A 57,671-nucleotide genomic window follows, 5' to 3' on the forward strand; every position below is an offset into this window, starting at 1 on the left:
TCAATCAACTTTATGAGGGTATGGAGGACAAATTTCCTTCCATATCCATCAGAAACCACCTTCTATGAAAAAAAAGCTTTCTTAAAAATCCAGATTTCTTAACTGTTTGAAAATAACAATGATTACTGTTTGACAGTGGCATGTTCTTTTTTTTATCATATAAATAAGAATACATGAACACATTGTCATATATTGAAATAGAATAGGAGTGTCGACATGCGAAAGAATAATAATCATGAAGAGCTGAATGGGCATAAACAGGATGAAAAAATAGATGAACCTTGTGTGGAGATTGATGAAGAAACGTTATTTATCGTCACTCAGACGTTTAAAGCATTGTCCGAGCCGACTCGTGTAAAGATTCTTCATTTATTGGCGCAAAAGGAACACTCTGTTAATGATATCGCTGAAAAGCTGTCGCTGCTTCAAACGACCGTATCTCATCAATTGCGCTTCTTGAAAAATTTACGATTGGTCAAGTACAGACGCGAAGGCACGACATTGTACTATTCTGCCGATGATGATCATGTCATGAACATGCTTCAGCAAACGATGCACCATGCGAGACACCACTAGGAAACAATGGGGGAGTTCAAGATGGACGAATATAAGCTTCAAGGGCTCTCGTGCAGCAATTGTGCGAGGGACATGGAAGAGGAAATCAATAAACTGGAAAATGGAGAAGGCTCGAGAATTCTTTATAACAGCAGCAAATTAGTCCTGAATAAAGGCGTTGATATGCAAAAAGTGGAGAAGATCCTCTCCGCTGATGGAGCCTCCCTCGTGAAGGATCATGGGGATGAACATGGTCATGACCATTCCCATGAGCATACTAACAGCAACACAATGAAGATCCTGCTTGGGATATCGGCCATCATCTTTTTCTCAGCGATCTATGTCGATTCGCAGTTGGATAATCTGGTCCCGATCATTATGTATTTGACGGCTGCTGCGACAAGCGGATATCCAACCTTCATCAAGGGAGCAAAGAATCTGCTGAAATTCAAGTTAAACATCGATACGTTGATGACGATTGCCCTGATAGGCGCCTTTTCCATTGGGGAATGGAAAGAAGGGACGCTTGTAGCGATTCTGTTCGGCGTCAACGAACTGCTTGAAGGAATGGGCATGGAGAAGGCAAGGAAGTCCATGGAGGAATTAATGAAGGTCGCCCCGAAAGAAGCGATTCTGATTGAAGGCGACAAGGAAAGGGTCGTACCGATCAGCTCATTGAACGCAGGGGATCTCGTCCTTGTGAAATCAGGACAGAAAATCCCGTCAGACGGAATCGTCGAATCCGGTAAGAGTTCCGTCAATGAAGCGGCCATCACCGGTGAAGCCATGCCGGTTGAGAAGGAAAAGGATGAGAAAGTCTTCGGCGGAAGCATCAACAACGAAGGGGTCCTTAAGGTAAGGATTTCGAAAGAATACAAAGATTCGTCCCTTGCGAAAATCCTGCACTTAGTCGAAGAGGCTCAGGAAACCAAGACCCCGACAGAACAATTCATCAATCGATTTGCCCGGTATTATACACCGATCATCATGATCGTGTCCGCATTGGTGATGTTCGTCCCGCCCCTTCTATTTAATGGGGACTGGGGAGAATGGTTTTATCAAGGGCTCGCGGTACTCATTGTCGGTTGTCCGTGTGCATTGATCCTGTCGTCTCCGATAGCCATCGTGTCAGGGATTGCCCGCAATGCAAAAAACGGGATCCTTGTAAAAGGCGGCGTATTCCTCGAGCAACTCGGTAAAATTGACACCGTTGCATTTGATAAAACGGGTACGCTCACCAAAGGTCATCCGTATGTAGAAGAAATGGCTGTATACGATCAAGAAAACTTCTTTAGGATTGCCGGTTCAATCGAAAAATCATCTTCACATCCGATTGCCAAAGCGGTTATGAAGAAGATAAGCGACGACTCAGCAAACCAGGCATTCTCGGAACCGGAAGAGATCAACACCATCTCCGGTCAAGGTGTAGCTGCCATGATTGAAGGGAAAAGTTACAGAGTCGGAAACGAGAAAAGTCTCGAATGCCCCGTTCCTTCTGAAGTCGAGCAAAAGATCCAAACGATGAAAGCCAATGGGTATACGCTGGTGATTGTCTCAAGCGATACAGAGGTTCTTGGGTTATTCGGCATCACGGATGAAATCAGGGAAGAAAGTAAAGAAATCATACAGGACCTATATTCTGCCGGTATCAAACAAGCTGTGATGCTGACAGGAGACCACGACAAGACTGCAGAAAAAGTGGCACAGCAAGTGGGATTGACCGATTACTATGCAGGTCTCCTGCCGGACGAAAAAGTCGCGAAAGTAAAAGAACTAACAAGCAAAGGAAAAGTGGCCATGGTGGGCGACGGAATCAACGATGCCCCGGCACTGGCAACGGCCGACCTGGGAATCGCCATGGGGAAAGGAACCGACAGCGCCATTGAAACGGCGGACATCGTTCTGATGCAGGATCATCTCGGAAAACTTCCTTCCGCCATCAAGATTGCGAAAAGGGTCAATACCATCATCAAGATCAACATTTCCCTTGCATTGGGGTTGAAATTGATTGCATTACTCTTGACCATCCCAGGACTACTCACACTATGGATTGCCATCCTGTCTGATATGGGTGCGACCATCTTGGTTACGTTGATTAGTTTAACGGTGATGATCGGGGAAAAGTTAAAAGTGTCAAATTAAATGAAAGGAGCGGGACGATCCCTGCTCCTTTCATTTTTTTTATTGTGCATTAAAGGGTTTTCACAGCTGTTTAGTAGAATAAACAAGAGAGAACACAATTCCGAGATGGGAGGCATTTATGATGAAAAAACTGCTTATCTTCGGAGCAAGCGGATTAGTGGGAAAAGCACTGGTGGAAGAATGCAAAGACTCCTTCGACGTATATGGGACCTATACAACCAGACCCGTAGATCTTCCTCACGAAAATCAATTTCAATTAGAAATCAGCGATACAGATCAGATGAAAGATATGGTCAAAACCTTAAGACCCGATAGCATCATTTCATGTCTGCGTGGTGATTTTGATCAACAGCTTGAATTTCACAGGGAACTCGCAAAGGAAATGCAATATAGAGAAAGCACACTCTACTACTTTTCTACGGCCAATGTGTTCGATGGGGATTTCACGAAGCATCATACAGAAGAAGACGCTCCTAACGCTGCATCACCCTACGGGCAGTTTAAAATAGAGTGTGAAAACTTGTTGCAAGAATTATTACAGGAACGGGCCGTTACAATACGGATTCCGCAAATATGGGGGAAGAACTCTCCTAGACTGGACCAGATTAAAAGTGGGATTGAAGAAGGCGCCATTGATGTATACAGCAACCTGGAGTGTAATCATCTCACAGATGAGTTATTGGCCAAACAGTTAAAATACATCATTCTTCATCACGTTAAAGGAGTATTTCATCTCGGTGCGGTCGATATGATGGCTCAGTCTCAATTCGTTGAGGAACTAGTGGGCAACCTTACGAATAAGGATGTTACGTTTCATAATTGCCTGCTTGAAGATAAACCGGAGACATTTCATTTCGGGCTGAAGAGCATTCGAAAGGATCTTCCGGAGCGTTTGGTGAAGACGAATAGAGCATTGATAAGGGATTTAGTTTAGGCAGATCCTGTTGAAATGGGGGTTTACACATGTTTGATACGTTTAATTTTGACCTGATCTACCGTGAACGAAATGATGTAACCCCATTAGTGGTCATGATGTGTGGGGTGGCGGGTTCCGGTAAAACGACTTTTTCACAAATATTGGAGCGATCTGGGTTTGTCCGCCTTTCAATCGATGAAGAAATATGGGCAACGAATGGTCGATGGGGAATTGATTTCCCAATGGAAAAGTTTGAGGAATATAGAAAAGATGCAGAAGAAACATTACGCAACCGATTAATAAAGTTAATCCACGATAAACAGCAGGTGGTGATAGATTTTAGTTTTTGGGACCGGGGGAGAAGGAATCGATATAAAAAACTGATTGAGGATTCCGGGGGTAAATGGATACTGGTTTATTTGAAGGTTCAAGAACATGATTTGCGTGAACGACTTAAAGTACGTAACCAGCGCTTTGATGCCAATTCCTTCCCCATTTCAGAAGAGCTTTTAGCATCATATCTTAATGGTTTTGAAATACCTCAAGGAGAAGGGGAAATAGTGATCGACAATTAAAAGGTGGTAAGGAATAGTGCGGCCCCATGCTTTTTGAACAAAAGCAGGACTTCCCCTCCCCATCTCAGAATACATAAGTGAAATGGATTGAAAGGAGAAAAAGTATGAACGTTGAAAAACAGATACTAGAATGGTTCACCCATTTCCACGCTCATCCGGAAGTGAGCTGGAAGGAAGTTGAAACGACGAATAGGATTGCAGCAATTTTGGATGAACTGAATGTGGGCTACAGGAGATTTTCTGATGTGACAGGGGTGATTGCTGAGATAGGAGAAGGGGATGAAGTGACGGCTGTTCGCGCGGACATCGATGCCCTGTGGCAAGAGGTGGACGGGGTAATGAAGGCGAATCATTCCTGTGGTCATGATGCCAATATGTCCATGGTTCTCGGAGCCCTTCTTTATTGCCTGCAGGATCCTCCGAAAAATAAGCGGATCCGTTTCATTTTTCAGCCTGCAGAGGAGAAGGGGAATGGATCGCTGACCATGATCGAGAAAGGGGCGCTTCTGGATGCTCGTTATTTATTCGGGGTTCATCTGCGACCGAAGGAAGAATTGGATCATGGTTTCTTTTCGCCATCGGTCCATCACGGGGCAGGCATTTACATGGAAGGGAAAATCAAAGGAATAGATGCCCATGGGGCGAGACCCCATCAGGGAAAGAATAGCATCGATGTGTTGATGAGCATCCATTCCTTTTTGAAAACGATCTATTTGTCTCCATTTGAATCGTATTCTGCGAAACTGACAAAGCTCGCTGCAGGTGGGGAGAATCTCAACATCATCCCGGGGAATGCGGAGTTTGCCATCGATGTGCGTGCCCAGAAGAATGAGGTGATGGAAGAAATACAGCGCCGTCTGAATGATGGAGTCGACGCTATTGCCAAGCTGTACGGAGTCACGATTGAGTATGAATGGACAGACTATACTCCAGGAGCGGAAGTGTCGGAAGAGGCTGAGAGCATCACGAGGGAAGCGATTCGCTCCATCGCGGGTAAAGAAGCATTGGCTCCGCCGGTCATTACATCGGGCAGTGATGATTTTCATTTCTACACGATCAAGCATCCGGAAGTGAAGGCGGCGATGATCGGGGTCGGTGCAGATTTGACTCCCGGCTTGCACCATCCGGACATGACGTTTAACGTTTCAGCGCTGAATCAAGCGGCAAAAATACTAGCGGAGACGCTGAAAAAGGCATCAATCTGATTGTAAACGGTACCAAAAACGGATTGACGTCTCCAGCTTCTCCCCTTATGATACTCATATAGCGACTATTTAACGACAATTAGGAATAGTCAAAAAACAAAGGGGTATCAAGGGGGAATTTGGATGAAGAAAGAAATGTCGTTTTGGCTGGCCATCATACCATTGCTAGTCATGATCACTGTAATGGCTATCACAATCGTCGTATTGGAGCAGGGGCCGCACATTCCTCTGATCATCGGTACGGTCACGGCTGCACTAGTCGCATGGTTTACTGGATTCAAATGGAAGGATATAGAGGAAGCGATGTATAAGGGGATCCGTCTTGCTTTACCTGCCGTCGTCATCATCATGCTTGTGGGATTGACGATCGGTGCGTGGATCGGCGGCGGAATCGTGGCAACGATGATCTATTATGGTCTGAAGATGATCACACCATCGCTTTTCCTTTTATCGATTAGCGTCATCTGTGCCGTAGTGTCGCTTGCGATCGGGAGTTCCTGGTCAACAATGGGGACCATCGGTGTTGCGGGCATGGGGATCGGCATCAGTATGGGGATTCCGGCTCCGATGATTGCAGGTGCCATTATCTCCGGGGCTTATTTCGGTGATAAGATGTCGCCGCTGTCAGATACAACGAACCTGGCTTCGGGGCTGACCAACACGGATCTTTTTGTACATATCCGTCACATGCTTTACACGACCATCCCGGGCTTTGTGATTGCCCTGGCTGTATATGCGTATTTAGGAAGGAATTTTGGAAAAAGCGGCGTCAATACGGAGGACATTGGAAAAACGATCGGTGTTCTCCAGGACAGCTTTGTCCTGTCACCGTTTTTACTGATTGTACCGCTGCTTGTCATTGTGCTCGTTGCCAAGAAAGTGCCTGCCATCCCGGCCCTGATCGTGGGGATCATTCTTGGGTTTGGAGCTCAGGTATTCATTCAGCATGATTCGTTTGCGGATGCTGTTTCGGCTCTTCAAAGCGGATACGTGATCGAGACGGGCAATACGATGGTGGATGATCTGTTTTCTCGTGGAGGTCTCGATTCCATGATGTACACGGTCTCCATGACAATCGTTGCCATGACCTTCGGGGGGATCTTGGAGCACACAGGTATGCTTCAAGCCATCGTCAACCAGATCCTTAAGGTGACAAAGACAGCGAAAGGCCTGGTGGCTTCCACTGTTGTGTCTTGTTTTGCCACAAATGCATCATGCTCTGAACAGTATATTTCGGTTGTGGTGCCTTCAAGGATGTATGCGAATGCCTACAAGGAAAAAGGGCTGCATTCAAAGAATCTGTCCCGCGCCCTTGAGGATGGAGGGACGTTGACATCCGTCTTTATCCCATGGAATACATGCGGCGTCTTTATTTTAGGAACGCTCGGCGTTCATGCATTCGAGTATGCGCCATATGCGGTGCTGAATTTCATCGTGCCGATCATTTCCATCATCTATGCCTTCACGGGCTTCACCATTACCAAGCTGAGTGAAACCGAAATGAAAGCAGCACAGCAGGAGGATGCCACACTTTCCTCCTGAACCGGTCAATAAATGGGGAAGGTCAGTTCATAAATGGCGCGTGGCCTTCCTTGTGCATACGTCATTTCTTCTCCAATGATCTTGGCAGAACCGTTGTCCACCAGTTTCTTCAAGATCCGTTCCGTGGAGCGCCTGGTGATTTGCATATAGTCCGAAAGCTCTGCCGTAGTGAAATCACGGGCGGAACGGGATTTGTAGAATTGAACGAGTTTGGATAAGTTCGCCGGACTTAATTTTAATTGTTTGGCAAGAGACAGCATGTCGGGAGTATCACTCTTCAGATGCTGTTTCTTGCTGTTATCAGGATAAGGCCCTGATAACTCTTTTTCCTCATTCAGAATAAAGGCACAGCCATCAGGATCAACCTTTCTGGCAAAGGACAACGCGGTCTGTGCGTTAGCTTCTGCCTCCGCTGCCGTAGGACCGTATCCGAAGCCTGCAAGCACGGGATGTTCAAGCTGAAACAGAGAATGGAAGTCGGTGCTTTCCATGAAATGTTCAATGCTTCCCCTGTTGCTGTAGATCGTGTAGGAAGCATCGTCCTCCTTTTTTTGAAGGGTCCCGTTCATCAAGCGGGCAAGCTCATGAAGATGTTCCCGTTCACCATCCCATTCTTGTATGGAAAGACGGGCAGCAGCGATCGTGGCCGCTTTTCGTTTCGAAAGAAGGGATTGGGCATGAGCTTCATGGATGGTCCGTATTAATGACTTGGCAGGGTCGATCATTCGCATACAAGGGATGTGCAACTCGACAAGCCGGTTATAAACCGCATGGATGCTCGTTAAGGCCATATCTGTTTGACCATCCTGAAATAACTGGCGGTGGAAGTCTGTATAGTCGTCGATGTGAAAGGTGTGGGGCAGGCGTTCTTTATAATCCATCACATATCGGGGAGGGTTCTTGAGGTGTAAGTCTGACTGGGCATGATCGATGAAAGAAAGATCCATTAAGTCGATGGACACGCGGTCTGGTTCAATCCCATGATGGTGAAGGATATAAAGCAGTGATGTCACAAGGGCCGTTTCATCCTGTTCCAGGTAAAGGACCGGGACAGACAATGTGTGGCATTCTTCTTTTGAAAAAAAGTAAGGCAGTGCTCCGGAAAACAATACGGCATCACAGGGTGTCAGGTTTTTTATATGTAAGCTTGCTTCCTGGGGCTCACCGTAAATATAGGGGATCAGTTCGATAGTGTTCAAATCCGGTACAATGGACGTCTGGACGTGTTCGATGAATTCTCTCGACCCGATCAGCGCGATTTTCGTTTTCATGATAATCTCCTCTCTGAATTAACGACTATATAACGACATTATACCAAGAAGAAATGAAATTTGGTAAATTTTAAAGGAGTGCTTAGCATATGATCATCAAAAAAATCAATCTCTATGCCATTCGATTACCACTGAAACAGCCTTTTATCATCAGTTACCATACCTATGAGGATATGCCTTCAATCATTTTGGAAATGGAGACGGACGAAGGAATCATTGGATACGGTGAAGCGGTGGCGGATGAACATGTGACAGGGGAAACGTGGGAAAGCACATTTCAGGTACTTCAGCACACCCTCGCCCCGAAACTGATCGGGGAGAACCCGTTTCATATTGAAAGAATTCATGAGCTGATGGATCAAGCCATTTACAATGCCCCGACGGCCAAGGCGGCCATCGACATTGCTTGCTATGATCTCATTGGAAAAAAAGTGAATCAACCCGTTTATCAGCTGCTCGGCGGCCGGTATCATGACGAATTCCAGATCACCCATGTCCTGAGCATAACAGACCCGGATACAATGGCAGAGGAAGCAGCCAGAATGATCGAGAAAGGTTTTCAATCGTTTAAAATGAAGGTTGGAACCGATGTCGACCAGGACATTGAACGAATCCGGAAGGTCAGGGAACGTGTCGGGTTGGACGTGCCGATCCGGGTGGATGTGAATCAGGGCTGGAAGAACAGCAGTCAGACGTTGAAGGCTCTGCGGCATCTTCATGACCTGAACATCGATTGGCTGGAGCAGCCCGTTTTGGCAGATGATGTGGATGGGATGGTCCGGATTAAATCGAAGACAGATATCCCCCTCATGATTGATGAAGGGCTGAAAGGCGTACGTGACATGCGTGAAATCATCGGGAAGCAGGCAGCGGATAAAGTGAACATTAAATTGATGAAGAGCGGAGGAATCTATCCGGCAGTGAAACTTGCCCACATGGCTGAGATGGCAGGGATGGAATGCCAGGTTGGTTCAATGGTCGAATCATCCATCGCCTCAGCAGCCGGATTCCATGTGGCTTTTTCCAAAAGGGTCATCACTAGTGTAGAATTGACGGGACCTATTAAGTTTTCGAAGGACATCGGAGACCTGCATTATGACGTCCCCTATATCCGACTATCGGACAAAGCGGGCCTCGGTGTTAACGTAGATAAAGAAATTCTGGAAGAGTTGACTGAGTTTAAGAGTATCGTAGAGTAAGGAGCATAGAATCATGGATTATCTATTTGAAGGGTTTATTGACAGTGAATCCTACACTGTCCGTTTGTTAAGTAAAGAGGATATAAGTCAAGTACAGCAGCTGCAGGAGCTTGTCGTGGAGACCTTGACGGAAAAAAAGAACCTGCAGCCCCTGACGTATGAGGAATTGAACTATATATTAACCGGAAACGGACTGATGATCGGAGCCTTTACAGAGACGGGACTAATTGCATTCCGCGCCTTGTTGATTCCCCCAATTGATGAAGAGCATCTGGGGCTGGATGTTGGATTAGATGCAGAGGAACTGCCACGGGTCATCTATCAGGAAATCTCGAACGTACACCCGGATTACAGAGGCAACCGGCTTCAGCAAACACTGGCTCATTTGATCATGCAGGAGCAGGCGAAGCTGGATCAAAAGTTCACCTATGTGGCATGCACCGTCGCTCCCTTTAATATTCCCAGTTTAAAAGATAAGTTTAAGCAGGGTATGGAGATTGCGGCCCTTAAGGTCAAGTACGTGGATCAATTGCGCTATGTGTTCATTAAGCGTCTTGATGGAGATGGCGGAGGAGAAGAAATTTCCGAGATTGCCAGAGTTCCGATGGGGGATGTCGAGGGACAGCAGGCGTTATTGGATGAAGGGTGGCGTGGCATTTCGATGGAGGAAGATGATGGTGGGTATCGGGTGTTGTATGTGAGAAGGCAGCCACTGTCCTAACAGATTGTCTTCTGATGAATAAGCGGAATTTTTCCTGTTATCGTGCAAAATGTGTGTAGTTTCGGGGGGGATAAGCGGAGTTTTTCCGTTTAAGGCACGTCAAGATGGTACATTTTAAAGCATTTAGAGTAAATAGGCGGAATATGTCCGTCTATTACTTGATATTTCGTGCAGAATTTCTCAATAAGCGGAATATGTCCGCTTATTGAGGTCGTTTATTTTACAGGTATATAGAGATCGCGAAAAAAATGCTTCGAGCATCTGTGTCTCCAAGCATTTTTATTTTCTTTATGAAGTCTTCACAGGCTCATTGGACAGCATACCTGATGGAACTTCCTTGAACAATTTAGGCTTTGTCTTAAATACCGAAAACAACACACACCCTGCCAAAACAATCGCACTTCCTACAACCTGAAGCCCATTCATCTTCTCACCCAAAAAGACAAACGCCAATAAAGCCGTGAATACTGGATTGAAGTTCAAGAACAACCCCGACGTACTTGGCCCCAGCTTATTCACCCCGACATTCCAAAGCACCATGCAGACAACCGTGGAAATCACGCCGGTATACAGGATCGACTGCACGAAGGATGCATCGACATTGGTCACACGGAAATCATGAAGATTGAAAGGCAGCAGGATAAGAAGTCCGAACACTCCTGAATAAAGAATCGACATCATGGGCGTGACACTCTTCATCGCCCACTTGCTGCAAACGGAATAAAAACCCCACATCACCACGGCAGCCAGCATATACAGGTCCCCTTCATTGAACTCTAAGGAAAAGGCCATTTCCAGGTTTCCTTTGGACAGGACAAGCAACACGCCAAAGAGTGACAAGAACATGGAAGACAGTTGAAAGGCGTTCATCTTTTCTTTCAGAAAAATAAAAGAAATTCCGGCAATGGAAAACATATTTAACGTAGAAATCAGTCCGACATTGGTGGCAGAGGTCTTTTCGAGGGCCATGAATTGCAGTGCCTGAAAGAGGGCAACCCCTGTCACTCCCATTAAACATAATGGCAGAATCGATCGTACGGGTGGAACGAGCTTTTTTTCTTTCCACCAGACCATCGGAAACAGGCAGACGATGGCGATGGCCCATCTTAATATCGTCAACGTTCCCGGGGATGCATGCTCCACAAGGGTTTTGCCCACGATGAAATTGCCTCCCCAGAGAAGACTGGTCAGTAACAATAGATAATGATATTTCACGTCATTCAGCTCCATTTCACAGAGCCACTGTGCACAATGACATTTGCTATAAGAATAATTTTAACATTATATCCGATTTACAAAAGAACATATTGTATAATGAGGATAAATCGAAATAATTGAAAGTATGATAGATTATCAGATTATAAAAATTCATTTATGCAACGTTTTATCAGTGGTTTTTGGAACAATTGAAAAGGGTGGTTGAATCATGGAATCAGTTGTAAGCAGGGTATTGGATCAAATGGATCTCAAGCTTTTGGATTTACTGCAAAAGGACGGTCAGCTGAGCAATCTTGAATTATCGAAGCGGGTCAACCTATCGGCACCAGCCGTTCACGCACGCATCAAGCGGCTCGAGACGGAAGGGTACATCAAGAAACAGGTAGCAATTCTGAATCACGAAAAACTGGGGTTTGACTTACTATGCTTTGTGTTTATGAGCACGAATGAGCACCGGACAGAAAAGCTGGAAGCAGTGGAAGGGACGCTCGAATCAATGGTGGAAGTACTGGAATGTCATTGCTTGACCGGGGAGTATGATTATCTTCTGAAAGTGGCCTGTAAGGATCGGAAGGGGCTGGAACTATTTATTAGAAGGTTGAATGAGATGGGGATCACGAAGATTCAGACGAGTTTAGCGTTGAGGGAGATCAAGGATTCGACAGTGCTTCCGATCTTGGGGGATTGAGTGGGGCTGGCCCCATTAATGCTTGACCACTTGAATGGTAAATGAAACAAGGGGACAGGAAGGTACTCCTATCCCCTTTCCTATATTAATACTCTCCCTTAATCACAAAATATGATCCCCGGATGGTACCGGCCAGTTTGGATTTCTGCCTCGCAAACTTAAACTTCCCTTCAAGCTCCTTCGGTATCTCCATATCTTCAGAAAGCTTAAACCCGACTGCACGTTTCGATGGATCATCAACGGTATACATAACATTGACCGCCAAACCATCCTCATAAAAGACATACGTGAATTGGATGTTTTCCACTTGAAAGTGCGACGTTTCCAATGCCTTGGCCTCAAATTCAAGCTCACGTTCTTCTTTTAGGATTCGTTGCACATAGTCGAGTGTTTCCCGGCTTTCGCTGGCCGGTACAACGGTAAATCCATGCTTATACTTGTTCATAAAATAACGGGCTTCATGGGCACGTACACCAGCTAGTGCTTCTGCTACAGGCGATGATTCTAAACCGATCGTAGACACATTCTTGAAATCTACTGTATAAGACATGATCATTTCTCCTTGTTTCTTTATTTCATCACAACAGGAATCCACATTTCTCCATACACCATTCCGTTTCGCTGCCCCATCTCTACCACTGCATTCGGCCCTCCAACATAGGCAAAGTCCTTTGCTTCCCGCAGGACACGTCCAAAAGCAATGCCGGAAACAGTCTGATCCAGTTCCTCTGCAGTATGTCCCTCTCCTTCTACAACGAGATAGGTTCCCTTGGGAAATTGAATGGCTTTGGCTTCTTCGGGGGCGGCCGATGCATTTGCCATGACTCCGCCATGATGCATCATCTTTCCATTTATCGCTTCATTCACGGCGAAAATGTAGTCATTGGATGCGATGGGTTTTAACGAGTCCAGTGTTCCATCTTGTATGATTCCTTTCCAAAAGTCTGCCTTTTCCCTATTTAAGCCGGCCATATCAGTGTAGTGGCTCTTCAATTCGGTTCCCACGCCTACAACGGTGAAGGATTCTTTTTCTTCTAACGTATAATCTGACATTGTCAAAACCTGCCTTTTCAATGATTTGTTGTCTTCAACACTTGATATGTATATACTAACGTTAAATTGTGTCAAAAAATGATACTGTTTAGGGGGTCCCATGAAAAAAGTTGAACGGATAAATGTGATTATGCGTTATATCAATAATCGAGCCCACTTTACGATTGCTGAGATCATGCGTGAGTTTGATATTTCAAGGTCGACGGCGATGAGGGATATCAGGGAGATTGAGTCAATGGGGATGCCCCTCGTTTCTGAAGTTGGACGGGATGGCGGTTATTTTGTCATGCACAATTCTGTCCTGCCTGAGGTCCGTTTTACCGATAATGAGGTGAAAGCTCTATTTATCGCGTTTATGGCGACAAGAAATCTTCAGCTTCCTTATTTGAAGAGTCGCCAATCCCTGGCAGAGAAACTTCTCAGTCTCATTTCAGAACAACAACAGGATAACCTCGTTCTGCTAAATAAGATCTTGCTCTTTGAAGGGACCAATCCCCATAATCCTGACATCCTTGACCTTTCGGACCTTCCCCATCCCATGCTGGAAAAGCTGCTACAGACCCTGCTGTCGGACAGGTACTTATTCATAACGATTGAAGAGAATGTCATGGAAACCTACCCCATTTATCTCTTGCAGCTTTATCGTGAAAAAAGCCATTGGCATATCGAAGGGTTCAATTTGAATGATGATAAGAAACAGGTCTTTTCAGTTGATCAACTCACCGATGTCCAACCGTACCAAAACAGAAAAAGAAGAAGTGAACAAGAAATTCTGGACCATCTGAAAAAACAGGTAGAAGTCATGAACGTCATCATTGATCTCGGCCCGGAAGCGATTGCTCAGTTCAAAAAATACCATCCTAAAAACGTTTCCCTTTCTTATACCAATCCATACCACAGTACTGGAGTTCTAAAGACTTTTGTTGATGCGACTAAATCAGAAGAGGTAAAGGAAATGGCTAATTGGATCATGTTCCTCGGTGAAGATATCAGCATAAGGAAAGTGCCGGACGAAGTTTTGGATGTTTTACATGCACGATTTAAGTTATTCTGTCTTTGAATGATTTTAAGTATGTCGTGGACAAATACAAATGATGCCAGTCCTTGAGACCAGGGGATTGGCCTTTTTTTTATACCTGAAAGTTCTGATAATTTTTTGACACACATATTAGATATTGCTAATATGATGGAGATACATATTAGAAAAATCTAATGTGAAGGGTGGACCTTAAAAATGGATACGAAGATTGATTTAGAGACAAAGGTGAAGTTCCTGCAGGGATTTGCGCACAAAATCAGGATTCAGATATTGGAAAGTATCAAGACAGAAGAGAAGACGGTTTCTCAGATTGTCGGGGAACTGGACGGGAGTCAGTCAAGTGTGTCTCAGCATCTGGCCTGCTTGAGGGGATGCGGCCTGATTGTTGGCCGGCAGGAAGGAAAGTATACGTACTATAGCCTGAGCAACCAGCATGTGCGCGATTTGCTGACGATGTTTGATGTGGTACTGGATGAAGTAGATAACGATGTGGCGTGTTGTAGACATCATATTGGATAAAGGGTGAAGGAAATGGGAGAGTCATGTTGCAACTCGAAAGACAACGAATACGGAAGTGCTCAACATAAAACGGAGAACACCAAAAGCTGCTGTAGCGCCGATGAACCTTCTTCAGAACAGGGTCTGAAGACAAACTCATGTTGCACCAGCGAAGCTGTCGAGATGGGTAAAGGAGCATGCTGTTCCGGAGATGACCTCGCATCTGAACAAGCTCAATACAGAATAAATGGCATGGATTGCCCATCCTGCGCACTCTCCATCGAGAAATCTCTCGTCAAGTTGGAGGGAATCGGCGAGGCAAAAGTCAACTATAACACAGCGAAGCTTCACGTAACCGGGAACTCGCTTGATCGAGTAGAAACGGAAGTACAAAAGCTTGGATTTAAAATCGAACCGATCAACGAAAGGAAAGACATCAGAACCTATGTGGTTGAAGGAATGGATTGCAGTAGCTGTGCCAAGAGCATTGAAAACCATCTCAACACCGTTCCGGGAGTCCGACAGGTAAATGTTCATTTCTCAACGGGGAAAATGAAAGTGGATCATGAGAACAGTGTGGAAGAGATTATCGCGGAAGTGTCCAAGATCGGATTTCGTGCATCGCTGCCAGCTAAAGGTGAGCAAGACGTTTCCTCTATCAAAGAAGGATATGGGAGCATCATCACTTCAGGAGTCTTGATCGCACTTGGATTCTCAGGTTCATTTATGGGCATTTCCCCTTTAGTGGTCACGCTTCTGTACGCAGCTGCGATGATTATAAGCGGCTACAAGCCGGTAAAAAGTGCGTTTTATTCCGTTAAGAGCCGTTCCCTGGATATGAATGTACTGATGTCGGCGGCTGCCATCGGGGCGGCACTGATTGGTGAATGGCTGGAAGGGGCAACGGTTGTCTGGTTGTTTGCCCTCGGAACGACGCTTCAGACGATGTCCATAGAGAAAACGAGGAGCTCCATCCGGAACCTGATGAATCTCGCACCATCGGAGGCGTGGATCAAAGCCGGGACTCAATTAATAAAAAAGCCGGTCGAGGAAGTGGCGGTTGGTGAAGTCCTCGTGGTGAAACCGGGAGACAGAATCCCGTTGGACGGGGAAATCCTATCGGGTGAATCCAGCATCAATCAGGCACCGATCACAGGTGAATCCATCCCTGTTGACAAGGAACAGGGCGATGCGGTGTACGCTGGGACCATCAATGAAAATGGATCTCTTGAAGTACGGGTGACAAAGCTAGTGGAAGATACGACGATTTCCAAAATCATTCACCTTGTGGAAGAAGCACAGGAACAGAAAGCTCCGACCCAGGCGTTCATTGATCGCTTTGCGGCGACTTATACACCGATCGTCTTTGTATTGGCTCTCGTGATGATGGTACTGCCTCCACTCGTTGGGTTCGGCACGTGGGGAGAATGGTTCTACAAAGGCCTTGAACTGTTAGTGGTGGCCTGTCCGTGTGCCCTTGTCATTTCCACACCTGTCGCCATCGTCTCGGCGATTGGAAATGCGGCAAAGAACGGAATCTTGATCAAAGGCGGCACCTTCCTTGAAAAAGCGGGAAGCATCACCGCCATTGCGTTTGATAAAACGGGCACCCTTACGGAAGGGAAACCGCGTGTGGCGGATATCAAATCCTTCGATGCAACGGAAGAAGAACTGTTATCCATCGCTCTGACGTTAGAAGAGTACTCCACTCACCCCATCGCAAAGACTATTGTGGCGTCTGCGCACGAAAGAGGAATTCAAGCAAAAAGTGGTGAATCGTTTAAGAACATTGTGGGGAAAGGTGTTCAGGCAAAGATTGATGGAGTCACCCATTATGCAGGAAACACCAAACTGTTTGATGAGAAGGGTATATCCCTGGGTGGAGCCAGACAGATGATCAAAGAGCTCCAAACAAAAGGGAAAACTGTCGTGATCATCGGTTCGGATCAAGGTGTCATGGGAGTCATCTCCGTTGCAGACTCGATCCGGAAGACGACAGTCCGCTCCCTTGAGGGGTTAAAGGCTGCAGGGATTCGGGATGTGGTCATGCTGACAGGGGATAATGAAGGAACGGCAGAGATGATTGCGAAGGAAGCCAATGTGAATCGCTATTTTGCCGAACTTTTACCAGAAGATAAAGTGAACGTGGTGAAGACCTTACAGAGTGAAGGACATAAAGTAGCCATGGTCGGTGACGGAATCAACGATGCGCCAGCCTTAGCCACTGCGGATCTCGGAATCGCCATGGGAGGGGCAGGGACCGATACGGCCATGGAAACGGCGGATATAGTGTTGATGGCCGATAATCTGGATCAGTTGCCGCATACCATCAAGTTAAGCAGAAGAGCACTGGCGATCATCAAACAGAACATCTGGTTCTCGTTGATTGTGAAGTTTGCCGCACTCGTCCTGATTTTCCCGGGGATCCTGACACTATGGCTGGCAGTCTTAAGCGACACGGGAGCAGCGATTATTGTGATTTTGAATGCTCTTAGGCTGGTGAAAGGGAAGTAATAGAAGGAGAGAGGTTGCCTACCGGTGAGTTATCAACCGAGGTGACCTCTCTTTTTTGCGGGACAGTTAATACCCTGCTTTTTGGGAGAATGGTAGAGTAGGAACCGTCTCGTACTTTTAATTTTGAAAAATTCAATTTGAACGTGACCGATTTCCTTCCATTTACGTCTAAGTGTATAAGGAAAGGGGGAACAATTTTGGACCAACAAGAATTAAATGAATGGTTTAATGAATATGGAGAATCGATCCTTACATACATACTTTTAATGGTACGGGACTACCAACAAGCCGAGGATTTAACACAAGAGACCTTTCTAAAAGCCTATAGAAGTAAACAACAATTTAAAGAGAGCTCTTCTGTGAAAACATGGCTATTCTCCATTGCACATAATGCGACAATCGATCACTTTAGAAAAAAGCATCCGCTGAAACACTATCTTGGCCTGACAATGGAGGAGAAAGACGGCATGCCGTTACCTGAACAAATTATCGAGATGAATGAAGAGTCGGAAGAGTTATACAGAGCCATTCAACAATTAAAGCCAACGTACAAACATGTCATCATCCTAAGAAAGTTAAAGGAATTTTCAACAGCAGAAACAGCCCACGTGTTGAACTGGTCAGAAAGTAAAGTAAAAATGACGCTAAGAAGAGCGCTGGTTGAACTGGAGAAGGTTTTGACGAGGGGAGGGGTCATCAATGAAATCAACAGATCCATTTAAAGAGTTGGAAGAACAGCTAAAGGTAAGAGACAGATCAAAAGAACAGCTTCGAAGTAAAATGATGCAGAGCACAAATGAAACGAAGAAGAGCTCTTTTAAAAAGTATGGATGGATTGCGGCAGCGTGTATGCTCTTTCTTGTCATATCTCCGTTCTACTCAACGACCATGGCAAGTATTGTGGCGAAAGTATTACCAATCACGATCACTCCACAGATTTCAGACGGAGAACCCAATCCCAATTTGACTTCGGACCTTTTTAAAGTAGTCGAAAAGGAAGGATACAGAGTAGGTTCAGTTGGAACAACACCGTCTCCCTTCACCATTGAAGTGTCACTCGTGTTGGGGGATTCCACATTAAAACAAGCCAAAGAAGATCTTGAAGCCAAGATCACCAGTTATTTATATGAAAACGGGTATGATGATTACGAATTAAAGATAACGGAAGCACCTGAAATTCCCACTCATGAGGGAAGCAATGACTTAAACAAGGAATATGATCAAGTCCGAGAAATCGTGAAGGAAGTATTCGCTTCCTATGGATATGCTGAAGAAGCTGAGTATGAGTTAGCAGGTATGAAGGGGACCGGTGCTTCAGCGATTGTCACCATCGATATGCCGGACCACATTGATGAATCAAAGGAAATCATTGCAGACATTGAAAAAGAAATAGAAAAACAGAATCTAGATGTCAAAGATGTCGAGGTGGATACTTTCAACTTGAACCATCGTCAGCAGGATAATCGTTGGTCCATGATCTCTTCTGATATCTATGATGCCATGGCAGGGAAATCGATGTATCAATTGGCCGGACTTTTGTATCAAGTGAAGGAGGGACACTCTTATGTGTGGATAAAAACAGATCTGGATAAACCACTTCCCCAGGAGCAGATTGACGAAATCAAAAAAGCAATAAAGGACTATTTGGCATTACCTGAAACGAAAGAGCAAATTCGTAATGACGAGTATACGATTGAATTTTTATTGAAGAATGGGAAGTCGTTTGTGGAGGTAACAGATTGAAAATTTGTTATGCCTCCTTTAATATTAAAAGCTGTCGTGAAAGTCTCGACAGCTTTTTACTTTTTATAATTCCAAAAAACTTAGATTTGTGAATATGGTAAAATATAACTGTTAGGAATTGTCTGCAAGGAGGAAACTAAATGAAATACAAGTATGTAAAAAAATGTTTGTAGCTCAAATAATATTCATTTCAATAGGAATACTCACTATTATTATGGGGTTGTTGGTATGGAAAAAACGTTACTACAAATTGATGGCAGGATATGTGGAAGGCAGCAACAAGAATGAAGCTGCGTTTGGAAAAGTGAATGGAATATTCTTTATGGTCATGGGGGTATGGACGATTGCTTTTAGTTTCTTTATGGATGTGTTGAGTGTATGGGTGTTTATTGGTCTACTAATGATAATAGTAAGTGCACAAATTTTATTAAATAGTAGGATTGCTAAAAAATGAGGTTATCGCTGAATGAAACGAAAAGTATTTTTTGTTTCATTTTGTGGTAAAATATAGATGAAGGAGGGGTTTGTGATGATTATTGAAGAAGGTAAAATAAATTCTGCTGCCTTGATTTTGGATAACATCGATTATGAAAAAGACCCTGCATTTGTGTTTCTTATGTTAGCGCATGCCACTGAAATGAAACATCATCGTTTTGTACGGAAAATACTACACACTGAAGATACAGTTTTTAAACAGAAAATGAATGCTCTTGATGAATATAAAAACTTGCTCGTGTCACTGTCAGAAGCATTGAGGGATACGGCGATGCATCCTGTGGAGAATTTGGCTGTCACGAAATATTTTCTCGATTCCCTGTTCTTACTTATCTCAGACAAGGGATCTTTGAAATATGATTACCAGCACGACTATCTTTATTCTTCCAATATGATCTGCAATGGCTTGAAAATTTCTAAGGCTACTCTAAGTCGCTATGTAAATCTTGGTTTAGAGGTGGTTGATACAAATAAACATAATCGATATCCTGCTCATGTAATATTTTATTGGAAGGAAAGCTTGTGGTCATCGCGCATACAAGCCATATTTCAAGCATTTAAGATCCGTAACCGTACCCGGTTGGACATCATCAAAGAGTTGGAAGAAGAAAAACGTACGTATGAAAAGAGCCACGGGAATAAATCCTTCTATGAAGTCTACGCCCAAGTTAAGAATCCAGATGAATTAGAAGATCCTGAGAAATATTATGACTGGAAAGACATAATGGATGAGTTAGAGGAACTTACAAATGAAGATCAATCAGAATGATCGGATTCAACATATTCAACGACTCTTCGAATCAAATCCGGATGTATTTGATTTTAATAAACCCGAGGTACTTGAAATTAGTGCAAAAGGTTCTAAACGAGTAACGGCTGTTCTTCCCTTATTGCATCATGACGTGTATGGTGAAACTGTCCTTTTTATAAATGAAAAAATTGAAAATGAAGACTTAAAGGAGTTTAGATATGGCTGGGAGCTTTCCCAACGTCAACGCAAGTTGGGTGTTTCATCACGATTTCTAACAACGTTTGATAAACAACATAAACCAGAACCGCCTTATAACAATATTAGTACTGATCCATATCACCATCATTATGAAATAGGCAATAAGGTTCTGCGTACTGAAACTTTTGTTCAGTCTTTAGAGGATGTTATTACTATTTTAAGAGATTATATTATAAGTGGAGACCCTTACCACAGTAATCATAGATTCATATAATCGCCCCTAAACTAGAGAGGTTTTTTCTTCCCACGAACATCCACCCAACTAACTACAGCATTGCGATCATAAAATAATTAGTGTACGATAAAAAGAAAATTTTAACGAACGAATCATAATGGGAAGTATGGAAGGGACACTCACAAAGCGAACGGTATGATTTTTCTATAATAAGAAGGTTCGTTTTGGTAAGGGTCTCTTTTGTTTAAGGAGGATGCCATCATGACGCATTACATAAACGAATTAACGGACTTCTTCTGGCAGCATGACATCTATTTCCGTATTGTGGTGAGTGCGGTGTTGGGGTTCATCATCGGATGGGACCGTTCTTCGAAGAACAAGCCGGCCGGTTTGAAAACCTATACGTATGTTTCGGTGGCTTGTACGTTGATTACGATTGTTTCGATCGAGGGCGCTAATATGCTCAGCGAACCGGATAGCGGGAAGATGATGGATCCACTCCGTCTCGCTGCCCAGATCGTATCGGGGCTCGGGTTCTTGGGTGCAGGGGTGATCCTGAAAGATGGACTGCGGGTGAAAGGGCTCACGTCGGCTGCGATGATTTTCTACGTTGGGGGTATCGGAATCGGTATCGGAGCAGGGTTTTATTCGATTGTCATCTTCGCCACCCTTGTCACTTTCATCATGACGAGGATCGGTAACTTCTTTGAAGAACGGGAGATCAAGGCGATGAGTCTGCCTAAGCTGCGGAAGAAAAATGATGAGAAAGACGACTAAATGCAGGGTGGGAACAGATGATCTGTTCCCGCTTTTTATTTTGTAAAAAATATGTAAATAAGAAGAATTTCATTGCCAACTTTTAGTTAATGTTGTATTATTGTGAATAATCAGACATATATATTAGACAGGTTTTAGTCTAAGGGTAGAGATGCGGAGAATCCCTGTGACCAATAAAATGCATGCCACATTTTTGTGCTGCAGTTTATTGTTCATGGGTTTTTTTATGAAAAAAAAGGGGAGGAAATGACATGAAGATCAGGCTTTTATCATTCGTTTTAGTGTTGATGGTTGTGTTTGCCGGATGCAGCAGCAGTGATACCGCTGGAGGAGAAACGACTGAAATTGATTTCTGGTTCCCGGTAGCGGTTGGTGGGGATGTAGCGAAGATCGTGGATGGGTTTGTGGCGGATTTCGAGAAAGAGAATCCTGACATCAAGGTGAATGCGAAATACGGAGGCAGTTATGCCGAGACAATGACACAGGTGATGGCATCGGCACAGGCAGGAAATTCACCGGAGCTTGCCGTATTATTCTCCATCGACCTTTTTACGCTGCTTGAGAATGATCTGATTGAGGAATTGACGCCGATGTTCGATGAAAAGTATCTGGATGATTTCTATGATGGATTCATGGCGAACTCTTCCATCGGGGATAAAGTGTACAGCTTGCCGTTCCAGCGTAGCACGATCGTCCTTTACTACAACAAGGATGCATTCAAGGAAGCCGGGCTTGATCCGGAAGCTCCACCAGAAAACTGGGATCAGCTCGTGCAATACGGGAAGAAGCTGACGAAGAATGGCGGAAAGGACCAGTGGGGTCTTGAAATTCCAAGTACCGGCTATCAGTACTGGATGTTCCAGGCGCTGGCTCTTCAGACAGAAAAGAATATCATGTCCCAGGATGGAAAAGAAGTATATTTCAATGCACCATATGCAAAAGAAGCAATGGATTTCTGGTTATCCCTTGGAAAGGAACATAAAATCATGCCGGAGGGTGTCATTGAATGGGCGACAGTTCCTTCAGACTTCCTAAGTGGAAAAACGGCGATGATGTACCATACGACGGGGAACCTGACGAATGTGAAGAACAATGCGGACTTTGATTTCGGTGTGTCATTCCTGCCGGCGAATGAGCAGTACGGTTCCCCTACAGGAGGCGGAAATATCTACTTGTTCAAAGACCTGCCAAAAGCCAACAAGGAAGCGGCCGTCAAGTTCATGAAATTCCTGACTGAACCGGAGCGAGTGGCTCAGTGGTCCATCGATACAGGATATGTCGCCACCACCGAATCGGCTTATGAGACAGACGTGTTGAAGAAATATGTAGAGGAATTCCCTCCTGCACTGGTTGCCCGCGAGCAGCTTGAATATGCAGAAAGTGAACTCGCAACCTATCAAAATGGTGAGGTGCAGAAGATATTCAATGATAACATTCAATCGATCTTAACGGGTCAAAGCCCAGTGGATGAAGGATTGGATAACGCACAGAAGAAAGCAGAAGACGTGTTGGAGCCATTTCAGTAAAGGGCAGCAGGTGAAGCATTGAAAGAAATGGAGCTCAAGTGGACAGTGTGTTGCCCTTGGGCTCCTTTCACAAGAAAGGTGGGACTGATCGATGTCAACGAAGCATAGAAAATTCAGTTCCCGGGCAAGGAATAATCTGTTCGCCTACGGGTTGCTGTTACCTTCATTTATCTTTTTAACCTTGTTTACGTTTTATCCGACGCTCAAGTCGATTCAGCTAAGCTTTTACAGCGGTCCGATGACGAGGCTGCAATTTTCCGGATTGGAACAGTATAAGGAAGTCTTTGGAGATGAAATATTCAGGAAGGTTATCCTGAACAACATCCTCTTCATGATCGGCACCGTACCCACGAGTCTGTTCCTGGCGATGTATCTTGCCATCTGGTTGAATAAGAAAATGGCGGGAAGTGCTTTGCTCCGTACATCCTTTTTCTATCCGACGATTGTTCCGCTCATCGCGGTAGCGAATATTTGGCTTTTCATCTACACCCCTCAATATGGATTGCTTGATAACTTTCTCCATACGTTCGGCCGCGGGGATACAAGCTGGTTGGGGGACCCCGGTACCGTCATGGTGGCGATGATTGTCATGATCATCTGGAAAGATGCGGGTTTCTTTATGATCTTCTATCTGGCCGGTTTGCAGAACTTGCCGAGTGATGTGTACGAAGCGGCTGAGATGGAAGGGGCAAAACCGTTCCAGATGTTCCGTCATATCACGTTCCCTCTGCTGATGCCGACGACGTTGTTCGTCATGATCGTGGCGATCACGAATTCCTTCAAAAACGTCGACCACCTGTACATAATGACCAAAGGTGGACCGGATAATGCCAGTAATCTATTACTCTACCATATTTACGAAGCGGCATTCACGAACTGGGATCTTGGTAAAGCCGCGGTGCTGACCGTGATCCTGATCGTCATCATGCTCGGTATCACTGCCTTCAACTATTTATATCTTGATCGAAAAATCCATTATTAGGAGGGGAAGCGACGATGAAAAAACTGAACTATGGAATCATTATTGTTCTAGGAATTCTTTCATTCATCCCCCTGCTTTGGGTGGTCGTCACTTCTTTCTCTCCGGGGAATCAAGTGATTAATGGAGGCTTTCCGTTCTGGGTCACGAATCCGACGTTTGAAAACTACATCCAGGCGTGGGAGACGGCCCCATTTCTGCAATACTATTTCAATACGTTCGTAATCGTGTTTGGCGTGTTGATCGTTCAGATCGTCACGGTTACCCTTGCAGCCTATGCGTTTGCACGGGTGAACTTTACCGGGAAGAATGTCTTGTTCATCCTGTTCCTGCTGCAACTGATGATTCAGCCTGAAATCCTGCTGTTTCCGAACTACCAGGTCATCAGCCAGCTGGGACTCGTAAATACCAAGCTTGCCGTCATGATGCCGTATTGGGCTTCGGCGTTCGGGGTATTCCTGATGCGCCAGACGTTCAAGCAGGTTCCATTTGATCTTGATGAAGCGGCAAGAATGGATGGATGTAAATGGTATCAAACCCTCTGGCATGTCTATATCCCATCGGCGAAACCGACCTATATAGCCTTTGCCCTTGTCTCGGTCAGCCACCATTGGAGCAACTTCATGTGGCCGTTGATCATCACGGATTCCGTGGAGGCCCGCCCATTGACCGTCGGACTTGCGTTATTTGCACAATCCTATGAAACGGGAGCTCAGTGGGGGATGGTTGCTGCAGGGACGGTCATGGTCATCATGCCGTTGGTCATTGCCTTCTTCCTTTTTCAAAAACAATTCGTATCGAGCTTTATGCACTCAGGAATTAAATAGGAGGGGATCTGATGGACATTCATTTTTTAGGAACGGGGAGTGCGTATCCCGGTTCGGAACGCGACAATACCTCCATCTGCTTCTCGAATGATGAGTATTATGTGCTGGTCGATGTCAGCGGCAACCCGTGCAGGAAACTGAAGCAGCTGCAGGTGGATTTAAAGGAACTTGATGCCGTCGTGTTCACCCATTTTCATATTGATCACATTTACGGCCTGCCATCCCTGCTATGGGGGATGTGGCTTGAGGATCGGAGAAAGCCTTTAAGGATTCTGTGTGACGTGCGGAATGAGAGGAAGCTTCAGGAATGGCTATCGACGATGGAAGCCGATCAGTGGCCGATTGCTTTTCCGATTGAAATCGAGACATTTAATGGTGATCGGGAAACGGAAATTCTGTCTGGAGGGGGAATGACGTTTTCCTGCTTTAAGGCCTTGCATTCGGTTCCCACTGTCGGGCTTGAAATACGTTGTGCCGGACGGGTGCTCATATATTCCAGCGATTCGGAAATCAACGCACGGATTGGCGAGTATGACCATATAGATGTGTTAATCCATGAAGCAACGTCTGCGAGGAAAGCGGCAGGCAACCACAGCAGTCTTGTTGAAATCGTTGAAAAGTATGAAGTGGATAGAATCGGGAAAATTGTTCTTGTCCACCTATCCGACGGCGAACCGTATGAAGAAGAGGTGGAGAAGCTCAAGTCTTCAAAGGTCATCATCGGCGAAGATTTGATGACGCAGCACATGTAAATGAATAGGTACAAGGATAAAGATGAGGAGATTCCTTGGGTATGACGAAAAATCCAATTGTTTAATTGGAGAAATCGTCATGCTCAAGGAATTTTTTATTTGTTGGAGGGGGTAAAAATGAAAAATCTAAAGGGGTATATTTTTGACTTGGATGGGACCGTGTATCTCGGTAACCAGTTGATAGAGGGAGCAGACACCACCATCAATGCACTTCTCAAGGAAGGAAAAAAGGTGCTGTTTTTGACCAATAAGACGATTGAGTCCCGTCAGCGCTATGTGGAGAAGTTGAACGAATTTAATATTCAAGCCAACCTTGAAAATATTTTGAATCCGACGGTTACGCTGATTGACTATTTAAAGGAACATCATCCCAAAGCGACGTTGTATGTGATTGGGGAGCAGCCCATCAAGGATGAGCTGACACTTGCAGGATTCAGGGAAGGAATGACACCGGCCGAGGTGGATATCGTCGTGCTGTCATGGGATCGGGATTTTCACTATGACCATTTGAACTTTGCCTACCAGTCGATCAAGCTCGGTGCAAAGATGATTGCGACCAATCCTGATAGAACTTGTCCGGTAGAGATGGGCGATGTGCCGGACTGTGCGGGGATGATCGGCGCTGTGGAAGGGGTTGTGGGAAGAAAGATTGATGTGCAGGTTGGCAAGCCATCCATCCTGACCATCAAGGCGGCATTGAAGATATTACAATTGAAGCCGGAAGAATGCGTCATAATCGGTGATCGCCTGGAGACAGATATCCGGATGGGAATTGAAGCGGGGATGAGAACGGCCCTTGTGCTGAGCGGGATCACCACGGAGGAGGATTTGAGGGGGACGGTTTGGACGCCGGATTATGTGTTGGGGTCGGTTAAGGGGTTGTTGTCGGATAAAATGATATAAGAAATAGGGAAACTGTTACGCTGGGCACCTAGCAACCAACGAGTTTGAACGTCAAATTCGTTGGTTTTTTGTGCTCCACACCCCCTTTTTGTGTTCCTAAAAGAGGAAGTCAGTGTTGTATTAAAGGGGAGCGGTTTCTTACTCTGCTTTTCGAGTGATTTCAGAAGAAGATCGAATGGAAAAGGTTGAGATGGAACCTCCAACTCTCAATAATTGCGTCATTTTCATTGGGGATTGCGTCATTTTCCGGATAATTGCGTCGTTTTTTTATTTATTGCGTCATTTTCATTCATATTTGCGTCTTTTGGAAAATAATAGAAATATATCTTGCGCAATCAATGTTCAATGGGCTATGCACAGACTCATTATGACCCAATTACTCAATTTTCAATGTTGTATTTTTTTACGACACTTACTACAATTGCAATCAATAAAACAATCAGACTATTAATAAGTAAATAGTATCCAACCTGCAGACCGTAAAACACGGCAAAGGCATCTCGAATAATGAACAATGCCAATAGTCCTCCGATTGATGCAAATAAAGCCGCCAGCAGAAAAATAGTGAAAGCAGCGGAATATAAGCTTTTCTTTTTCTTATATGAAAAATACCCACAAATATTTGAAGTGACAATGAAAAACCCCATAAGGATCATAAAGAAATGTGTCATTTCATTCTCCCCTGCGAGGAATTTTTATTCATCTTGAACCATTATGGAAACATCATCCGTAAATCCGTCTCCGATACCCTCAAGAAATGATTCTCCATTAAAGATAAAGAAGGTCAATGCCAGAATAGACAACAAAATAATAGTACCGAAGATGATGGAAGGTATCATGCCTTTTTGCTTTTCCATATTTACACTCCTTAGCATATGTTTATTAATTAGACGGAAAACCATCATATAAAGTTTCAAATATTCCGTTAGCCCAGCCCCCCTTTTTGTGCTCCCACCATAACTCAACCCACAAATATTTGTGTCCCGAGCACGTTGTTTCTGAGCCACTTTTCCCGTTATAATTTTCTTAAGATTTACATTTCTTCGTTTAATCACCTCACACTTGAGGTAACAGTCACTATAAGGAGGTGTTGTAATCATGGAAGCAATCAGTAAGCGTTTTTTCATGTTTCTTTCTCACAATAAGGCATTGGATAAGATGGCCAAACGGTGGGGATCGAAATTTGGGGCTAACAATCTTGTGGGGGGAGAAACCTTTTTACAAGCGATTCCATTGATTACGCAATTGAACGAGGAGGGATTCCAGGTAACAGTGGATCACCTTGGTGAGTTCGTCCAGTCCACAGATGTGGTGCGGGAGAATGTCCAAGGATGCATCCAGAGTATCAGTGCCATTGCCTATCATGGGCTTGAGACTGAAATCTCTGTCAAGCTGACTTCCCTGGGGTTGGATATCAGTCAAGATCTTGTCATGGAAAACATGGAGTTGATTCTGTCGAAGGCAAAAGAAAGCGGAATCACGGTCACTCTCGATATGGAGGATTCCTCGAGGTGCCATGCCATCCTTGATGTTTACAAGAAGCTCCGTCAAAAGTACGACAATGTGGGGACGGTGATCCAATCCTATCTATATGTTTCAGATAAGGATGTGGATGATCTCAATCAGTATTCCCCTTATTTGAGGCTTGTGAAGGGTGCATATAATGAATCGGGTAAAGTGGCGTTCCAGGAGAAGAAAAAGGTGGATGAGAACCTGAAGCATCTCATCAAGAAGCAGCTCTTGAACGGCCATTATACAGCGATTGCAAGCCATGACGAAGCGATCATCGATTACACAATCGGATTAGTGAAAGAACACAATATCCCGAATGATCGCTTCGAGTTTCAAATGCTTTACGGAATGCGGAACCAACTGCAAACCGACTTATTGAAAAAAGGATATACCGTTCGCATTTACCTTCCATATGGCGAGGACTGGTTCGGGTATTTCATGCGACGTCTGGCGGAACGGCCGGCGAACATCGCATTCGCATTAAAAGGAATCTTCAGCAAGTAACATCCAGACAGAATGAAATCAGAAAGGAACGTGAAGAGAATGAGTAACGGAATTTACAACATCCCAACACCTACAAATGAGCCTGGTAATACATATGCCCCAGGTACGAAAGAAAGAGAAACGTTAAAAGCTGAATTAGAGCGCCAAGCTGGTCTAGAGGTTGAGATCCCAGTCATCATCAATGGTGAGGAAATCAAGACAGATACAGTGAAGCAAGTGGTCATGCCACATAATCACAAACATGTATTGGCTACCTATTCACAAGCTGGAGAAAAAGAACTTCGCGATGCAGTGGAAGCGGCAATGGCTGCGAAGGAATCTTGGTCCAATATGCCATGGCAACACAGAGCATCCATCTTCCTGAAAGCGGCTGACCTGATCTCTGGTCCATACCGTGACGTCATCAACGCGGCTACGATGTTAGGCCAATCTAAAACAGCATACCAAACGGAAATTGATGCAGCACAAGAATTAGCTGACTTCCTACGCTTTGGCGTGGATTATGCAAACCAAATCTATCAAATGCAGCCGGACAGCATGAAAAATATCTGGAATCGCCTGGAATACCGTGCATTAGATGGTTTCGTACTAGCAATCTCTCCATTCAACTTCACGGCAATCGGTGGTAACCTGCCATCAGCACCTGCAATCATGGGGAACGTAGTCGTGTGGAAACCGGCAACAACCGCTATCCTATCAAACTACTACTTCATGCGTATTTTAGAAGAAGCTGGACTGCCTAAGGGCGTCATCAACTTTGTTCCTTCACGCGGTTCACAAGTATCAGAAGTGGTATTAACAGATCCACGCATGTCCGGATTCCATTTCACTGGATCAACAAGCGTGTTCCAGACGATCTGGAAGACAGTCGGGGAAAACATCACTAACTACAAATCATATCCTCGTCTAGTTGGGGAAACAGGCGGAAAAGACTTTGTCTTCGCTCACGAAACGGCTCAAGCAGACAAAGTAGTCGCTGCACTTGTTCGTGGTGCATTCGAATACCAAGGTCAAAAATGTTCAGCAGCATCACGTGCCTACATCCCGGCAAGCATGTGGGAAGAAGTGAAAAATGGTGTCGTGGAAGAAACGGCGAAGCTTAAAGTAGGGGATGTCCGTGACTTCAGGAACTTCATGGGTGCGGTCATTGATAAACCTGCCTTTGATTCAATTACAAGCTACATCGACTACGCGGCTGATTCTGAAGAAGCTGAAATCATTGCCGGTGGTACGTATGATGATTCTGTAGGATACTTCATTCAACCGACTGTCATCGTGACAACGAATCCAAACTTCAAAACGATGACCGAAGAAATCTTTGGACCGGTATTAACGATCTATGTATATGAAAACGATCAGTTAGAAGAAACACTGACTTCAGTGGATACAGCTTCCATGTATGCCTTAACAGGTGCGATCTTTGCACAGGATCGTGAAGCGATCATGCACTTGGAACGCCGTCTATCCGGTGCAGCTGGTAACTTCTACATCAACGATAAACCAACTGGTGCCGTGATCAACCAACAACCATTCGGCGGTTCACGCGGTTCTGGTACAAACGATAAAGCTGGCTCTGTTTTCAACATGATTCGCTGGACCAGTCCTCGTATCATCAAAGAAAACTTTGCGCCAACAACAGACATTACTTATCCGTTTATGGATGAGGAATAAATCGAATACGACAAGCTCTCCCGACATGGGGGAGCTTTTCATTTTTTATTGGGGAATTTAACGCTATAATAGGAGTCACAAACATTCGTGGAAAGGTAAGATTCCTATGGAAGCAATAGATATCATCCTCCAAACAGAAGACATTCACAAAGCAACGGAATTGATCAGCTCAAAACTGGGCAATCCCGTCATCATAGAAAACAAAAATTTCGAGCTGATTTCATACAGTTCCTCTTCTAATAAATTCGACCAAACACAGCTAAAGACAATCCTCACGAAAAAATGTCCGGTCTTCATCATTGATCGACTGAAAAAAGAGGGCATCGTCCACCAGCTCGAAAAACACACGGATCCGATCCGGGTGCAGGCGATGGAAGAACTAGGATTTCACCAGCGCGTCGTCATCGCCGCAAAATATCTGGGAAACACGATGGGATACATCTGGGTTCAGGAATCCAACCGCCTTCTCGAAAATGAAGAGCTCGGTTTCCTTGAAGAGATCTCCGCACATCTTGGAAACCTGATCAATGATATGTACGCAAAGGTCAATATCAAAAAAGACAGAAAAGAAGAAGTACTGTGGCATCTCCTGCAGCACGAATACGGAAGTGAAAGCCAGCTCCGCCATGATGCCTCCCTCGTCAAGCTGACCCTGCCTGAACGGTTCACGGTAGCGGTGTACTCAATCGCATCGTCGGACTATAAGCCTATGCTCGACCAACTGGAGAAGCTGGTCCAGGAATCCAGCTTTAACACAAAGATTTATTCACTACGGACGGAATACCAGGTGATCCTCGTTCTCTACGGCAATGCAGACACACCGTCTTCTTCCCTGGAACTAGCGAGAGACCTCGTTGAAAAGGTGAAAGAGCAAACAGGCGAAGAAGAATTCTACAACTTCCTGATCGGAATCGGGAAGGAATACACCACCTTATATCAAATGAGAAAAAGCTTCCTGGAAGCATCAGAAGTCATTGAAACGGCTAACTTCATCAGCCCGCGTCCTGAATCCATGCCACGGGAATTTGCCCATCTGGGTATTTACCGGTACTTGCCGACCCTTTATGAGAAGAACACGTCAAAGGATTATTACAGTGATGATCTGCTGGTATTGATAAAGAATGATGTAAAGAAGCAGACAGATTTGCTTAAGACACTTGAGGTGTACCTGGCGAATGACGGGAAGGGGAAACAGACGGCGAATGAATTGTTTATTCATCCGAATACGTTGAATTATCGGATTAAAAAAATCCAGGAACTGACGGTGATTGATTTTAATGATTTTAATATGAAGGTGTATTTGTATACGGAGTTGTTGCTGTTGAATAATGTGGAGGCTTATTATCAGCGGTATAAGGATGCGTTGAAGGGGATCTAATGTGACACCTCTGTTGATTTCCCTGTAAAGTACATTTTATATGCTTATAACAAAGGATAAAAATCCGAACGAATTCGATGTTCATGAATGAATGTCGACTCATCGTTCGGATTTTTTTCTTTGGGCCATAAGCACGATACCATCTAGAAAAGAAGAATAAGAACCGTTCCGAAATGTAAATGATGGAAAATAATTAATTGATAAAATCACCCTATAGGTGTAAAATTACACTAAATAAGGAGGGGATTATGGAGTTATTTCCACTTATGATATTTCAAATATTCATAATGTTGTTATTGGTGAGTGCTTTTGCGTTGCTTCTCTACAAAATGTATAAGCGATTAAACGTAACGTATCCTTTATTCGTTAGTGTATTGGTGACAATAACATTTCTGCTCATATTTAATGTTCAAAATCTGTTGTCTGCAATCGCATTATCCTCGAACATCTTGTTTTCGATTATGGTGTATCTTGTTGCTATTAATATTAATCAACGAAAAAATTTCGAGTGACTTGAGGGGGTTGTATTTTGAAGAAATACATAAAACCAATAATTATTGTGTTAGTTTGTTTCGTTGTTGTTGGAGTCCCAATGATTATTTATGATGCATTATATGGAAACTTTATAAGGGATTATTTAATGGAAAAACAAGTCAAAGAACATTTGTTGGGAAATGGCTATACAGAAGAAGATTTTCTATCAATTGAAGCAGAATACAGTATGAAGTTAAATACGAATAGAATCAAAGGCACATTTGCTTACGTTATTTTTAAAGATGAGCCTAAGGAAAAATATGTATATATGCAATGGAGAGAAACAGGGAAAATTCAGCAAGAATGTAGTTATTACAGCGAAGGAACAGGGGCGTATGAAATGAAATATACCGAAGAAAGAAAACATATGATTAAAAATTGTTTTTAAGTCATAGAGGGTTTTAACCGCATAAGAAGGAATATAGACAAAAAGGACAGATCCATTTTAGGTCTGATTATATTACTGTAAAAAAAGAGATATTTACACTGCTATATCTGCTGCTAATTTTGGTGTGATTTAAGAGTAGAGTGGAGACGGTTTTTACTCTATCTTTTCCTATCGCCCGTTCCCCAAAAATCGACAAGGAGGTTATCAGATGACAAGTGGATTCTCAATAATGGATTTTGAAATAATGACTGAACGGCTTTACTTGAGTATATGGGAGGAATCAGATGCATTTTGGTATAGGGAACTTGTTGGGGAACGTGGAGTTGATAAGCCAACTCTTGAAGATGCACGCCAACATGTTATCAGTTTACGTGATAGAGCACTGGAAAGTGGTATAGGTGCACTTACAATCCGACGCAAAAATGAAGGAGATATGATTGGGTATTGTGGATTAATTATTGGTCGTTCTACTATAGAAGAGCCGGAAATTGCTTATGAACTGTTCAAAAGTGTCCACGGGAAAAGCTATGCAACAGAAGCTGCATCAGCAATTATAGAAGCTGCGGGCGCAACTGGGCGTAAACGTCTGTGGGCTACTGTTGGGTCTTGGAATATTGCTTCCTTTCGAGTTCTTGAAAAGATTGGTTTCATACGCCACCATAGTACCTGGAAAGAAGATGGAGAAGAAGTTGTTTGGAACATGCGTGATCTTTAGATATCAAATAACTTAAGATCAACTATTTGATCCGACTTTTGCCCTTATTAAATTGTTGGGTGGGCTGGATAATTGAAGGGGAAAACTAATTCCCAAACAAAGTGAGGTATATCAAGTGGACTTATTACTCTGGATCACTATTGGCTTCATTATAATCGGATATATTGTGCTCACTTCTATGAAAACAAGTATGGAAAATAAGCTCGCATATATAAAAGCAAATTCGGAAGATGAGAAGAGCTCAGTGAAAGCTAAATCCATCATTTGGTGGATAGCGAGTACGACTGTTTGGGGAATTGTTTGTATGATTCTTGTTGTTTGGTATTTTCATCATCACTTTGGATGATAGGGTTGAATGATCATTAAATAATGCAGTTTCAAAACATCAATAAAGGAAGTGCGTATTATTGGGTAGTGAAGGTAAACTCATTATTTCTCCTTTAAAGGATGAATTAATTGATGACATCAATCAAACAAATGATTCTTTTAAAGTGTTTGGAAGGCTTGTACCCAGTTTTCAATCAGGGAAATGGTCTTTTGAAGAAAAACTATTTGATGAAACCAAAGATATTCGTTTCCCGGATGATAAACTTGATTGGAGCCAATAAATAAACAGTGAAGATAAAGCTCTATTTTTAGCTTATAAGAATAATGAATGCATTGGGCAAATTAGAGTAGTGAAGGATTGGAATCGCTTCTGTTATATTGAAAACATAGCTACTAAAAAAGATTATAGAGGCAGTGGAGTCGGAGCGTTGCTATTAAAGAAAGCAGAAGAGTGGGCGAAACAAAGAGAACTTATCGGAATGTCCTTGGAAGCACAGGATGATAATCTCGGTGCATGCAGATTTTATGTGAAACAAGGGTTCATACTAGGTGGAGTTGACACATTGAAGCAGTCCTATAATCCTAATATTGAAACCACTTTGTACTGGTATAAGTTATTCAAGTAACGGGGCTTTAACGGCATAAGAAAAAACATAAAATTGCTTTTACAGTGATTCTAATAATCAATTCAACATTAGCGGCATTCGCAATTGACTTCATCGGCAAGACTCTTCAAAGACTAATAAACCCCAAATACGTGAATATCATCATCATTTTTTTGCTTCTTTAATGGTAAGAGGTTCTGATTTGTTTAGCATTTTAGGGAGTTGGAGCATCGCGTGCCTAATAGCTTTTTTCATAAGCCCCATTTGTAATGGTAGAGTTGTCATCATGATAACTCTTTTTTACATTTTTTGAAACTTTTCACCATATTTGTGCGTATTTAAATAAAAAGGCTGTAAGTATGAAAAGGAGAGTGATACGGTGAAGAAAGTATTTCCCCTATTAAAAATAGTTACTATTCTATTTCTTCTTGTTAGTTGCTCTAATAAGAGTGATAATGAAGAATTACCTTCACAGGAAAGAGTGGAGTTTTCTAACAACGAACAAAACTTTCGTATTATCCCTTTATATGAGGAAGTCTTAAATTATACAAAGGAAATGAAGGGAGCTAAATCACCAGACAATAAACAAGTTTATATTGATAGCGTAATCAAACCTTTTCAGGATATTGTCTCAGAGGAAGAAATCCATATGTCAAATGGGTACTTCTCTTACTTCTCTCCAACTAATCAGATTGAGAAACTAGAAGAGAATACCATCAAACTCTTGAAGAATCAGGAGTTAATCAACAGCTTAATTAAAGAATCATTATTAAAATCCTCTCAGGAACTGGGAGGGACTGATAAGACTATTTTTATAATGCCAATCTCTCCTGAAGATGTTTTCCCAATTCAAAATATGGAGGGAGTGAGTGGCGTTGCATTAGATGAAAATGCTGTTTTAATTAACATTGACCCCTCTTTTTCTGAAGAAGAGTTAAAGTATGTGGTGGCACACGAGTATCATCATACTATACGGAGAGAGAATAATGAATTAAGAAAGACTTTAATAGATTCCTTCATAACTGAAGGAGGGGCTGATGTATTTGCTAGAAGTATTTATCCAGATAAAACTCCCCCTTGGATACAAGAACCCTTAACCGAAGAGTCCAAAGCTATAATTTTAGAAGGTTTAAAAGAGAATTTAAATACAGTGGACAGCGCTACATATACTGATTTTAGAATGGGCAATCGGGTAAAAGAGATTCCAATCTGGTCAACCTATCGAATGGGATATTTGATTGTTGAAAGCTATGTTGACAATCATCCTGATGCATCACTTAAAGAGTGGACTCAGTTAGAAGCAGAGGCAATTTTAAAAGGGAGCGATTACGCATTCACTGAATAATTAACTTTAATTGAATAAGACATTACTTAAATCTTAAAAGGACCGACTTTAAAGTCGGTCCTTTTGTTTGAGAATTATACTGTGGTTCACTCAGGGGGATTTGTGTGATTTTATATCAGATTTTATACGTTATTTATCTGTTTACACCTCACAAGTAAACCCTTTTATCCATATGCTACTCAATCCCCTTATCATCCTTCATCAACTTCTTCATATCAATCTTAAGCATCCGGTCCATCGGGTAGGTGGTGGTGTAGCGGTATTTGTTGGCACCGGATTCAAATACGACGTAGAGTTCTTTTTGTATTTCTACTATTCCCTCTGGCATCGGGATGGCTTCGACACTCTGACGGGGTTTGGCCGTGTGACCATCCAGGAACCATAATGGAACTTGTTTTCCTTCTACAGTGGCATAGGCATGAGGGTCTTCCTTCAACGGATATTCATAGCGATACAGAACACTGTCGTTTGCCCTGCCATAGGAAGTGCTGAGGGTGACGCCATTTCTTGCTGCCTTCTGCATGATGGCTCCCTGGACTTTTCCAGTCGTGGAGAGTACGTACTCGGGAACGGCGTTATGGTCAGGCGAGCCATTCCACTGCTCTTTACTCAGCATGTCGTTGTTTCGTTCCAGATCGTATCCGATCATCCATGCGTAGTGCATGTCTCCGTCCCTGTTCTCGATGTGATGGGAGGGATCGGTCGGGTATGAGCTTGCTTCATAGAATTCCCCGACCCAAAGGATGCCTTCATCATAGACGGTGTATGCCGCTTCGACGGGGATGGGGATCTGTTTGGTGAACTGGATTTCGCCGTTGTTTGGTGCATTGACCAGGTCGCTTAAATTGAAGCTGAATAAGTGATTCTCTGATGCGACCCAGCCGTGATCACGACTGACGGTTACACCGCCTGCATGCCCGGTGTAAGGTGTGCCGTCCGTATTGTAGAGGACAACGGATTTCACTAGTGCTCCGGTTGTGCGGTCTGTAACGGTTATGGTACCCGGTCGGATCCCATCATCGATGTAGCCGATGGTAAGGAGCCAGTCTTTTTTCTTGTAATAGGACAATCCTTGTGGAACAAGACCTTCTGATAGTCCGGCGATCACCGGGCCGTCGGTACTGATATCCCAAAGGTCCTGATAGGCGGGATCTTTTTCATGCTGGGACCGTTCCACCTGGGTGATGATCTGATGATCCGGTGTGACGGTTACGGGATCTGATTTCTCTGATATGTTTCCTGATGTATCCTCAGCGCTTACTTGTAACGTGTATGTTTGATGACCGACTAGCGTGTAAAGAGTAAAGTCGGTCTGGGATGGATCGACGGAATATTCAAGTTCTCCATCTTTGTAAATGTGATAGCGATATAGATCGGTTTCACTGGAAGCGTCCCATGTTAAAACGGCTTCCCCGTTGCCTGCAGTGGCTTTCACGTTGGTCGGTGTTTGCGGTGCTGCTTCATCTGACACGGGACGATCAGGTGCTTGATCTTCTATGACCCATCCAGGTGTCGGACTTTGACCCGCAGCCAATTTTTCCATCGTCCGGGTATTATCCTTTGGATAGGAATAGGTGACGGTTTGTTTTAGGGAAACGTCCTCTCCTGAATAATCGGCCCTTACTACTTCCCTTCCATCAGGGTCGTAAACGGTCAGTGTATTGCCGCCGTTGACCAGGCCGGCGATATCACTGAGGACAATGATATCCTCTTCCTGAAGATACTTACTACTATAAGAATAAAAATAGTTATAGTTGAACGCTTCAAGGGAGATAGGGCTGATGGCAGTGTTCCTGGTCCAGATCACTACCGTATCCCAAGGCTTTAAGATATGAGTGTCCCCGATTTCTTCATCCCAGTTGTAGGACGCGAACCGATATCCTTTTAAATCGATTGGGTCGGGGCTGTTGTTATAAAGCTCGAAGTATTCAAATGCATCATAACCTGCATAGTTATCTGTATTCGGAAGCAATTCCGTGATCAGCAGGTTTGGTGTCGGGACATTTTCACTCGGGCCTGTGACGAGTGGTTTGGTCGGTTCCGATTCGTTTCCGACGTGGTCGATTGCCGTTACTTTGAAAGAATACTCCCTGTTCAATTCCAGAGGGGATACGTTCAGGCTATTTTGGTCAGCATGAACTGTCCCGTAAAGCGTCCCGTTGATGTAGATGCGGTATCCGGCAAGATCACTGTCAGGATTGGCATTCCAAAGCAGCTTGACATGATCCTTGCCTGGAGTTGCTTTCAATCCGGAAGGCGTGGCTGGGGCTACGCTGTCCACGACCTCTTGTGGGACAGCGTGGACTTCTTTAGTTGCCGGGGATTCATTTCCTTCTGCGTCCACGGATGTCACCCGGAATGTATAGGTCTTTCCATTCTCCAACCCGTTTATGATTGATGTGGCAGCGTCCGTGGAAGTAATCGATCCATCAGATTGGTAGACTTGATAGGAAACAGCACCATCTGTCGCTTCCCACTCAAGGGTAACCGACTGGTTGGCTGGAGTTGCGGTCAGGTTTGCAGGTGTCGAGGGACCAGCTACCTGTCTGGTCAGAACGACGCCTGGAGTCGGCTGTTCATCGTTTTTCATCTTGGTCATCGCAGCAGAGCCGGTGGCCTGATAGGTGATGCTCCGGTTCGTGATGCCATCGACTTCGCCATCATTGATCAGAGCGGTGCTGAGGATCGTGCCGTCTGCGTTCGCAATTCCTACCTGACGCAGGCTGCTGTCATGCAATCCCTGACCAGTTGAGGTCAGCTTGACTTCGTATACATCCTCGGGCGTGAGGTTCATCTCATAATTGGAGTTGAAGTCCCAAAGGGGTACATCAGGATAGGCTAATTTCTTTAACCAAAGGACGAGGGAATCTTTCGGCTGGATGATTTTATCTTCGATGGGCCAGCGGTTGGCAGGGCTTGAGAAGTTACTTGTGAAGTATTGAAGCTGATAGTCTTGAAGGTTGATGGCTTCTGTGGTGGTATTAAAGATTTCGACGTACTCATAGGGCTGTCCTGACCCTGCAGATTTGGTGACGATTTCCGTAATGATAAGGGGCGGGTTGGTTTCTTGCGCACTTGCGTTGTGGACCTGAAGCAGTAGCAGTCCGGTGAAAGCTAAAGCAACAAAGGCGGCTATCCGGGTGATTGAGTGGTTTTTCAACATCATTTCCTCCTTCTTTTATTGTTTATGTAAAAAAGAAAAGAACCCCATGGCAATGGGGTGCACGATGACCGTACACACGATTGACACAGGGTTCTCCTCATCTCTACCCGCTATATTGACTGTTTAATTCCATCATACAATAGACCCACGATTGAGGAAATGGGCATTTAGATTTAATTTAGTGTATATTTTGAATTTTTAGATATATTATTGAAATGAAGAGGGAATTGGTGTATGATGAAAGGAATAAGATGAAGCTTGGTAGGAAGAGTAGAAGAGATCCCCCTATGAAGCGAATGGTTTGATTTTTTTCACAATAATGTGGAGAAATCATGTATTCGTTTTGTGGCGCGGTCTTTTTTTCATTTAAGGAGGAAGAGGTCATGGGGCATTACATGAGTGAAGTAACAAGATTTTTCTGGCAGCATGATATTTATTTCCGGATTGTCGTGAGCGCAATATTGGGGTTTATCATCGGGTGGGACCGGACATCCAAAAATAAACCCGCGGGTTTGAAAACATATACGTATGTATCAGTAGCATGCACCTTGATCACGATCGTCTCGATCGAAGGTGCCGAGATGCTCAGTCAACCGGGGAGCGGAAAGATGATGGATCCGTTCCGTCTTGCCGCTCAGATCGTATCCGGTCTGGGATTCCTTGGGGCAGGCGTAATCCTGAAGGACGGACTAAGGGTAAAGGGACTCACTTCAGCAGCAATGATTTTCTACGTGGGGGGAGTCGGTATCGGCATTGGAGCGGGATTCTATTCCCTCGTCATCTTTGCCACACTGGTAACCTTCATCATTACAAAAATAGGAAACATCTTTGAAGAGCGGGAGATCACAATCGTACGAGTCCGCCTCCCATGGATTGGGAAAAAAAGAAAAGAAGACGATGCAGAAAAAAAGGTAGGGACCTAAAAGGACTGGAACTCAAAGGAGTTCCAGTCCTTTCTAGTCAAACATCCAGATTCCAAAGCTTCGGATCCCCGGAAGAAATAGCGAGGGCGCCGGCACTCAACCCATTCAGAATATCCTGTTTATTACTGATCAAGCCACCAGCAATGATGGGGAGGGTTGTCATAGTCGTGAGTTTATCAATAATAGAAGGCATGAGACCAGGTAGGACTTCAATGGCATCGGGCTTGCAGTTATGGGAGATGTCAATCCCCTTCTCAAGGGCATTTCGGTCGATGAGAAAAAGGCGCTGAATTGTCATCAATCCTTCTTCCTTTGCATACTTGATCAGGTTGCTTCTTGTCGTAATGATGCCAGCCGGCTTCCAAATTTCTGCTATGTATTTAATGGCACTCTTCGTATTGGACAGCCCATCGATGAAATCAATATGGATAAACGTAGTTTTACCGGCTTCCTTCAGCTTTTTCAAATAGCCGTTCATCGTAATCAAATTGCCCGTAAGAATGAAGACGATGTTGGCGTTTGACTGTATGGCTTTGTCGAGGTCCTTTTCCTCCTTGATGGAAGCGATGACCTGGGATTGGACGATGTCGATAATGTTTGGTTTCATGTAATTGGCCCCTTTGAAAAGTCTGAATATTTTTTCTTTTAGTATAGCATAGTTGTAAAAGATGCCTCATACAATTATCGGTTGTAAGAAACGGTAAAGAACCAGAGCTGATCAATAGGCGGAAGCATTCCGCTTAATTCGTCATGAGACATGAGAATAGTTAATATTGGAGTTTTATAGATGTTTGACTTTCATAAAAGAAACAGTTTGTGGTCATTGATCATGAACAAATAGTAATGATAGAAAAGAGAAAAAACGCTTCGATACAAAGATATAAAGGGTTCCGTTTTGAGGTGCTTTTCGAATAAATGACACTAGAAATGACGTATGAATTGGCATACGTCATTTTCTTGTTATATCAATGTTTTCCCACCTTTTTATACTTTTTTGGCAGTGAAATGTTTAGAGTTTTTTACTATGGACAATACTTATTGTACAATGAAAACTTGATGCCAATTAAGGTGTCAATATGCTTGTCATTTTGGAGGTCATTATGAAATTTATTGAACCAAAGAAGAGATTAGAAAAAAAGACGGATTGGCGTGTTTCTGAACACACAAAATTAACGGTTAAACATTATGCTGAATATACAGGTTATACAGAAGATGAAGTGGTAGATATATTCTTAAAGAACCTTTTGGATGACGAAAAATTTACAGAATGGGTAAATAGTAAACGACGCAACAAGAGAATAGTCCAACAATTAGCCCTTAGTGAGGAGATCTAATGGCGAAACTAAAGCGGTTAACTAATCAATCTGACGATATTTTTCAAGTAATTGTCCCCGTATCTGATGAAGAGCTTTTAAATAGGGAAAAGAATTACCTTTTGATGCCGGATAATCGATTTGCAACAAAATTTAGGGGTGCTCTTTTTCAACCGGTTACTATCAGGTATAAAGAAAAAGAATTCTTAATCCAAATGAATACCTGTATCAACCCTTATTGTTACAACTTTGGCAGATCACAAATTACTTATGATTCAAAAGGTAAGCCAAAACGATTTAAGCTTGCCCTCTCTCAGTCCAAGTCTCAGAATCAATCAAGGCTGGTTTGTAATCCTGACCCAATTTGCTCTTCTAGTTCGGTGCTAGGTTGTAGCAATGTAACTGTGTCAAATTGGGCGGTTGCTGAAGAAATAAAGAGACTATCTTTAATAAACACAATACTCCCAATTGAACCTGAGTATGAATTCCATAAATCCGGATGTGAAAATGAGTATATTACTCCATTTACTCAAAAGAGTGCATTTAGAAAGTGTGGTAAAAGTAGCTCGAACTCACAAAAGTACCAATGTAAGAGTTGCAAGAAGATAACCAACGTTCTTCCTACCACCAAGGAGAGCACCACCTACCATCAAAAGAGAAATGACATTCTGCCCTTGTTCGCAGAGTTAATTACAAATCGTACACCTGTTAATAGGGTAATTGAAATTCTTGATATTGGAGCACAAACTTACTACAGTAAATTGGAATGGCTCTATAGGAAGTGTTTAGAATTTCAAGAAAGACACGAGGCAAAACTTAAAGAGAAGAACTTTAAAGAGGTATGGATCAATACAGATAAGATGATTTATTATTTGAACAATGTGCGGAAGACGAATGCTGGGTCCAAATATCTCCTGGAGCAAGAAGAGAAGCAATTTCCTACACAGGTTGTGATTAGCAGCGACAACGATTCCAGATATGTATTTAGAGCTGATGTCGCTTATGATTGGGACATTACTTTGGCTGAGATAAGTAAACACACTTCAGCATACAAAGATGATCACCTCCACACCTTTGCTCAAAGATACGGCCATTTAAGATTCCCTTATGCCCCTCAGCCACCAACAGAATTTGATAAACAAACGCATATTGAGTATGAAAAGGAAAGGACTAATTTCGTTCGGAGGGCAGACTATATAGACGGATTGCATATTAACTCAACTTATACTACAATTGCTCATTTTTGGCACTTAAAGCAGTTATTAAATGCTAAAGAATGGAGGGTCACAACAGATCAAGATGCTTCTATTAATTCTGCATTAATGCGTGTATTTGCCAAAGAAGTTGGGTTAACTGACCTCCATCATTTTATATATAAAATTGATAAAAGCAAGACTTTGAGAGAGTCTTTGAAGGACTTCCAAGATTCTCGTTCTGCGATAAAAAACTGGGCAATCAATTCAGGTTTAGAGCATAAAGGTGTTTTCTATTTAGCTGAACTAATGCTTGAAGAACAACTAAAGACACATAAGTTTTATGAAGAGTTTAAAAAAGAAGGCAGAACAGCTCGGAAGTGGGCTCAGAACCCAATTGATCACCCCATTCCATTTAGAGATACAGGATATGCAACTGTCGATTGTACAACTGACATAAGCTCCTGTGAACCTATTGAGTTGGCTAGAATGCTTCTTAAAGTGAACAATAAATCAACTGACACCTTCATCAATCAAATCCGCCGGAGATTATCAATATTAGAAAGACCGTTAGTCACTTCAAGGGGCGATGGGAAGAGTTATATTTATTCCAACTTCAATCCGAAGTACGCACAATACGCTATCACAATACTAAGAACTTTTTACAACTTTTGTATGCCTTTTAAAGCTTTTGGAGAATTGGCAACACCGGCTCAAAGAATCGGGATTGTAGAAAAAATATACAGTTGGGAAGATATCATCTACTTGAGATAAAAAGACCTCAAATCCATTGGACTTGAGGTCTTTTTTTAGTAATATGGTTATTCAATTAAAACCCCCTTTACTTGAATAAAGGCGTATTCATTATGAAACGCTTCCATATTATCATTCCACCATACTATTTCAACTTCAACTTCTTGATAACAGTATTATATTCTTCTTTGGTACACTCCTCCTTACCATACCTAACCTTCTCATAAATAGGGATAATGTCTTCAGGACCTTTAATCCTTTGAAACCATTCACTAATCGTTTCTTGGGGTTGTTTCTTAGATGAATTGCTTAAACTTTTTTCCCATTCTATCAAGGTTCTTCTGATTTTGTGCAGATTGTTGTAATTTGAAGTGTGAATGATTTCGGAGTTTTGGTTATTCTCCAACTGTTTATTAACTGCTGCTTTTGTTATTATTTCATCGTCTACTATTTCTCTTTTCCGTGCTCTTTTTTTAGACCGCCTTATCAATACCACGATTATTATTGTTATAAAAAGAATAGCTAAAATACTGTACGTGATAATTTTTCTCTTAGACATTCCAGAGTTAAAGTCAAGTTCACTTAATGGTTCATCAAAATTACTTTCCCATCTTCCACTCCCTCTTTCAGGTACTTCATCTAATATGGTATATCTTGTATAAGATTCTGAGGTTGGCTTTTTTTCACCATCTTCGTGTGCAAAGTTGTCCTTGATGCCAGAAGCAACACTCGAAGATATGGTGGTAATTAAATAACCACATCCAATGCTTAATAAAATAAACAAAATGACAAATGGTAAACGTTTTTTCATCTGAAACCCCCAGTTTATATTTTTAAGTGAATCCATTGGTTTCTTGCTGTTGGTTCAGGGGGAGTTCCAATCACTAACGCCAGAGAGTTTTCAGCTTTTTTTGATAAGGCGTAATCATAAAACCTTGAGGATGGTAAAAACACGCCATTCGAATCCAGCAGAGCAAGGGATTCGATTATCTTTTTTAATTGAGAACGGTCCATATCATTCTCAATCCTTAATAACCCTTTTTGACCTGTTGAATAATTCACCCATAACTCTACTTTACATCCCTCTTTGATTAAGTGGATGCATACTGAAACAGCATATTCAATTAAATCTTCCATATCTCTTCGCAAATGAAATGGACCTTCTCCGACAGGATTAAGAAAGATTGAATAAAGGTCTCCCTGGACCTTTTGATACTTTTTTGCCAACAATTTATTCTCTTTTGCCGTTGCAAGCCAATGGATATGTCGGAAACTTTCGTTCTCATAATCTTTAGTTCCAATGATACTAGACTCATCACTAAATAAGGATTTGCTTGTATTCTTGTATCCTTGAATGAGCGATTTTAGCTTTAAGTCGTTCAGTTTAAGTACCCTTGGAACTACTTTAAAGCTAGGTAGGTTTGTACTAGAATAATCAAGTCTGAGAGTTTGCAGACTTAGTGGAGCTGACATTGAAAGATCAAAGCCAGTCCATTGATGGTTTCCTCTTCCTTTTCCTCTTAAAGTCAATTCTATTTTTCGACTTGAATTTGGTGGCAGGTTGATTTTCTTCGAAAACAAACTCGTTTCATAAAGACCCTGGTTGTTCTCTACAAAAACCAGGTCACTTTCACTGCTAGTCTCAATATTTATCTTTAAGTTGTAAATAGGGAATGCCGATTCGTTCTTTATCTCGAGAACTCCGGAGAAATCCTCCCTAATACTCGAGATATCAAGATATTTTTTGAAACTCCAATTTATCTTGTTTCGAAAGTATCGCAGGTAATAATAAGAAAGAACATCAGCGGAAATGATGAAAGCAAATGCAAACGCCAACAAGTTAAAGCCTGCGAGACTGCTGATCATAAATAATATTATGATTAAAATCATCACCCGTGGCTGGACGAGAAGGGATTTATCATACTGGACATTCATAGTGTTTCAACTGGGACAGCAACTCTATCCAAAATCTCTTCTATGATTTTTTCCTTTGATGTTTTCACTTCGCCTTCCACATTTAACGTAAGTCTGTGTGCCAGAATGGGATGAGCTAATTGCTTAACATCATCCGGTGTACAAAAATTTCTTCCATATAAATAGGCTCTTGATTGTATCGCTCTCATATAGGATAAAGAACCTCGTGGGCTAACCCCAATTTCCACATAATGGTGCTGCCTGGTACCTTGAATGATATCCATTAGATAGTCCTCAATATCTTCAGAGAGTGTGACTTGCTTTACGTTTTCCTTTAACTCCACGATCTCTTGGATTGAAATAACACTTTCGATTCTTTCAATTGGATTTGATTGCCGGAACCTTTTTAACATTTGCTTTTCCTTTTCTGGTGCAGGATATCCTTGTTTTATGGTTAAAAGGAAACGGTCAAGCTGAGCATCAGGTAATGGAAATGTTCCAATAGAATCAAATGGATTTTGAGTTGCAATTACTATAAATGGTTTTGGTAACGGATAAGTGGTACCACCTAAAGTAACATTTTTTTCTTCCATTAATTCAAGAAGAGCGGATTGAGTGCGGGGAACTGCTCTATTAATCTCATCAATAAGCAGAACATTATTGAATACAGGACCTTTTCGTACTTTAAAGTCACTTGTTTTCACATCAAAATACTCCTGCCCAACTATATCTGATGGAAGTGTATCTGGAGTAAATTGAAGACGGTTGAATGTACCATCGATACTCTTTGAAAAACATTTTGCCATCGTTGTTTTTCCTGTACCAGGAACATCTTCCAAAAGTACGTGACCGTCGCTAAGCAATGCAATAATCATTAGCTCAATTTCTTTTTCTTTATCAACCATAACCTTAGATACATTTTCTTTTATATTTTCAAGCATCTTCTCACACCTTTTTCATTATTTATCAAACAATGGAATAAAGATTATTTCCACCTCTTGATCTTTTCCAACTTTTTCATAAGTGATTCTAAGTTTACAACGCTGTTTAGCTGGTTATAAACAATTCTAATCTTCCTCAACCTTTCTTCAATATCTCCTTTCATCTTTAATATCCTCCTTTAGTCATTTAACTAAAGAAATTAATATTTTGTTTCACAAACTTTAATCTTTTTCCGGCAGAGATATCTTCTTTTGTAAACTTACCTTTCTCAACGAACTATTTGAAATTTAAATACTGAATTTTCAGGTTATTACTATTTTACCATAAAATTCCTTAATCCCTTAAAAAAGTTCAGAAAAACACTGGATTCAATTGATATCATCGATTTTTCTTCAGTCTTATGTTTCAGTATACGAATACAAACCCCTTTACCTACTCAATATTAGATTTCAGAATATTACACAAAAAAACTCGCCAAAAGCTGGCGAGTTTTTTTCAGTTTTTATGTCAATTTGTTTGTCATTTCGTTTGTCAATTCGGGCTGTTTTTTCGAAAAAGCACCTCAAAACGGAACCCTTTATACAAAGATATCAAAGCGTTTTTTGTTTGGAAAGACGATCCTCACACCGGCATCAAAATCCGAATCGAAGTCCCTTCCCCAGGCGTGCTCTTCACGTTGATGCTTCCCTGGTGAAGCTGGATCAGCTGCTTCGTAATGGCCATCCCCAAGCCGGTTCCGCTTCCTGAGTCGCTTGTGTTGGTGCCGCGGTAGTAGCGTTGGAAAAGGCTGTTGACGGTTTTTGGGTCCATGCCGATTCCTTCGTCAGTGATGGTGATTTGGCACAGGTGATGTTCGATGACATCAAGGGAGACGGTGATCGTCGTTCCTGCCGGGTTGTATTTCAGTGCGTTTTCGACGATGTTGTCGATGATTCGTTGAAACCATTTGGGGTCGACGGATGCTGTGATCTTTTCGTCTTCTGCCTGGAAATCGATGTTCATTTCCCTGTAGTCGGGGTTGTTCAAATAACCGATGATGGTCCGGCGTATGAGTTCGGTGATATTCATTTTTTCACGGACGATCGGCAATGCGCCGTTTTTGATGCGGTAGGTCAGCGTCAGGTCATCGAGTAAATCCTTCATGTAAGCGGATTTGCTGCCGATAATTTCGGCGAATTCCCTTACTTCTTCCTGGGACCAGTGATATTCCTTTGACTCCAGTATCTTGGAGTAGCCTGCGATGGAGGAGAGGGGTGTTTTCAGGTCATGAGAAATGCCGCTGATCCATTCCTCGCGGGTCACTTTGATTTTTTTTCGTTGATCCTGGTTGTCTTTCAAGGTGTCCGTTAATTGTGAAAGGTTCGTGATCAGCTCTTGATACAGCTTGTATTTTCGTTTGATCTTTCCGTTCTTTTTAAAAAGGAGGGGCTGTTCGACGTGATTGACGGGCTGCTCATAGACGCCGTTCCCGAGCTTCTCGATCCACTGCATCATGGTCATCAGGGGTTTGCCGAATTTGCGGGCATACCAAAAGGTGATGAGAAGGAGCAGTAGAATGAGCAGGACAGAAACAAGGATGATGCTGTTTCCAACCTTGCTGTCGATTTTCTCTTCCAATGTAGCTGCCATGTCCTTGAGAGGCATCCCCATCAAAATCGTTTGCTGCGTACCCTCATTATAATAGGAAGAAACGGATTCTTCCTTGGATTGGGTCATGGTGAGGATTTCTTGATGAGAGTATGTCTTGGGCTTGTTCCCGGCATTATAGCTGTCTATCACTTTTCCAGAACTGTCCACGAGCTGGACCCAGGCGTTAGTGGTCTGAAGTTCTGAAAGGACTCCTTTCCGAAAGTCTAATTTTCCCTTCTTCCAATTGACGTGCTGTTTCACAGAATCCAGGAGAAGTGATTCTCCATTTTCTTCTCTGAAGAAGACCAGCGGGGCATCAGGTTCGGTTTCATTCAACCGCCAGTAGGAGTAGTCGAGCGTTGGGTCATTCTCCAATAAGAGTCCGGCGAGTTCTCCCTCATTAAAAGTGGAAGGGGTGTCGTCAAGCTCGGGATATCCTCCGAGGAGCTTTCCATCCGCAGACACGACCAGCAGGCGGCCGTGCTGTTCTCCCACCAGCTTTTTCAAACGGTCGGAAATGCCGGCTTTTCCATCTTCAACCGTAATATTTTGCGAAATAAAATAGTCTTCCGCCAAGGACAAATCGTTTTCTGCTTCACTGTCGGAAAGGAAGTAGCCGATGATTCCGAAAAGGAAGAACAGCAGCACTCCGCTTAGGAAGAAGATGAGCATGAGCTGCAGAAAGAGCTGGACGACAAACCGTTTATGGATGTTCATGCTGCGCTCCGTGCGGGATGAATTTGTATCCCAGGCCTCTAACCGTCAGGATATACCGGGGATCGCTTGGGTTTTCCTCGATCTTTTCCCGGAGTTTCCGGATGTGCACCATCACCGTATTGTCCTCGCCAAGGAATTCCTCGCCCCACACTTGTTCATACAGCTGATTTTTGCTGAACAGCTGGTTGGGATGTTTGCAAAAGAAGATCAACAGCTGATAAACCTGTGCCGGCAGCTCGACCTTCCTTCCTTTTACCGTTACCTCCCCGGAAGAGGTATTGACGATAAGACCGCCGAATTGATACGTTTTTATCTTAGGCTTCATGGAAGGAGCGACGGTCTTTCGCCTGAGGTGTGCCTTGATCCGGGCGACGACTTCCAGCGGATTGAACGGTTTGGTGATATAGTCATCGGCTCCTAAAGCAAAGCCTGACAGCTTATCCAAATCGGTGGTGCGGGCAGTTAGGAAGAAAATGGGGGCGTCGGTTGTTTCCCTGATCAGCGGACAGATCTCAAAGCCGCTCCGGTCCGGCAGCATGACATCCAGCAGGATCAAATCATATCTTTTATCACGGCTGCGGGCTAACGCATCTTCCGCGTTATGGGCGGAATCTATGTATGTGAATTGTTCTTTTTTTAATATGGTCGTGAGCATCTGAACAATGGACACTTCATCATCGACAATCAGAATCTTGCTGTCATGCATCTTGTAATCTCCTATTCTTACTGAATTCATAGCTCCATCATATCAATTATTTTTATGAAAAAGTAGGAATTAAGGTAAAATTAAGGAAGAGGTTCACGGACCTTAAGATACCCGATGTATGATCAGGATATCACAGAAAAAAGTGTTCATATTGAAGGGAGATAAGGTATGTTTGCCATTGGAAAGAGAGAATTTCTAAAACTATTTAAAGGAATCAAGTCGATGATCATCATTATGATTTTGGTTGCAACGTCCTACTATTCTGCTAAGTTTTCAAATCTGTTGCTCTCGCTGGAAGAGTTCTCAACTGAGGATTCCGATAAGATTGAATATGCGGGGTTATTGATCCTGCTGCTTTTCCTGGGGCAGCTATTTGTGATGGGGCTGTCACATGATGCGATGAACAGGGAAACCCATGACCGGACGATACGGTTTCTGATTACAAGGACATCGAGGCTGTCGATCTTGCTAGGAAAATTTTCCGGCATCGTGCTGTTTTGGCTGGTATGTGTCGCTGTATCTTACCTGATCATCTTTTTCATGACAGGGACCATGGACCCTCTCAGCTTTTTTCAGACGATGAGTTTATTGATCTATCAAATTGCGCTGACCATCCTATTGTCAACTTTGATCCCGAAGCCGGCATTCACAATGTTTCTCAGCATTGTCATTGGCCTGGCGTTTCCGATTGTAAGTCTGTGGTTATCATTCACCAGCAATTCCTATGTGAGCTGGCTGAAATTTCTAACCCCATTCTATTACTTGGAAGAGGATTATATGTTCTTGTTGATCTTGCCGCTGGCCGCTGTCATGTTCATACTATCCCATCTTGTATTTAAAAGGAGAGAGTGCTGATGGCTGCGATTGAAACGAAACAACTTGTTAAATCGTATGGAAGAGTGAAGGTCGTAAAAGGAATTGATCTGTCTGTCCATAAAGGGGAAATCTTTGGGTTCCTCGGAAGGAACGGAGCAGGAAAATCAACCTTCGTCAATACGCTGACAGGGATCATCCATCCGAGCGGGGGTTCGTTCTCCCTGCTGGGGACGGCTGGAGTCACGGATGACGTCAAAAAACGAATTGGGGTCATGCCCGACTATACAAGCTTTGACGGCGCCATGACCGGGATCAGTTATTTAAAATTTTTATCAGAGGTGTCGGGGAAAAAAGCATCGACTGAAAGGTGCCTGGAAGTCCTGAAAAAGGTGGGACTGGAAACCGATGCCGCTAAAAAGGTAGCAAAATATTCGTTCGGGATGAAAAAGAAGCTTGGCATTGCCCAAGCCATCATCCATGATCCCGAATTGATCTTCCTGGATGAGCCTACCTCCGGACTGGATGCAGAATCGGTCGTTCACATACATACCTTGATCCGCGAACTGCACCAAAAGGGAAAAACGTTGTTCATGACGTCACACAATTTAGATGAAGTGGAAAAGCTCTGCTCACGGATCGCCATCATGAAAGAGGGGCAGATCGTAAAAATAGGCTCGATGGATGAACTCAGATCCTTCTATCAATCCAGGATCGTTGTGAAAATAAAGCACGGAAACATCCCGGCAACAGAAGAAGGTCGGTTAACACAATGGCTTGAAGGTGCGGGGGAAGACGTGGAGATTCAGGATGGGTATATACACATCACTGTCGAACAGGAGAAGAAGATTGCGGAAATCATCCGGGCCTGCAATGAGTGCAAGGTGGATGTCTATCGGGTGGAGGTTGAGGAACCATCCCTGGAGGAAATCTTCCTCGATGAACAACAAAATACACATCACGGTTAGGAGAAAGAAGTATGGAAATGCCGCAGAAGAAATTAGCAAAAGAGGTTGTCCAGGTCTGGCTGGCCAGTAACATCATTTCAAGTGTTGTCGGGTTTGCCGTCCTTGGAATGCTGTTTTACCTCGATCACCGGTTCCAATGGACAGAGTGGATAGGCTGGATCCTGATCGCACTGGCTGTCTATTCCGTCATCGATTTCATTTGGTCGTTTTTTCAGCCTAGGTTTCTGTACAGAAGCTGGCGGTTTGATTTTGATGAAGAATTTTTACAATTGAAATCGGGTTTCTGGCAGGAACGGCATCACCTCGTGCCGATGACGAAAATCCAGGCGGTGTCGACTTCACAAGGACCGCTGCTCCGTAAATTCGGACTGCGTTCCATCGGGATCGAAACGATGGGATCTACTCACGAGATACCCGCCTTGTCAGAGGAAGTGGCCGTTGAAATCAGGGACACCATCGCTCATTTTGCCAAGGTCAAGGAAGTGGAGCAATGAGTACCCCAAAGCGCTATCATCCAATCATGATGGTCCTCAAGCTTTGGAGCTTGGTCCGCGGTTCTTTCTTCTTCGTGATATTTTTATTCGTCATTAAGGCAGGATCCGACTCGCACTTCATCTATTATGGAAGGTGGGTATTGCTGGCCGTCATCGGAATCTCACTTTTGGCCATTCCATTGAAGTGGTTGTTTGAGACTTACGCTTATGATAAAAAGGCATTCTATCTGAATAAAGGAATTTTGTTCAAATCAGAACAAACGATAGCTTTTTCAAAGATTCAAAATGTGAATCGCCACGTATCGGTCATTCACCGGCTGTTCGGCTTGACGGCCCTTCATTTCGAAACGGCAGCAGGGGAAGATGCATCCGTGAAATTCGAAGCTCTGACCCTTCAGGAAGCAGAAGAGCTGGAGGATCTGGCAGCGAACAAGGAAGAAAAGGAAGCTGTCCTGGAGGAAGGGCAAGGTGCTGAATCCGTGCTACTGAGCGAAAAGACCTTGCACTTCCATCCGACCAAAAAGGATACTATCAAAGCATCCTTCATTTCACTGGGATTTCTCTTCCTGGTTCCGCTGCTGTTCTCTTTTTACTCGAATATCAGTGACATCTGGAATGTGGACGAAGAGGCAAAGGGCATCTTTTCTTGGATTGCCCAGTCTCCGCTGACCTTCATCATCGTATTGGCAGGGCTTCTGATTGTATCCGCCGTCCTCGGGGTGGTCCGGACGTATCTGAAATATGGTGCGTATGAACTTTCCTCCGACAAGGACCGGATCTACATCACAAACGGAGTCATCGAGCTGCAGAGTTTCTCGATTTTAAAGGAAAGAGTGCAAGCAGTGGAGTTGAAGCAGTCCTTGATTAAGCGGATGTTCGGCATGACCGAGGTCGAGCTGATCAGTATCGGGCAAGGTGTGATTTCAGAAGACAGCCCTAATATTAAGTCGCTCTATCCATTTCTCCCGACCGACCTCGCGTATGAATTGGTAGAGGAACTTCTGCCAGGCTATCAGGTGGAGAAGAAGATGAACCCACTGCCGTTAAAATCACTGGCGATCCGAATGATCCAGCCCAGCTGGATCTGGGTCATCGCTACAGGGGCACTCTTTTGGTTCAAGCCGGCGGTCTTTGGGATAGCCGCCTCCTGGATCTACGTATCGATCTCCCTGCTGATTGCGATCTTGGTGTGGAGATGGCTCAATTTCCTTCACACCGGCTATCTCCTGCGCGACAACTTTGTCCAATTCAAAAAAGGCTTCTTTGAATCGTCGATTTTCTATACGAAGCGGGAAAAAGTGATTGAAGTCGAAGTGAGCCAGTCTCGGCTGCAGAAACTGATCGGAGCCGCATCCATATCGACCATCAATCGGGCCAAACCGATCCGGGTCGAGGATATCAGGGATATTCCTTTTTCTGTGGGGGAAGAGTTTTATCGTTGGTATTTGGGACGGCGGGTGTGACAGGTGCAACAGGGGGACGGTCCTCGTGATGCAAAAGTGAGCATTCCCGTGCTTTCAAGTAATTGAAATTTTTCATCTTGTTTTGACAGTCATTATATAGAAGCAAAAAAACAACGTGAAAGACTCATCGATTGATGAGTTTTTTACGTTGGTAGAGGGTTGGGGCTGGTGAGGGATCTTTCATTAAAGCCCCCGTTAACGAAACAAAGTTTTGAAAAATTAAATTTTCCTTCATCAAAAATTGTCTTTACCTGTGTATTTATCACTTATTTTATTTCACCATTCTTTACAAAGATGAATAAGCCACCCATTCGCTTTCTTTCCAACCTCTACATTCCATTTTATTGATAATACAATTAATTCTAAAACAGGATTGACAACCCAACTAAAATCCTTTACCATTACCCTAATGCTAAAACGCATTATAACTTTAACTTAATAAAGCGATATCTTCTTATCCAGAGAGGTGGAGGGACTGGCCCTGCGATACCTCGGCAACGGGTTCTTATGAATACCGTGCCAATTCCATCAAGTCATGTGACTTGAAAGATGAGAAGAGCGGGACATATACATATTTTGTGCCTCTCTTCTTATGAAGGGGGGCACTTTTTATTTGAGCCATGAACGTCAACAAGAAGAATACATAGCGAAAGGAGCAAGTTCTGTATGATCAGAGTTCAGAATGTTATGAAAGTATTCGAGACAAAGGATGGCCCATTCCCCGCATTGAAGGATGTTTCCTTTGAAGTGAAGCATTATCCCGATGAACTGTCAGGAGGGCAGAAGCAAAGGGTGGGAATAGCAAGGGCACTGGCGACATCGCCTTCGATTCTGCTTTGCGATGAAGCAACATCCGCACTGGATCCTCAGACGACAGAATCCATTCTGAACTTATTAAAGAGAATCAACGCGGAGTATGGCATTACGATTGTGATGATCACCCATGAAATGGGGGTCATACGGGAGATCTGTGACAAGGTCGCGGTCATGGAAAATGGAGAGATCGTGGAAGAGGGAACTGTCTTCGATATCTTCTCCAACCCGCAGACCTCGACAACGAGAAACTTTGTGAAGAGTGTCATGAATGATCAGTTGCCGGCTTCGGTTCTCGACAAATTGAATGACAGCAAAGAAGGGCGCATCTGCCGTCTTATTTTCAAGGGTGATTCTACGGGCACGCCGATCCTTTCCGAAACGGCAAAGAAATTCGATGCCCACATCAATGTATTATTCGGCCAGATCACGGAACTCCAGGGTAAGCCGTTCGGAAATCTCATCGTACAGATCATCGGCAGCAAGAAGGACACAGAAGAAATCCTGGAATATTGGAAGAACAGATTATTCGTAAGCGAGGAGGAGAAGCGTGCAAGTTAACTGGGAGTTATTTTGGCCAAGAATTATAGAAGCGACATGGGATACGGTTGCGATGGTGTCATTCTCCCTTCTATTTGCCACATTGATCGGGCTTCCCCTCGGCATCATCGTCGTAGTGACGAGAAAGGGGCACTTACTTGAACATAAAGCGGTCTTTTCAGTCCTCAGCAGCATCATCAACGTGTTTCGTTCGATCCCGTTCATCATCTTGATGGTGGCCATTATCCCTTTTACGAGATTGGTAGTGGGCACATCGATCGGAACGGCGGCAGCCGTGGTACCGCTTGTCGTATTTGCAGCACCGTATATTGCAAGACTGGTAGAGAGCTCGCTCCTTGAAGTGGAACCGGGTGTCATCGAAGCGGCGGAGTCCATGGGGGCCGGGCCGTGGCAGATCATCTTCGGGATCCTCATCCCGGAAGCACTGAGTACACTGGTCCTGAATATCACGATCGCCACCATCGGACTCGTCGGAGCATCGGCCATGGCCGGGGCAGTCGGAGGCGGTGGCCTCGGGGATCTCGCCATCGCATACGGATATCAGCGATTCGAAACATCAGTCATGATTGTGACCGTCATCATTTTAGTCGTGATGGTGCAGGGACTTCAGACAGCAGGAAACACATTATCAAAAATCATCAGGAGACGTTAGGAGAGAGGAATATGAAAAAATCAATCAGCCTGGCAAGTTTAGCTATTTTATTAATCACTCTACTATTGAGCGGCTGCTCGGGAAACAGTGCATCCGGTTCAGGTGACAAAGAAGTCGTGAAAGTCGGAGTGAACGGATCAGGGGTGCCGATTTGGGAGTATATGAAAGAAAAAGCAGCGAAGGAAGGGATTGACATCGAGATTGTGGAGTTTGCCGATTACGTGAGACCGAACCAGGCCCTGGCCGATGGGGATATCGACCTGAACGCCTTCCAGACAATCTCGTATTTTGATTCATTCGTGGAAGAACATAATCTGGACCTTGTACCGATTGGCTCGACAATCATCGCGCCGATGGGCATCTATTCGGAAAAATATAAATCGGTGGAAGACTTACCGAAAGGCAGTACAGTAGCCGTCCCTCAAGAGGCGACGAACCTTGGCCGTGCCCTTCTCCTGTTGGAAGAAGCAGGGTTAATCAAGCTAAATGAAGGATTTGATCAGTCACAGGGTCTTGAAGCCATCAAAGAAAACCCGAAAAACCTTGAATTCACACCGGTCGTCGCTGCCCAGACGCCGAGAGTACTGCCGGATGTTGCGGCATCAATCATCAATAATGGTGTGGCTGTTGAAGCAGGGTTGGTCCCGGTTGACGACAGCATCTATATCGAAGGGGCGGAATCCAAGCCGTTCATCAATATCATTGCCGCACAGGAAAAAGATAAAGATAACAAAACCTACAAAAAGATCGTTGAGCTCTATCAGGAAGATGACGTAGCGGAACATATCAAGAAAACATACAAAGATTCACTGATCCCGACATTCGTACCGGTCAGTGAATTGCATTAGGAGGGAAAAGAGATGAGTCAACCAACAGTGATTGCCGATCGTAAAAACAACATCGTCTCAGCAGTCGATCAATTGGCTGTGAAACTCGTGTCGACCAGCCATCAGATCCACGACAAACCTGAAATCGGAAACGAAGAGTTCTTTGCTTCAGAGACCTTGACCACCTTACTTGAAGCCAATGGGTTCACCATTGAACGGGGAGTGGCGGGTCATGAGACTTCCTTTGTCGCACGCAAACATTCAGGGAAAGAAGGGCCGGTCATCGGTTACCTGGCTGAATATGACGCCCTGCCTGGACTCGGTCACGCCTGTGGTCACAATATTATCGGAACGGCAAGCTGCGGGGCGGCCATCGCCCTGTCATCCGTTCTCGATGAAACGGGAGGGGAAGTGGTGGTGTTCGGGACTCCTGCTGAGGAAGGCGGTCCGAACGGAAGTGCGAAGGGTAGTTTTGTAAAGGCCGGGTTGTTCGAAGGAGTGGATGCCTGCATGATGGTCCATCCGTTCAACCGAACCACGCAGACAGGGAAAACCCTTGCGGTGGACCCCCTTGATTTCGAATTTAAAGGAAGATCTGCCCATGCGGCAGCTTCCCCTGAAGACGGCATCAATGCCCTCGACGGTGTGATCCAGCTGTTCAACGGCATTAACGCCCTTCGTCAGCACGTGACCGATGATGTACGGATACATGGCATCATCACCCATGGCGGGGACGCACCCAACATCGTCCCTGACTATGCGAAGGCCCGCTTCTATATACGCGCTGCAACCAGGGAAGCGTGCAATGAAGTCACGAAGAAAGTAAAAGCGATCGCTGAGGGGGCGGCTATTGCCACCGGGACGAAACTGAATGTCATCAAAATCCAAAATGAAGTCGATCACTTTCAGCTCAACCGCCGTTTCGATCAAGTATTCCAGCGTTCAATCGAGTCACTGGGCGAAACCTTCGACGATACGGAACGAAAGGGACTCGGCTCATCAGACGCAGGAAACGTCAGCCGGGTGATCCCGACCATCCACCCCTACATCAAAATCGGCCCCGAATCCCTCGTAGTCCACACGAATGAATTCAGGGAAGCGGCGAAATCCACCGAGGGTGACCGTGCCCTTGTGATTGGGGCAAAGGCACTTGCCCTGACGGGGTATGAACTGCTGACGGATAAGGGGATTTTGGAGGAAATATGGGAAGAGTTCGGTTCAAATAAATAAAGGCGCTGAGACAGCCAAATAAGGGCTGTCTTTTTTTTGTATGAGCATGTTCCAATGTTTAACAAAAACACAAAGAGGATATTGAATAAAAGAGAGATTGTATCGTATAAACCAAAGAAAGGGGAACGACATGAAAAAATTACTGATAGCAGGAAATCTTTTCTTCGCACTCTCGATACTGGGAGCATGCGGTTCAGACGAGGCCGAACCCCAAGATAATACCTCAGGCGATACGGCAGAAATGAGTGACCAGCAGGATACCCAGGAAATGGACGAGCCGGCGGCCGAACTCCTCGACAGTGAAAAGCTGCAGGAACGGATCCAAAAGGGAATGGATCTCGATTCCTATTCTGCTGAACTGACAGCAATGGAGGAAAAAGGAGAAACCACCCTCATCAAGAAATACAACTTGACCGGGAATGAAGAAATTAAAGCACAAATCCTTCAATCTTCAGACGGGTTTGTCGCAGTTGAAACCGATGGACTTGAAGTGACAGACGTTTCAAACTTTAAAACCATGCAGGAAGTCGAGGATCACCTGAATGAAAAGGACATGGAAGAAGATATGAGTGGATAAGCGTTCCATACCTTTAAAGAGCATTTGAAATTCTTATTAGTGAAATCCAAGCCGAACTAATTTACTCTGAGGGAGCCATATTAGTTCGGGTTTTTTATGTTTATTGAAAGAAGTAAAGAACGAGCTCTTAAGGGGCACTTCCATAAAGTGATTTAATTTAGTCAATTAACAACAATTCACTAAAATAAATTTAAATCATATATAGTTGATATCCCGTGCGTAATTTATTGAGGAGGATATCATGAAACCTATGTTACCTATGGAAAAATATTTCGGTAAGTTAGAGCTGGTATATGAATTTTATGGGGCTATGCCGACAGGCGTTAGTGTATCAGAAACCGGTCGTATTTTCATTTGCTTTCCGAAATGGGGAGACGACGTTAAGTTCACAGTGGCGGAAATTGTTGGAGATACTTTGGAGCCTTACCCTAGTTTAAAAACCAATTTGGGTAGTCAAGGGAATAGTACAATGTCTTTCATCAGTGTCCAAAGCGTAGTTGCAGATGGAAGGGGAACACTTTGGGTATTAGATACAGCGGCACCGAATTTTTCTGTACCAATTATAGGAGGGGCAAAATTAGTCGCTGTGGATTTAAAGACCAATACATTAAGAAAAGTATATACCTTTACAGAAGATGTTGTCCTGCCAACAACTTATCTGAATGATGTCCGATTTGATTTTCGAGTTGGAAAAGCAGGTTATGCCTATATAACGGATT

General features: G+C 43.7%; 56 protein-coding genes, 1 pseudogene and 1 riboswitch (1 of these 58 running past the window's edge). Of the genes and pseudogenes, 44 read left to right on the forward strand and 13 right to left on the reverse strand.

Annotation, left to right across the window (positions count from 1 at the left end; genetic code table 11):
* The first annotated feature begins 216 nt into the window (after positions 1-216).
* From BVI01S_RS05535 to nhaC, 6 genes are all read left to right on the forward strand, one after another.
* Complete coding sequence (locus BVI01S_RS05535) at positions 217-576, forward strand: ArsR/SmtB family transcription factor (RefSeq protein ID WP_051758163.1); 360 nt, start codon at positions 217-219, stop codon at positions 574-576.
* A gap of 21 nt (positions 577-597) precedes the next feature.
* Positions 598-2,697: a heavy metal translocating P-type ATPase gene (locus BVI01S_RS05540; protein ID WP_061809567.1), complete on the forward strand. Its 2,100-nt coding sequence runs from the start codon at positions 598-600 to the stop codon at positions 2,695-2,697.
* 118 nt (positions 2,698-2,815) lie between these two features.
* Positions 2,816-3,631: a sugar nucleotide-binding protein gene (locus BVI01S_RS05545; protein WP_061809568.1), complete on the forward strand. Its 816-nt coding sequence runs from the start codon at positions 2,816-2,818 to the stop codon at positions 3,629-3,631.
* A gap of 29 nt (positions 3,632-3,660) precedes the next feature.
* Positions 3,661-4,188: a P-loop nucleotide/nucleoside kinase family protein gene (locus BVI01S_RS05550; protein ID WP_034756312.1), complete on the forward strand. Its 528-nt coding sequence runs from the start codon at positions 3,661-3,663 to the stop codon at positions 4,186-4,188.
* Positions 4,189-4,292: 104 nt separating this feature from the next.
* Positions 4,293-5,393: an amidohydrolase gene (locus BVI01S_RS05555; RefSeq protein ID WP_034756314.1), complete on the forward strand. Its 1,101-nt coding sequence runs from the start codon at positions 4,293-4,295 to the stop codon at positions 5,391-5,393.
* 123 nt (positions 5,394-5,516) lie between these two features.
* Positions 5,517-6,935, forward strand: coding sequence for a Na+/H+ antiporter NhaC (gene nhaC, locus BVI01S_RS05560; protein ID WP_034756316.1), 1,419 nt, complete (start codon positions 5,517-5,519; stop codon positions 6,933-6,935).
* A 5-nt stretch (positions 6,936-6,940) separates the two neighbouring features.
* On the opposite strand, the gene BVI01S_RS05565 is transcribed toward nhaC, so the two are convergent.
* Positions 6,941-8,206, reverse strand: coding sequence for a hypothetical protein (locus BVI01S_RS05565; protein ID WP_061809569.1), 1,266 nt, complete (start codon positions 8,204-8,206; stop codon positions 6,941-6,943).
* Between the two features lie 89 nt (positions 8,207-8,295).
* On the opposite strand from BVI01S_RS05565, the gene BVI01S_RS05570 reads away from it, so the two are divergent.
* Both BVI01S_RS05570 and BVI01S_RS05575 read left to right on the forward strand, forming a co-directional pair.
* On the forward strand, positions 8,296-9,405 hold the full coding sequence (locus tag BVI01S_RS05570) for a mandelate racemase/muconate lactonizing enzyme family protein (protein WP_061809570.1): 1,110 nt from the start codon (positions 8,296-8,298) through the stop codon (positions 9,403-9,405).
* Positions 9,406-9,418: 13 nt separating this feature from the next.
* Positions 9,419-10,126, forward strand: a complete 708-nt coding sequence (locus BVI01S_RS05575) for a hypothetical protein (RefSeq protein WP_061809571.1) — start codon at positions 9,419-9,421, stop codon at positions 10,124-10,126.
* A gap of 288 nt (positions 10,127-10,414) precedes the next feature.
* Here the strand turns inward: BVI01S_RS05575 and BVI01S_RS05580 are convergent, their stop codons facing one another.
* Positions 10,415-11,341, reverse strand: a complete 927-nt coding sequence (locus BVI01S_RS05580) for a DMT family transporter (RefSeq protein WP_061809650.1) — start codon at positions 11,339-11,341, stop codon at positions 10,415-10,417.
* 211 nt (positions 11,342-11,552) lie between these two features.
* Here BVI01S_RS05580 and BVI01S_RS05585 point away from each other — a divergent pair, with 211 nt between their 5' ends.
* A complete protein-coding gene (locus tag BVI01S_RS05585; protein WP_061809572.1) occupies positions 11,553-12,032 on the forward strand; it encodes an Lrp/AsnC family transcriptional regulator in 480 nt (159 codons plus the stop codon).
* An 85-nt stretch (positions 12,033-12,117) separates the two neighbouring features.
* On the opposite strand, the gene BVI01S_RS05590 is transcribed toward BVI01S_RS05585, so the two are convergent.
* Together BVI01S_RS05590 and BVI01S_RS05595 are read right to left on the reverse strand one after the other, a co-directional pair.
* Positions 12,118-12,582: a DUF8821 family protein gene (locus BVI01S_RS05590; protein WP_034756329.1), complete on the reverse strand. Its 465-nt coding sequence runs from the start codon at positions 12,580-12,582 to the stop codon at positions 12,118-12,120.
* 20 nt (positions 12,583-12,602) lie between these two features.
* Positions 12,603-13,085, reverse strand: coding sequence for a GyrI-like domain-containing protein (locus tag BVI01S_RS05595; RefSeq protein WP_034756332.1), 483 nt, complete (start codon positions 13,083-13,085; stop codon positions 12,603-12,605).
* A gap of 100 nt (positions 13,086-13,185) precedes the next feature.
* On the opposite strand from BVI01S_RS05595, the gene BVI01S_RS05600 reads away from it, so the two are divergent.
* The 14 genes from BVI01S_RS05600 (at position 13,186) to BVI01S_RS05665 (ending at position 26,322) form a co-directional block, all read left to right on the forward strand.
* Positions 13,186-14,145 (forward strand): helix-turn-helix transcriptional regulator, encoded by a 960-nt coding sequence (locus tag BVI01S_RS05600; protein WP_034756335.1) that lies wholly within the window; start codon positions 13,186-13,188, stop codon positions 14,143-14,145.
* Between the two features lie 174 nt (positions 14,146-14,319).
* Positions 14,320-14,643: an ArsR/SmtB family transcription factor gene (locus BVI01S_RS05605; RefSeq protein ID WP_034756337.1), complete on the forward strand. Its 324-nt coding sequence runs from the start codon at positions 14,320-14,322 to the stop codon at positions 14,641-14,643.
* Between the two features lie 12 nt (positions 14,644-14,655).
* Entirely contained in the window at positions 14,656-17,136 is a 2,481-nt protein-coding gene (locus BVI01S_RS05610) for a heavy metal translocating P-type ATPase (protein ID WP_061809573.1), read from the forward strand.
* Between the two features lie 197 nt (positions 17,137-17,333).
* Positions 17,334-17,858 carry an RNA polymerase sigma factor gene (locus BVI01S_RS05615; protein ID WP_061809574.1) on the forward strand — a complete coding sequence of 175 codons (525 nt, stop codon included), beginning with the start codon at positions 17,334-17,336 and terminating at the stop codon, positions 17,856-17,858.
* The gene (locus BVI01S_RS05620) at positions 17,836-18,879 is read left to right on the forward strand and encodes a DUF4030 domain-containing protein (protein WP_061809575.1); all 1,044 of its coding nucleotides are present in this window, start codon (positions 17,836-17,838) and stop codon (positions 18,877-18,879) included. Before BVI01S_RS05615 ends, BVI01S_RS05620 begins: the two co-directional genes overlap by 23 nt.
* Before the next feature lie 163 nt (positions 18,880-19,042).
* Positions 19,043-19,333, forward strand: coding sequence for a DUF3784 domain-containing protein (locus tag BVI01S_RS05625; protein ID WP_061809576.1), 291 nt, complete (start codon positions 19,043-19,045; stop codon positions 19,331-19,333).
* A 75-nt stretch (positions 19,334-19,408) separates the two neighbouring features.
* Complete coding sequence (locus tag BVI01S_RS05630) at positions 19,409-20,143, forward strand: hypothetical protein (protein ID WP_034756350.1); 735 nt, start codon at positions 19,409-19,411, stop codon at positions 20,141-20,143.
* A complete protein-coding gene (locus BVI01S_RS05635) occupies positions 20,124-20,597 on the forward strand; it encodes a DUF6516 family protein (RefSeq protein WP_061809577.1) in 474 nt (157 codons plus the stop codon). The genes BVI01S_RS05630 and BVI01S_RS05635 overlap by 20 nt, the downstream gene beginning before the upstream one ends.
* Positions 20,598-20,819: 222 nt before the next feature.
* Positions 20,820-21,335, forward strand: a complete 516-nt coding sequence (locus tag BVI01S_RS05640) for an MgtC/SapB family protein (protein ID WP_061809578.1) — start codon at positions 20,820-20,822, stop codon at positions 21,333-21,335.
* Positions 21,336-21,586: 251 nt separating this feature from the next.
* On the forward strand, positions 21,587-22,861 hold the full coding sequence (locus tag BVI01S_RS05645) for an ABC transporter substrate-binding protein (protein ID WP_061809579.1): 1,275 nt from the start codon (positions 21,587-21,589) through the stop codon (positions 22,859-22,861).
* A gap of 91 nt (positions 22,862-22,952) precedes the next feature.
* Complete coding sequence (locus BVI01S_RS05650; RefSeq protein WP_061809580.1) at positions 22,953-23,843, forward strand: carbohydrate ABC transporter permease; 891 nt, start codon at positions 22,953-22,955, stop codon at positions 23,841-23,843.
* 14 nt (positions 23,844-23,857) lie between these two features.
* Positions 23,858-24,667 (forward strand): carbohydrate ABC transporter permease, encoded by an 810-nt coding sequence (locus BVI01S_RS05655; protein WP_061809581.1) that lies wholly within the window; start codon positions 23,858-23,860, stop codon positions 24,665-24,667.
* 11 nt (positions 24,668-24,678) lie between these two features.
* Positions 24,679-25,419: an MBL fold metallo-hydrolase gene (locus BVI01S_RS05660; RefSeq protein WP_061809582.1), complete on the forward strand. Its 741-nt coding sequence runs from the start codon at positions 24,679-24,681 to the stop codon at positions 25,417-25,419.
* Positions 25,420-25,536: 117 nt separating this feature from the next.
* The gene (locus BVI01S_RS05665; RefSeq protein ID WP_061809583.1) at positions 25,537-26,322 is read left to right on the forward strand and encodes an HAD-IIA family hydrolase; all 786 of its coding nucleotides are present in this window, start codon (positions 25,537-25,539) and stop codon (positions 26,320-26,322) included.
* Between the two features lie 380 nt (positions 26,323-26,702).
* Here BVI01S_RS05665 and BVI01S_RS05670 read toward each other — a convergent pair whose 3' ends face one another.
* Together BVI01S_RS05670 and BVI01S_RS22480 are read right to left on the reverse strand one after the other, a co-directional pair.
* A complete protein-coding gene (locus BVI01S_RS05670) occupies positions 26,703-26,993 on the reverse strand; it encodes a hypothetical protein (RefSeq protein WP_061809584.1) in 291 nt (96 codons plus the stop codon).
* A gap of 24 nt (positions 26,994-27,017) precedes the next feature.
* Positions 27,018-27,179: a hypothetical protein gene (locus BVI01S_RS22480; protein ID WP_156477303.1), complete on the reverse strand. Its 162-nt coding sequence runs from the start codon at positions 27,177-27,179 to the stop codon at positions 27,018-27,020.
* Positions 27,180-27,420: 241 nt separating this feature from the next.
* On the opposite strand from BVI01S_RS22480, the gene BVI01S_RS05675 reads away from it, so the two are divergent.
* The 8 genes and pseudogenes from BVI01S_RS05675 to BVI01S_RS05715 all read left to right on the forward strand — a co-directional run bounded on the left by BVI01S_RS05675 (position 27,421) and on the right by BVI01S_RS05715 (position 35,301).
* A complete protein-coding gene (locus BVI01S_RS05675; RefSeq protein ID WP_061809585.1) occupies positions 27,421-28,338 on the forward strand; it encodes a proline dehydrogenase family protein in 918 nt (305 codons plus the stop codon).
* 39 nt (positions 28,339-28,377) lie between these two features.
* A complete protein-coding gene (pruA, locus tag BVI01S_RS05680) occupies positions 28,378-30,009 on the forward strand; it encodes an L-glutamate gamma-semialdehyde dehydrogenase (RefSeq protein WP_061809586.1) in 1,632 nt (543 codons plus the stop codon).
* A 106-nt stretch (positions 30,010-30,115) separates the two neighbouring features.
* Positions 30,116-31,387 (forward strand): PucR family transcriptional regulator, encoded by a 1,272-nt coding sequence (locus tag BVI01S_RS05685; RefSeq protein WP_061809587.1) that lies wholly within the window; start codon positions 30,116-30,118, stop codon positions 31,385-31,387.
* A 529-nt stretch (positions 31,388-31,916) separates the two neighbouring features.
* On the forward strand, positions 31,917-32,309 hold the full coding sequence (locus tag BVI01S_RS05695) for a DUF3139 domain-containing protein (RefSeq protein WP_061809589.1): 393 nt from the start codon (positions 31,917-31,919) through the stop codon (positions 32,307-32,309).
* A gap of 208 nt (positions 32,310-32,517) precedes the next feature.
* The gene (locus BVI01S_RS05700; RefSeq protein WP_061809590.1) at positions 32,518-33,024 is read left to right on the forward strand and encodes a GNAT family N-acetyltransferase; all 507 of its coding nucleotides are present in this window, start codon (positions 32,518-32,520) and stop codon (positions 33,022-33,024) included.
* A gap of 115 nt (positions 33,025-33,139) precedes the next feature.
* Positions 33,140-33,370 carry a hypothetical protein gene (locus tag BVI01S_RS22905; protein WP_061809591.1) on the forward strand — a complete coding sequence of 77 codons (231 nt, stop codon included), beginning with the start codon at positions 33,140-33,142 and terminating at the stop codon, positions 33,368-33,370.
* A 61-nt stretch (positions 33,371-33,431) separates the two neighbouring features.
* Positions 33,432-33,977, forward strand: a pseudogene (locus BVI01S_RS23250) (GNAT family N-acetyltransferase).
* A gap of 358 nt (positions 33,978-34,335) precedes the next feature.
* The gene (locus BVI01S_RS05715) at positions 34,336-35,301 is read left to right on the forward strand and encodes a DUF2268 domain-containing putative Zn-dependent protease (protein ID WP_061809592.1); all 966 of its coding nucleotides are present in this window, start codon (positions 34,336-34,338) and stop codon (positions 35,299-35,301) included.
* Between the two features lie 175 nt (positions 35,302-35,476).
* Here BVI01S_RS05715 and BVI01S_RS05720 read toward each other — a convergent pair whose 3' ends face one another.
* Positions 35,477-38,461 carry a lamin tail domain-containing protein gene (locus tag BVI01S_RS05720; RefSeq protein WP_167562099.1) on the reverse strand — a complete coding sequence of 995 codons (2,985 nt, stop codon included), beginning with the start codon at positions 38,459-38,461 and terminating at the stop codon, positions 35,477-35,479.
* A gap of 386 nt (positions 38,462-38,847) precedes the next feature.
* On the opposite strand from BVI01S_RS05720, the gene BVI01S_RS05725 reads away from it, so the two are divergent.
* On the forward strand, positions 38,848-39,387 hold the full coding sequence (locus tag BVI01S_RS05725) for an MgtC/SapB family protein (RefSeq protein ID WP_244886880.1): 540 nt from the start codon (positions 38,848-38,850) through the stop codon (positions 39,385-39,387).
* A 37-nt stretch (positions 39,388-39,424) separates the two neighbouring features.
* On the opposite strand, the gene BVI01S_RS05730 is transcribed toward BVI01S_RS05725, so the two are convergent.
* On the reverse strand, positions 39,425-39,994 hold the full coding sequence (locus BVI01S_RS05730) for a glycerol-3-phosphate responsive antiterminator (protein ID WP_034756381.1): 570 nt from the start codon (positions 39,992-39,994) through the stop codon (positions 39,425-39,427).
* A 493-nt stretch (positions 39,995-40,487) separates the two neighbouring features.
* Here BVI01S_RS05730 and BVI01S_RS05735 point away from each other — a divergent pair, with 493 nt between their 5' ends.
* Both BVI01S_RS05735 and BVI01S_RS05740 read left to right on the forward strand, forming a co-directional pair.
* Positions 40,488-40,721 carry a hypothetical protein gene (locus BVI01S_RS05735; protein ID WP_034760999.1) on the forward strand — a complete coding sequence of 78 codons (234 nt, stop codon included), beginning with the start codon at positions 40,488-40,490 and terminating at the stop codon, positions 40,719-40,721.
* Complete coding sequence (locus BVI01S_RS05740) at positions 40,721-42,667, forward strand: hypothetical protein (protein ID WP_034760996.1); 1,947 nt, start codon at positions 40,721-40,723, stop codon at positions 42,665-42,667. Before BVI01S_RS05735 ends, BVI01S_RS05740 begins: the two co-directional genes overlap by 1 nt.
* A 124-nt stretch (positions 42,668-42,791) precedes the next feature.
* Here the strand turns inward: BVI01S_RS05740 and BVI01S_RS05745 are convergent, their stop codons facing one another.
* The 5 genes from BVI01S_RS05745 to BVI01S_RS05765 all read right to left on the reverse strand — a co-directional run bounded on the left by BVI01S_RS05745 (position 42,792) and on the right by BVI01S_RS05765 (position 48,554).
* A complete protein-coding gene (locus BVI01S_RS05745) occupies positions 42,792-43,457 on the reverse strand; it encodes a hypothetical protein (protein WP_034760994.1) in 666 nt (221 codons plus the stop codon).
* A gap of 14 nt (positions 43,458-43,471) precedes the next feature.
* Entirely contained in the window at positions 43,472-44,485 is a 1,014-nt protein-coding gene (locus tag BVI01S_RS05750; RefSeq protein WP_167562100.1) for a DUF58 domain-containing protein, read from the reverse strand.
* Between the two features lie 92 nt (positions 44,486-44,577).
* Positions 44,578-45,501, reverse strand: coding sequence for an AAA family ATPase (locus BVI01S_RS05755; protein WP_034760990.1), 924 nt, complete (start codon positions 45,499-45,501; stop codon positions 44,578-44,580).
* 622 nt (positions 45,502-46,123) lie between these two features.
* On the reverse strand, positions 46,124-47,848 hold the full coding sequence (locus tag BVI01S_RS05760) for a sensor histidine kinase (protein ID WP_061809594.1): 1,725 nt from the start codon (positions 47,846-47,848) through the stop codon (positions 46,124-46,126).
* Positions 47,835-48,554, reverse strand: coding sequence for a response regulator transcription factor (locus BVI01S_RS05765; RefSeq protein ID WP_061809595.1), 720 nt, complete (start codon positions 48,552-48,554; stop codon positions 47,835-47,837). Before BVI01S_RS05765 ends, BVI01S_RS05760 begins: the two co-directional genes overlap by 14 nt.
* Positions 48,555-48,722: 168 nt before the next feature.
* On the opposite strand from BVI01S_RS05765, the gene BVI01S_RS05770 reads away from it, so the two are divergent.
* From BVI01S_RS05770 to BVI01S_RS05815, 10 genes are all read left to right on the forward strand, one after another.
* On the forward strand, positions 48,723-49,409 hold the full coding sequence (locus BVI01S_RS05770; protein ID WP_061809596.1) for an ABC transporter permease subunit: 687 nt from the start codon (positions 48,723-48,725) through the stop codon (positions 49,407-49,409).
* The gene (locus tag BVI01S_RS05775) at positions 49,409-50,335 is read left to right on the forward strand and encodes an ABC transporter ATP-binding protein (RefSeq protein ID WP_061809597.1); all 927 of its coding nucleotides are present in this window, start codon (positions 49,409-49,411) and stop codon (positions 50,333-50,335) included. Before BVI01S_RS05770 ends, BVI01S_RS05775 begins: the two co-directional genes overlap by 1 nt.
* Positions 50,336-50,346: 11 nt before the next feature.
* Positions 50,347-50,829 carry a PH domain-containing protein gene (locus tag BVI01S_RS05780; protein WP_061809598.1) on the forward strand — a complete coding sequence of 161 codons (483 nt, stop codon included), beginning with the start codon at positions 50,347-50,349 and terminating at the stop codon, positions 50,827-50,829.
* Positions 50,826-52,292: a PH domain-containing protein gene (locus BVI01S_RS05785; RefSeq protein ID WP_061809599.1), complete on the forward strand. Its 1,467-nt coding sequence runs from the start codon at positions 50,826-50,828 to the stop codon at positions 52,290-52,292. Before BVI01S_RS05780 ends, BVI01S_RS05785 begins: the two co-directional genes overlap by 4 nt.
* Positions 52,293-52,743: 451 nt before the next feature.
* Positions 52,744-52,848: riboswitch (SAM riboswitch) on the forward strand.
* A gap of 110 nt (positions 52,849-52,958) precedes the next feature.
* Complete coding sequence (locus BVI01S_RS05790) at positions 52,959-53,666, forward strand: methionine ABC transporter ATP-binding protein (protein ID WP_061809600.1); 708 nt, start codon at positions 52,959-52,961, stop codon at positions 53,664-53,666.
* Positions 53,656-54,318, forward strand: coding sequence for a methionine ABC transporter permease (locus BVI01S_RS05795; RefSeq protein ID WP_034756404.1), 663 nt, complete (start codon positions 53,656-53,658; stop codon positions 54,316-54,318). The genes BVI01S_RS05790 and BVI01S_RS05795 overlap by 11 nt, the downstream gene beginning before the upstream one ends.
* A gap of 11 nt (positions 54,319-54,329) precedes the next feature.
* Positions 54,330-55,166, forward strand: a complete 837-nt coding sequence (locus BVI01S_RS05800) for a MetQ/NlpA family ABC transporter substrate-binding protein (RefSeq protein WP_061809601.1) — start codon at positions 54,330-54,332, stop codon at positions 55,164-55,166.
* 12 nt (positions 55,167-55,178) lie between these two features.
* Complete coding sequence (locus BVI01S_RS05805) at positions 55,179-56,375, forward strand: M20 family metallopeptidase (RefSeq protein WP_061809602.1); 1,197 nt, start codon at positions 55,179-55,181, stop codon at positions 56,373-56,375.
* 130 nt (positions 56,376-56,505) lie between these two features.
* On the forward strand, positions 56,506-56,952 hold the full coding sequence (locus tag BVI01S_RS05810) for a hypothetical protein (protein ID WP_061809603.1): 447 nt from the start codon (positions 56,506-56,508) through the stop codon (positions 56,950-56,952).
* Between the two features lie 241 nt (positions 56,953-57,193).
* Positions 57,194-57,671 carry the start of an L-dopachrome tautomerase-related protein gene (locus BVI01S_RS05815; RefSeq protein WP_061809604.1) on the forward strand. The gene runs 620 nt beyond the window's last position, so 478 of the gene's 1,098 nt are visible here — the first part of the coding sequence; it begins with the start codon at positions 57,194-57,196; its stop codon lies beyond the right edge, outside the window.

It is taken from the genome of Rossellomorea vietnamensis NBRC 101237 (genome assembly GCF_001591825.1).
GTDB classification, from domain to species: Bacteria; Bacillota; Bacilli; order Bacillales; family Bacillaceae_B; genus Rossellomorea; species Rossellomorea vietnamensis.

Bases quoted from the DNA above. Each gene is read 5' to 3' on its own strand.
- BVI01S_RS05535 (WP_051758163.1), top strand. From the start codon at position 217: ATGCGAAAGAATAATAATCATGAAGAGCTGAATGGGCATAAACAGGAT.
- BVI01S_RS05540 (WP_061809567.1), top strand. From the start codon at position 598: ATGGACGAATATAAGCTTCAAGGGCTCTCGTGCAGCAATTGTGCGAGG.
- BVI01S_RS05545 (WP_061809568.1), top strand. From the start codon at position 2,816: ATGATGAAAAAACTGCTTATCTTCGGAGCAAGCGGATTAGTGGGAAAA.
- BVI01S_RS05550 (WP_034756312.1), top strand. From the start codon at position 3,661: ATGTTTGATACGTTTAATTTTGACCTGATCTACCGTGAACGAAATGAT.
- BVI01S_RS05555 (WP_034756314.1), top strand. From the start codon at position 4,293: ATGAACGTTGAAAAACAGATACTAGAATGGTTCACCCATTTCCACGCT.
- nhaC (WP_034756316.1), top strand. From the start codon at position 5,517: ATGAAGAAAGAAATGTCGTTTTGGCTGGCCATCATACCATTGCTAGTC.
- BVI01S_RS05565 (WP_061809569.1), bottom strand. From the start codon at position 8,206: ATGAAAACGAAAATCGCGCTGATCGGGTCGAGAGAATTCATCGAACAC.
- BVI01S_RS05570 (WP_061809570.1), top strand. From the start codon at position 8,296: ATGATCATCAAAAAAATCAATCTCTATGCCATTCGATTACCACTGAAA.
- BVI01S_RS05575 (WP_061809571.1), top strand. From the start codon at position 9,419: ATGGATTATCTATTTGAAGGGTTTATTGACAGTGAATCCTACACTGTC.
- BVI01S_RS05585 (WP_061809572.1), top strand. From the start codon at position 11,553: ATGGAATCAGTTGTAAGCAGGGTATTGGATCAAATGGATCTCAAGCTT.
- BVI01S_RS05590 (WP_034756329.1), bottom strand. From the start codon at position 12,582: ATGTCTTATACAGTAGATTTCAAGAATGTGTCTACGATCGGTTTAGAA.
- BVI01S_RS05595 (WP_034756332.1), bottom strand. From the start codon at position 13,085: ATGTCAGATTATACGTTAGAAGAAAAAGAATCCTTCACCGTTGTAGGC.
- BVI01S_RS05600 (WP_034756335.1), top strand. From the start codon at position 13,186: ATGAAAAAAGTTGAACGGATAAATGTGATTATGCGTTATATCAATAAT.
- BVI01S_RS05605 (WP_034756337.1), top strand. From the start codon at position 14,320: ATGGATACGAAGATTGATTTAGAGACAAAGGTGAAGTTCCTGCAGGGA.
- BVI01S_RS05610 (WP_061809573.1), top strand. From the start codon at position 14,656: ATGGGAGAGTCATGTTGCAACTCGAAAGACAACGAATACGGAAGTGCT.
- BVI01S_RS05620 (WP_061809575.1), top strand. From the start codon at position 17,836: ATGAAATCAACAGATCCATTTAAAGAGTTGGAAGAACAGCTAAAGGTA.
- BVI01S_RS05625 (WP_061809576.1), top strand. From the start codon at position 19,043: ATGTTTGTAGCTCAAATAATATTCATTTCAATAGGAATACTCACTATT.
- BVI01S_RS05630 (WP_034756350.1), top strand. From the start codon at position 19,409: ATGATTATTGAAGAAGGTAAAATAAATTCTGCTGCCTTGATTTTGGAT.
- BVI01S_RS05635 (WP_061809577.1), top strand. From the start codon at position 20,124: ATGAAGATCAATCAGAATGATCGGATTCAACATATTCAACGACTCTTC.
- BVI01S_RS05640 (WP_061809578.1), top strand. From the start codon at position 20,820: ATGACGCATTACATAAACGAATTAACGGACTTCTTCTGGCAGCATGAC.
- BVI01S_RS05645 (WP_061809579.1), top strand. From the start codon at position 21,587: ATGAAGATCAGGCTTTTATCATTCGTTTTAGTGTTGATGGTTGTGTTT.
- BVI01S_RS05650 (WP_061809580.1), top strand. From the start codon at position 22,953: ATGTCAACGAAGCATAGAAAATTCAGTTCCCGGGCAAGGAATAATCTG.
- BVI01S_RS05655 (WP_061809581.1), top strand. From the start codon at position 23,858: ATGAAAAAACTGAACTATGGAATCATTATTGTTCTAGGAATTCTTTCA.
- BVI01S_RS05660 (WP_061809582.1), top strand. From the start codon at position 24,679: ATGGACATTCATTTTTTAGGAACGGGGAGTGCGTATCCCGGTTCGGAA.
- BVI01S_RS05665 (WP_061809583.1), top strand. From the start codon at position 25,537: ATGAAAAATCTAAAGGGGTATATTTTTGACTTGGATGGGACCGTGTAT.
- BVI01S_RS05670 (WP_061809584.1), bottom strand. From the start codon at position 26,993: ATGACACATTTCTTTATGATCCTTATGGGGTTTTTCATTGTCACTTCA.
- BVI01S_RS22480 (WP_156477303.1), bottom strand. From the start codon at position 27,179: ATGGAAAAGCAAAAAGGCATGATACCTTCCATCATCTTCGGTACTATT.
- BVI01S_RS05675 (WP_061809585.1), top strand. From the start codon at position 27,421: ATGGAAGCAATCAGTAAGCGTTTTTTCATGTTTCTTTCTCACAATAAG.
- pruA (WP_061809586.1), top strand. From the start codon at position 28,378: ATGAGTAACGGAATTTACAACATCCCAACACCTACAAATGAGCCTGGT.
- BVI01S_RS05685 (WP_061809587.1), top strand. From the start codon at position 30,116: ATGGAAGCAATAGATATCATCCTCCAAACAGAAGACATTCACAAAGCA.
- BVI01S_RS05700 (WP_061809590.1), top strand. From the start codon at position 32,518: ATGACAAGTGGATTCTCAATAATGGATTTTGAAATAATGACTGAACGG.
- BVI01S_RS05725 (WP_244886880.1), top strand. From the start codon at position 38,848: ATGGGGCATTACATGAGTGAAGTAACAAGATTTTTCTGGCAGCATGAT.
- BVI01S_RS05730 (WP_034756381.1), bottom strand. From the start codon at position 39,994: ATGAAACCAAACATTATCGACATCGTCCAATCCCAGGTCATCGCTTCC.
- BVI01S_RS05735 (WP_034760999.1), top strand. From the start codon at position 40,488: ATGAAATTTATTGAACCAAAGAAGAGATTAGAAAAAAAGACGGATTGG.
- BVI01S_RS05740 (WP_034760996.1), top strand. From the start codon at position 40,721: ATGGCGAAACTAAAGCGGTTAACTAATCAATCTGACGATATTTTTCAA.
- BVI01S_RS05745 (WP_034760994.1), bottom strand. From the start codon at position 43,457: ATGAAAAAACGTTTACCATTTGTCATTTTGTTTATTTTATTAAGCATT.
- BVI01S_RS05755 (WP_034760990.1), bottom strand. From the start codon at position 45,501: ATGCTTGAAAATATAAAAGAAAATGTATCTAAGGTTATGGTTGATAAA.
- BVI01S_RS05760 (WP_061809594.1), bottom strand. From the start codon at position 47,848: ATGAACATCCATAAACGGTTTGTCGTCCAGCTCTTTCTGCAGCTCATG.
- BVI01S_RS05765 (WP_061809595.1), bottom strand. From the start codon at position 48,554: ATGCATGACAGCAAGATTCTGATTGTCGATGATGAAGTGTCCATTGTT.
- BVI01S_RS05770 (WP_061809596.1), top strand. From the start codon at position 48,723: ATGTTTGCCATTGGAAAGAGAGAATTTCTAAAACTATTTAAAGGAATC.
- BVI01S_RS05775 (WP_061809597.1), top strand. From the start codon at position 49,409: ATGGCTGCGATTGAAACGAAACAACTTGTTAAATCGTATGGAAGAGTG.
- BVI01S_RS05780 (WP_061809598.1), top strand. From the start codon at position 50,347: ATGGAAATGCCGCAGAAGAAATTAGCAAAAGAGGTTGTCCAGGTCTGG.
- BVI01S_RS05785 (WP_061809599.1), top strand. From the start codon at position 50,826: ATGAGTACCCCAAAGCGCTATCATCCAATCATGATGGTCCTCAAGCTT.
- BVI01S_RS05790 (WP_061809600.1), top strand. From the start codon at position 52,959: ATGATCAGAGTTCAGAATGTTATGAAAGTATTCGAGACAAAGGATGGC.
- BVI01S_RS05800 (WP_061809601.1), top strand. From the start codon at position 54,330: ATGAAAAAATCAATCAGCCTGGCAAGTTTAGCTATTTTATTAATCACT.
- BVI01S_RS05805 (WP_061809602.1), top strand. From the start codon at position 55,179: ATGAGTCAACCAACAGTGATTGCCGATCGTAAAAACAACATCGTCTCA.
- BVI01S_RS05810 (WP_061809603.1), top strand. From the start codon at position 56,506: ATGAAAAAATTACTGATAGCAGGAAATCTTTTCTTCGCACTCTCGATA.